Origin of the sequence: Streptomyces sp. NBC_00224 (assembly GCF_041435195.1) — a bacterium.
GTDB lineage: Bacteria > Actinomycetota > Actinomycetes > Streptomycetales > Streptomycetaceae > Streptomyces.
In genome coordinates, this window is sequence record NZ_CP108106.1 from 8,660,499 (window position 1) to 8,718,169 (window position 57,671).

The following is a 57,671-nucleotide window of genomic DNA, read 5'->3' on the forward strand; positions in this document are numbered from 1 at the left end:
CCGGCCGCCGCGAAGGCCCCGGACCGGATCGGCCGCAACTTCACCGCCGAGGAGGTGAACACCAAGTACGTCGGCGACATCACGTACTTGAGCGTCGGCAGCGGGAAGTTCTGCTATCTCGCGACCGTGATCGATCTCGCGTCACGGCGTCTGGCGGGCTGGGCACTCGCCGACCACATGCGCACCGAGCTGGTCATCGATGCCCTGGCCGCTGCCGAGCGGACCCGGGGCAGCCTCAAGGGCGCCTTCATGCACACCGATCACGGGGCTCAATGCACGAGCAGGGCCTTCGCCGACGCCTGCCACCGCGCGGGCGTGCTCCAGAGCATGAGCGCCGTGGGCAGCTCGGCGGACAACGCCGCCGCGGAGAGCTTCAACGCGACCTTCAAAAGGGAGACATTGAAGGGCCGAAAGGGCTGGTCAAGCGAGCGCGAGGCCCGTCTCGACGCGTTCCGCTGGCTCCACCGATACAACACCCGACGGCGACACTCCCACCTCGGACACCGCAGTCCCATCGCCTACGAGACAGCCTCCGCAACAACATCAACTACGCTGGCCGAAGCCGCATAAGCCCGTGTCCAGGACGCGGGGTCAAGGCCCACCGTCCGCACCCCCTACAAGCACCACCGCATCCAGCCGCCGGCCTACCAGCGGTTCAACCGCGTACATGCCCGCCTCCGCGCCCCGGGCGAACGAGCCTTCGCCCGCCTGAAGTCCTGGCGCGCTCTCCGCAGGGCCAGATGTGCAACCAACCGCATCGGACGGATCGTCGCCGCCGTGCACACCCTCCTCACCTGCAGCTATTCAGGATGAAAGAGGTTCAGTAGACGAAGGTCGCGTTCGGGATAGCCATTCGAAGGGTTACATCGGAGCGGCGCATATTAAATGCTCTGATCAGGAAGAGGTCAGTCCTGGCAATGGAGCCGGGGAGATTTCGAAAGAGGAGCAGCCTTGAATGGTCTCTCGCGTTCTGTGGAACGTGGCCGGAGGTGGTAGTCGTCGGTATTACTCCAGCGAGCGCCGTCGGCCGGTCACAGCTGTAATGCCCGGCGCCTGACGTGGTTCTGCGGACCGTCAAGTGGAATGTGCCGCCAGGTGTTGGCCCGTCTGCTACGACCACTTTCACCTGTATCGCCCCGGGTGGCACCACCGCTACCGAGGCGCTCTTCGGTGACTGCACTGCCGTTGCCGGCCGACGGGGTATCACGAAATCCGTGCGGCGTTTATGAGGGCGGGCGGGTAGGGGTTCGACGATCGCCCCAGGGCTGAAGCCCGGGTGATCGAAGGAGTCCCATGCCCGATTGAGGTGTCCCCGCTGCCCCAAAGAAACCTTCCCTATGGGACCTCGAGCGTCCTGTGAGAACCTGTGCCTGCCGAACGATTCATCGCGATTGAACAGCACAGGTGATGACGAGACAAATTACCAGTGGCCTCCCGGCCGTAGATCCACCAAGGAGTAAACAAATGGCCCGCACCAAGCGAACACTCACTGTCGCGCTAGCGGCCGCAGCTGTGGCCGCGACCGGCTTCACCGGAACGGCGGCCGCCGCGCCGGCCGCAAAGCTGGCGGGGGTCCGCTGCGTTGGCACCTCGTTCTCCGGGACCCTGAACACCAACATGGCGATCTGCAACAGCGGCTACACGGTGACGATGCAGGACAATGGCGATCTCGTGCTGCGCCGCTCAAACGGCAGCCCCTGCTACGCGAGCGGTACACGTGCCCCGGGCGATGCCTCGGCGACCTTCAACAAGACCCTGGTCGGGCCGCCCTACCTGGACATCAACAGCGTGTCTCAGGGACAGATCGGCAGGGTGTGGGGCGCGCATAACTTCACACAAATGGGCACTAACGCGAGTGTGAATAACAAGGGTGAGTTCTATGTCGGCTACAAGAAAGTCGGCTACTGCTGAACGTCTGACCCGCCACGTGCCCGGACCGTAGGAAGCAGCGGAGGCAATCAGTGGGCCCCATAGCTGTCGCAGTGCCCGCCAGCTGTTCCGGACACCGCCGTAACGAGGCGTGATACACCTCGGGGAGCGGGTGCGCCATCGCCAGAGGAATGGTGGCGGCCAGGTGGTCATGACGCGGCGAGGATCCTGGCCGTTGTGCTGGTGTTCTCAACGCACCCGCGCCACGCCCGAGGAGCCTCGCCCGGTCCCGTAGCCATTGCCGTGCTCGAGTCCCGAATGGGGTGGTCGAGCACGGCTGGTGGCTCCTCTATGCTCGAAGGTATGGGCTGAACTCGCGCTGGTTCAGGCGTGGTTGCTCCGAGGGCTTTCCTCGTGCTCGTACCTTGCAAGGGGGTCCGGCCGGGGGCCGCCGCCGCTGGAGCGCACATCGGCGAAACGGTGGACGTACCGGGCGGCCACGCGCCCAGCCAGTACGACGCCATCAAAGCCCACGACCTCAACGAGTTCCTGGTCCTGGACAGCACCAGGTTCAGGACCGACTGTATTGCCGCACCCGAGCCGTACTGCTGGCAAAAGGCCGCGGGGCACGGGCGGCTCAGTGCCCAGAGGTGAACAAAACAAGTCGTCTGGGACGAGTCTGACCCGGCCCCGCCCTGCGGGCAATCCGCCCCGTCTGTGAACGCCCAATGACAGGACATCTGAAGAAGAGGTGAGGGTGTTTAACGGGTCTCAGAATCCTTGGACGGAACACATCGGCACGCGGCCGACCTCTGTGGGTCTCCAATGTCCACCAATTTGAAATCACGCTACGTATGATCCCGTTGCTAGCGGGTTCCTATTACTACAGGAGGGCGCATGACCGCCGTGGATGCCCCCCACACTGGCGCGCTCGCGTCCACCGCGGCGGCCGCTCTATCAGGTCGTCGCTGATGATGTTCTGCGCCGCCTGACTGAGCATCAGCCACCGAGGTCAGCTCCTCGCGCCGCTGACATAGCCCGCACCTATCGCATCCCCATCGGTACGGCGGAGTTCGTGCGCCGCGCTGTGAACACGCGGCTCCGCCCGCTGACCCACCATCCCACCGAGCCGGGCGGTGGTGCAACAGCCGGATTTCGCCCCGCATGGCTTCGTGTCGCCGACGACCTACGTGACCGTGTCCGTACCGGACACCTCCGAGGCAGGCTTCCCGCCCGCGCCTTTCTTGCTGCTCAATACGGCGTCTGTGTCGAGACCGTGAGCAAGGCCGTCCAGGCATTGATAGAGGAGGCGCTCCTGGCCACAGCTGGTCGTCACCATCGCACCTATGTCCCTGAGAGCTCGTAACACGATCACGATCGGTTCTTCTTGAGGCGTCGCCAGCAGATGAGCGCACACGCCAGGGAGACGAACGCGTCGTGGAGCTCGGTGCGGCGTTTGAGGCGCCCTGCGTTTCTCGGACAGGGATTTTACGGGATTTCTATGCTGTCGCCTGCAACTCTTCGTACTCGGCGTGAACTTCTGCGGGGGTTCGGTAGCCGAGCGCGGAGCGGAGACGTCTGTGATTGTAGAACATCTCAATGTATCGGACGATCGCCCGGTGAGCATGTGCACGCGTGGGGAACGAAGTTCGGTGCACGAGCTCGTTTTTCAGGGCACCGAAGAATGATTCTGCCAGGGCGCAATGCCGTGACTCTGTTGGTGATCTCCAGTGTGCGTCGGCCGTAGCCCCGAGGAGGGTGTGGAGGCGGCTTGATCGGGTTCGGCCGCGGGGAGTCTGCGTAATCCAGTCGGCGGTGCGGGTGAGGTTGCAGGCCATCGCGGTGAAGACGTGCTGGTTGTGGGTCTTGGCAAGGCCGCGGTAGCGGGTGCGCCGCAGGCCGTGCCGCCGCACGTTCTGGGACAGCGTGGCCTCGATGCCGGAGCGGATGGCGTAGCGGCGCTGCCTGTCCGCGGTCTTCTGGTCGAGCCGGTTCTGGGCCTGGATCTCGTGCAGGGGACGGGGGAGCACGGCGATCGAGCGGGGGCGGTCGGCGGACTTGGTGCACGAGGCGCGGTCGGGGCAGGGCAGGCAGTCGGCTCGGGCGAAGCGGAACTGCAGGTACTGGTGTTCCTTGATACGCAGGGTGTGGTGCCCGCCGCTGGCCTTGCCGCGCGGGCAGACAGCGTGGTCCTGGTCCCAGTCGATGGTGAACGCGGACTTGCCGAAGCCCTCGCCGCTCTTGGCCTGCCGGCTGTGGTCGGCGACGATCGGGCCGAGCAGAGTGATGCCGTGCGTCTGCTCGGCGCGCTGGACGCGGGCGGGGGTGATGTAGGCGGCGTCGACTATGTGCTCGTCGGGAGTACGGTCCGAGTGGGCCATGTCGTCGTGGATCTGCTCGGTGAGCTGGCCGTCCTGCACCGGGGCGATGGTCGTGGAGGCGTGGACTACGAGTTCGGGCCGTTCTTGATCACAGGTTTCGGTGAAGTGGACGCGGTACCCGCTCCACTCCGTGCCGTTCTTGGTGCAGTAATGCGCGTCGGGCGGATGCGGTGCAGGGAGTCGATCTTCCAGTGGTCGCGGACGAGTCGGGCCGGCATGCCCGGCGCTGAGATCGGTGACCGCGTAGAGGGTGGTGATGGTGGTCTTGCCGGTCTTCACGTCGGTGCGGCGGCGCTTGATCTGGACAGCTTGGCAGGCGCCGGGGAAGAGGAGGTTGTTCACAGTGGCGACCTTGATCCAGCGGACCTCCGAGCGGCCGTGACCGACGCCCTTGGTGCGGCCTTGCAACGGAATGTCCTTCCAGGCCAGGGCTTTGAGCTGCTTGCGCAGCGTCATCTGGATGCCCTTGACGACCGCGATGTAGTGGGCGCCGCGGCCCAGAAGGTAGTCGGCGTGCTCGCCCTGGATGTGCAGCGCGTCGCCGGTGACAACGGTGCCGACCAGGTCGGCGACGGTGTCCAGCAGGGGCTGGAACCGGCTCGTCTCGCCCGTCCGCTCGCCGACGTCCAGCTAGACCAGGGCCAGGACGGTGGTGTGCTCCAGCGCGGCAAGCAGGTCCATCTTGCGGCCGGTGGCCCTGCCCGCACCACGCAGGCTCTTGCCGTCCACGGCAAGTCCCCGCAGCCCGGCCGCCGCGGGGCGACGGTCCGCGAGCCAGCGGCCGACTGCCCAGTCCAGTGCGTGACCGTCCCCTCGGGACAGTATCCGGCGCACCGCCGTCTCCGAGGGCAACAGCCGTGCGCGCAGCAGCGGATCGGGGCGCGCCCCGAGCTGGGCGAGTACCGGCGGCGGCGCGTCGGCGATCCACTCGCCGACGGCCAGCAGCGATCACGCCCCGGCCAGCACCGCGCACGCGGTGAGCGCGAGAACCACGGCCAGCGCATGGCGCACTCCGCGTGCAGCACGCGGGTCGGGCACCTCGGCGAGCCGCTCCAACAGACCCGGAACCTCGTCGGGGACGACCTCAGGACGCCTGTGGAGCTGGTCAAGGGCGGGCGGGATCAGGGATGATGCATCGGCAGGGCACGAACTTCCACTCAGCAAACGGTGGCCATCCCCCTTCATAGCGTGGAGGTGTAACTGAACTGAGCCGCCCCGAAGTTCTCGGACACTCAGCCTTTTCCAACCTCACGCTGATGCGTGGTGAAGGACGAGGACGGCCTTCACCACGTCGGTGATTCGGTTGGTGCTGCAGCGGAGCTTCCGCAGGAGGCGCCAGCCCTTGATGGTGGCCATGGCCCGCTCGCCGAGGCAGCGGATCTTGGCGTGGGTGGTGTTGTGGCGACGCTTCCATCGCTTGGACGGCGGCCCCGAAACGGAACCCGGACGGATCCGCCAGCGCCTTGATATGCCTTGTCCGCCCAGCATTTGAGCCCCGCATCGGCGAGGGCTTCGATGATCCCGTGCCGCCGCGCGGCGGTCAGGTCGTGAGTTGTCGGCGTACACGTGAGCGTGGCCCTGACAAGATTTCCGGTCACCGTCGGCGATCTTCTGCTCGTCGAGAAGCCGGCGGGTGGCCTTGATGGCGTGGTCGGCAGTGACCGGGTTGACGCCGAGTAGGCCGCCCAGCACCTTCTGCGGGCAGACCTGCCGCAGGTAAATGATGGTGACCAGGACCGCCTCGTCCCGGTCCGACGGCAGTGCCCGGTTACGGTCGGCGGTGGCGACGCACCGACCGTCCCGAAGGACGTAGCAACGTTCCTCAGTGACAGCCTGCTGGGCAGGGGGCAGACGGGTGCACAGCGTCTGGAGCTCCTCGTGCGTCATGCCGGTCAGGCGCGGGTCGGCCAGTATGACCAGGGCCTGTTTCGAGTTCGCCCAGCGCAGGGGGAAGCGGTACGCGACCATCCTGCCCTGGTGGAAGGGGCGGGGTGCCGTAGAGCTCAGGCGCTGGCTCTGCGCTCATCCCGTCATCGCGGTCAACTACGGCGACGGCTTGCCGGCCTGCTGCCGCGGCATCAATGACGGTGCGCGCTGACTCTCACCGACATCACCAACGCGGCGACGGCGTTGCTACTGGGGGTGGTTGAGCAGGGTGGTGAATGCGTCGGTGCCTTCGGCCACGCTGTGGCCGAGGGGGGCGTCGAAGTCCCAGATCAGGAAGAGGAGGAAGGCGATGAGGGCGCTGTAGAGGCCGGCGAGGAGGAGTTCGCGGGGGGTGCGGCGGATCTGGAGGGTGAAGACGAGTCCGATGGCGACGATGGCTCCGGTGATCAGGCCGAACCAGACGACGGCGGGCATCGTTGCTCCGGCGCTGGCGCCGCGGGTGGTTCGGGCGGTGTCGACGGCGGCGGCCTGGTCGATGAGGGGCTGGTAGGACTGCATGTCGTGGTCGTTGCGGGGCTGGTAGGCGGTGAGGTCGGTGCGGAGTGTGGCCAGGAGCTGGTCGCCGTGGTCGGTGAGCTGGCCGGTGCGGAGCATGGTGCGCCATTCGGTGTCGACGACGTAGTCGGCGTAGGCGGTGACGTCGGTGCGGATCCGGTCGAGGGCGGCGGGTTCGTATACCTGGGCGCGGGTGGTGATTTCGTGCAGGGCCTGGGCTTCGGCGAGGGTGTTGGCCTGTGCGGAGTTGCGTGCTTCCCATACGCCGGCGATGGCCAGACCGAGGACGATGGCGTAGATCACGCCGATCATCATGGTCATGTACTCGATGACGTCGGGGGTTTCGTTCGGGTCGTCGTCCTCGCCGATTCTGCGCTGGCGCCAGATGGTGATGGCGAGGACGACGGCGCAGACGGCGGCCATGGCCAGACTGAGGGCGATCCATTGGTTCACGTTGTGTTCTCCGGTCGGGTATGGGCTTGGTCAGCGGCTGGATCCCCCCCCGCCGAGGAACGCGAGCGCAGCGCGGCTGCGGCCAGGACGGCGGGGGCGGTGAGGAGCAGCATGGAGGTGACCGGGGAGGTGCTGCTGTCGGCCTTCTTCTTCGCGACGGGCCGGTAGGCGGGAATGCGGCGGGGCGCGGGCGGGGCGGGCTGCGGGCGGGGTGGCGGGGAGGTGGGCGGCCGGTGGCGCAGGGGTGGGAGCCGGTGCTGCGATGTGGCGGGCGGGCGGTGGCGTGGGGCGGGGCTGGTGGGGCGTTGGAGGGGGTGGAGGCGCGGGGTGCCGGGGGCGGGGCGAGGGTGGGGGTGGGCAGTTGAGGGTGATCTCGGCTCGGGCGTGGGGGGTGCGGGCCTCGATGTGCCAGCAGCCGTGGGAGGAGGTGATGACCGCGCTGGCGCCGTGGGCTGTGGCGCTGATGTGCGGATGCGGCGGGTGTGGCCAGGGCGGGGCCCCGTTGGTGGTGTGTGCGGGGGGCGGCATCGGCAGCGGCGGAGGGGGCTGGGTGGGTTGCGCGGTGGGCTGGGTGCTTGAGCCGGGTGGGGGCAGGGCGTGGGCTGGGATGGACAGGATGAGTGGGGAGATCATGCCGAGCAGGGCGGCGGCAAGGCACTGCCTGGTGGAGAGGCTGTGCCGGGCCCGGGAGCGGCGGGAGGGGGGTGGTGGCTGCGGCATGGGATGTTCTCCCTTGTGGTGCGTGTGGCCAAGGCTGATCGTGCGGGGTGGGAGGCTGTGAGGCGGGCCGTATCCGTGCCATGCCGCGGGGCATGTGGGAGCGGCGCCGGTGCGCGGTGCTGCGCGGCGGGTGGCGGTCGGGCGGTGTGCTGCGGGATACGTCAGCGGCTCGGGGGCTGGGGCTGGTGGAGTTCGCGTGGTGGTGCGAACCGCTGACCTTCGGTGGCGGCCACGATGTGTTCGATGTGCCGGTAGCCGTGGCTGTAGAGGTAGCGGCGGATGGCGTCGACGACGTATTCGGGTACGGAGGCTCTGGAGGTCAAACCCACGGTTTCGGTATCGGTCAGCCATGTTTCGTCGATGTCGTAGTGGCTGTCGACGAGGTGGGCGCGTCGGGCGCCGTGGGCGAGGGCGACTTCGACCAGGCGGGTCGAGTTGGAAGAGGTCGCCGACCCGGCGACCAGGACCAGGTCGCAGTCGGGGGCCATTTTGCGTACGGCGTGCTGCCGGTTTTGGGTGGCGTAGCAGATGTCGTCGTTGGGGGGTGCGGAGAGGTGGGGGAAGCGCTGGGTCAGGACAGCGACGGTGCGCAGGGCCTCGTCGACGGAGAGGGTGGTCTGGGAGAGCCAGACCAGCTTGTTCGTGTCGGGAACAGTAACCGTGCGGGCGTGGTCGGGGCTGGTGACCAGGGTGGTCTGGCTGGGGGCGTGGCCCAGGGTGCCGGTTACTTTTCGTGGCCTTCGTGGCCGATGAGGAGGATGTGGTAGCCCTCGCTGGCGAAGCGGACGGCTTCCTTATGCACTTTGGCGACCAGCGGGCACGTCGCATCGATGACGTGGAGGCGGCGGCGGGCGGCTGTGTCGTGGACGGCGGGAGCCACGCCGTGGGCGGACAGGACGACGGTGGCGTTTTTGGGGACGTGGTCGACGTCGTCGACGAAGACGGCTCCCCTGCCGCGCAGTTGGTCGACTACGTGGGTGTTGTGGACGATCTCGTGTCGCACGTAGAGCGGTGCCCCGTGGTGTTGCAGGGCGTGTTCGACGGTTTCGATGGCGCGGTCCACCCCGGCGCAGCAGCCGCGGCGGCGAGAAGCAGGCGTTTCATGAGATCCTTTGGGTGGCGAGGTGGGCGAGGGTGCGCAGGGTGTCCAGGGCGGCGGATGCGGCTGGCAGGCGGCTGAGGGCGTGCTCGGCCTGGCGGCTGCGTTGCGTGATCATCTCTTCGACGGTGGTGCGGGCACCGGTGGCCTCCAGGATGCTGCGGATGCGGGCGGCTGCGCTCTCGTCCAGGTCGCAGCGGCCCACCAGCGCGGTCAGGTGCCGCTGCTGTACGGGGGTTGCGCGCTGGTGGGCGAGGGCCAGGAGTGCGGTGTGCTTGCCCTCGCGCAGATCATCCAGGGTGGATTTCCCGGTGACCTCCGCATCGCCGAAGACGCCCAGCAGGTCGTCGCGCAGTTGGAAGGCTTCGCCGATCGGCAGGGCGAAGCGGGCGAGCGCCTGGCAGAACGCGGCATCGGCGCCGGCGAGGACGGCGCCGATGTGCAGGGGCCGTTCGACGGTGTATTTGGCTGTCTTGTAGCGGATGACGGCGAGGGCGGCGGTGAGGTCGGCGGGCGGGCCGAGCGGGTTGAGCAGGTCGAGGTACTGGCCGTAGAGGACCTCTTCGCGCATGGCGGCGACCACGTCCTGCAGGCGGGCCCGGCACGTCTGGGAGAGGGCGGCGGTGCGAAGGAGTTCGTCGGACCAGGCGTGGGCCGTGTCGCTGATGAGGATGGCCTGGCTGATGCCGAGCCAGCGGCCATCACGGGCGCCGCTTCGGGCGTGCAGCGCGGCCAGGCGGCAGTGCACGGTGGGCTGGCCGCGGCGCAGGCTGCTCTGGTCGATCACGTCGTCGTGGATGAGGGCGAAGGCGTGGAAGAGTTCGAGGGACGCGGCGACCTGGAGCGTCCCGCCCAGCTGTGCCGGGTCTCCTTGGGCTGCGTGGTAGCCGGCCAGGCACAGCTGGGGGCGCAGGCGTTTGCCGCCTGCGGCGAGATAGCGGGTGAGGGAGTCGGCCACCTCGACGGGCAGCCCGGCCGCGCGGGCCTGGCGGGCCTTGCCTGCGAGAAAGCGGGCCAGGACGTCCTCCACGCGCGCCGGAACCTCGGCACTGCTCAAAACAGGGGCGGGTACGGGGCGGGGGTTCATGGGGTGCTTTCTGGCGCGGGAGGAGATGCGGTCAGGCGCTGGGCTTCGTCGAGGAGAGCCTCGACGACCTGGCTCTCGGGGACCGTGTGTACGACGCGGCCGCGGACGAAGATCTGTCCCTTGCCGTTGCCGCAGGAGACGCCCAGATCCGCCTCGCGGGACTCCCGGACCGTTCACCACGCAGCCCATCACCGCGATCCGCAAGGGGTGTGGGAAGCCGTCGAAGGCGGCTTCGACGCGGGCGGCCATGGTGTGCAGGTCGACTTGGAGGCGGCCGCAGCCGGGGCAGGAGACGATCTCCAGTTTCCTGGGGCGCAGGCCCAGTGACTGCAGGAGGTGGCTGCCCGCTTTGACCTGTTCGACCGGGGGTGCGGACAGGGAGACGCGGATGGTGTCGCCGATGCCCTCGGCCAGCAGGATCCCCATGGCGACGGAGGATTTGATGGCTCCCTGGAAGGCGGGTCCGGCTTCGGTCACCCCCAGGTGCAGGGGGTAGTCGCAGTGGGCGGCCAGCAGGCGGTTGGCGGCGACCATGGTGAGCGGGTCGTGGTGTTTGACGGCAATCTTGAGATCCGTGAAGCCGTGTTCTTCGAAGAGGCGGCACTCCCACAGGGCGGATTCCACCAGTGCCTGGGGGCTGGCCTGGCCGTATTTGGCGAGCAGACGCTCGTCCAGGGAGCCGGCGTTCACGCCGATCCGGATGGGGGTGCCGGTGGCGCTGGCGTGATGGGCGATCGCCTTGACCTGGTCGTCGAATTTCTTGATGTTGCCGGGGTTGACCCGTACCGCCGCGCAGCCCGCGTCCAGGGCGGCGAACACGTAGCGGGGCTGGAAGTGGATGTCGGCGATCACCGGCAGGGGGGACTTTGCCACCAGGGCGGGCAGGGCCGCCGCATCGTCGGCGGAAGGGACGGCGACGCGGATGATGTCGCAGCCCGCGGCGGTCACTTCGGCGATCTGCCGCAAGGTGGCGTCCACGTTGGCGGTCACGGTGGTGGTCATGGTCTGCACGCTGATGGGAGCGCCGTCGCCTACCGGCACCGGCCCCACGTTCAGGCGGCGCGAGGCACGGCGGGCGGCGGGCAGCGTCACGGCGGGCAGGGGCGGGGGAAGGTTGGACCTCACGTGCTCTCCTGGGAAGGGGAAGCCGGGGCTGCGGCAGGCCGGCCCGGCAGCGACTGGATCAGGCGCCGCACGCTGCGCGCGATGCCGGCCGCGTCGAGGCCCGCGTGGGCGAGCAGCTCCGGGCGGGACCCGGCGGGCAAAAACGCAGGGGGCAGGCCCAGGACACGGACGGGCACCTGCACCCCGCGCTCGTGCAGGATCTGCAGGATGCGGCTGCCGATCCCGCCTGGGCCCAGGCCGTCTTCCACCGTCACCACGCACCGGTGCCGCTCGGCCAGCGCAACGACCGCCTCCGGAACGGGATGAACCCACCGCAGGTCAACGACGGTGGCACCCAGCTGGTCTGCTTCCACCAGCTGGGCGGCGGACACTGCGTCCGGGGCCAGCGCGCCGAGCGCGATCAGCAGCACATCGTGCGCGCCATGGGCGCTGCGGTGCAGGATGTCGACCCCTCCCACGTGGTCGACTGCCTCCAGCGGCGCGCTCGCGGTGGCCTTGGGCAGGCGCAGCAGCGTCGGCGCATTGGTGGTGACCGCCTCGCGCAGCAGCTCGCGCAGCCGGACCGCATCCCGGGGGGCGGCGATCCGCAGTCCGGGAACGGCTGCGAACAGGGCCAGGTCCCACATCCCATGGTGGGAGGGCCCATCCGGCCCGGTCACACCGGCGCGGTCGGCGACGAAGGTGACCGGCAGCCGGTGCAGGGCCACATCCATCAGTACCTGGTCAACGGCCCGGCTCAAGAACGTCGAGTACACGGCGACCACCGGGTGCAGCCCGCCCATCGCCAGGCCCGCCGCACAGGTCACCGCATGCTGCTCGGCGATACCGACATCGAAGACCCGCTCCGGGAACGCTGCCGCCATCGCGTCCAGGCCGGTCGGCTCCAGCATCCCGGCCGTCACCCCCACCACCTCCGGCCGCTCGGCGGCCAGCTCCAGCAGATACTGGGCGAAGTGCCGCGTCCACGACGGCGCCACCTGTGCGCCCACCGATGCCGGCGGCCGGCCTGTGTGCGGGTCGGTGACTCCCACCGCGTGCAGGCAGTCCCGCTCATCTGCTTGCGCCGGGCCGAAACCACGGCCCTTGACGGTCTTGGCGTGGACGATGACCGGCCGGCCCATGTCCCGCGCCTGGCGCAGCACCTGCTCCACCGCCGGCAGGTCGTGGCCGTCAACGGGGCCCAGATAGGCAAGACCCAGCTCCGCAAACACATTGGGATACCGGCTCTGACCTGCCTCCAGCCCGGCCAGATGACCGGCCAGGGCTCCGCACGTCGGCGCATAGGAACGCCCGTTGTCGTTGACGACGATCACGACGGGCAACGACCGGGCCGTCCACGCCCCCAGGCTGTTGAGCGCCTCGAAAGCCATGCCCCCGCCCAGCGCCCCGTCGCCGATCACCGCCACCACCCGGCGATCCGCCTGACCTGAGAGCTGGTAGGCCCGGGCAAGTCCTTGTGCATACGAGAGGGAGGTGGAGGCATGGGAGTTCTCCACCACATCATGTTCGGATTCCCCCCGTGCCGGATACCCCGACAGTCCCCCTGCCTGGCGCAACCGGTCGAAGGCGGCTGCGCGGCCGGTCAGCATCTTGTGGATGTAGGCCTGGTGGCCGATGTCGAAGACCAGGGCGTCGCGGGGAGATTTGAAGACCCGGTGCAGGGCCAGCGTCAGTTCGACCACACCCAGGTTGGACCCCATATGTCCCCCGCGCGCGCAGACCTTCTCCACGAGCAGCGAGCGCAGCGCCTGGGCCAGGTCGGCCGTCTCAGCGACGGTCAGCCGGCGTAAGGCGTCCAGTGAGGGCACCAGGCCGTCGGGGTCTGGAGCGTGGGTGGGAGAGGGGGGTGCACTCACGAGAGTCCTTGTCGGCGAGAATCCAGGGCCAACCGGCACGGAAGTGTGCCGCCGGCACAAAGGTGACGCGGGCGGGCCCGGCCTCCCGGCGAGGGGGGCGCTGCCTGGATGGTCGAGGCAGTCACCGCGGAGGCCGGGACCGCGTCTGCGGGGTCAGCGCCAGCGGCTGACCTCGACGTTCTCCAGCACACCCAGCGCGTCGGGCACGAGGATGGCGGCGGAGTAGTAGGCGGTAACGAGGTAGGAGATGATCGCCTGCTCGTCGATGCCCATGAACCGCACCGACAGGCTCGGCTCGATCTCGTCCGGGATACCGCCCTGGCGCAGCCCGATGACGCCCTGCTCATCCTCACCCGTACGCATACAGATGATGGACGTGGTACGCGCGGGACTGAGGGGGATCTTCCCGCAGGGGAAGATGGGCACACCGCGCCAGGCAGGGATGCGGTGCCCGTCGAAGTCAAGCGACTCCGGCACCAGTCCCCGCTTGTTGCACTCGCGGCCGAACGCGGCGATCGCCTTGGGATGGGCGAGGAAGAGCTTGCTGCCCCGGCGCCGGGAGAGCAGCTCGTCCATGTCGTCCGGGCTGGGCACCCCGTCATGGGGCTGGAGCCGCTGCTCGTAGTCGCAGTTGGCCAGCAGACCGAACTCACGGTTGTTGACGAGCTCGTCCTCCTGGCGCTCGCGCAGCGCCTCCACGGTGAGCCGCAACTGCTGCTCGGTCTGGTTCATCGGCTGGTTGTAGAGGTCCGCGACCCTGCTGTGGACCTTCAGGACCGTCTGCGCGACGGAGAGTTCGTACTGGCGCGGGGCGCCCTCGTAGTCCACATACGTGTGCGGGATGACCGCCTCGCCGACGTGGCCGGCGGCCAGGTCGATCGCCGCCTCGCCATACTTGTTGGTGCGCTGGTCGGGCACGAGGGAGTACGCCGTCAGGTGCTCCCCCAGCCCGGGCGCCCGCTCGGCCAGGTTGAGCACGTCCGCCCGGCTGAGCACCAGGACCGTACACGCCGTCGCCGCCCGGGCCGTGGCGTCCCAGGTCGCCTCGTCCGACACCAGCGCGTGCTCACCCAGCTGCGCCCCGTCCGCCAGCACACCGAGCACCGCCTCGTCCCCGTAGGGGCCGGTGCCGATCAGCTGGATACGCCCGTGGGCCAGCAGATACACCGCATCCACCGGATCACCGGACGCCGCCAGAACCTCCCCGGCGGCAAACTCCCGCTGCACGCACCGCGCGGCCAGCTCCTCCAGCACCGTCTCGTCCGCGAACCCGCGCAGCGCGGGCAGCTCCCCTAGCTCGGCTGGGATGACGGCGACCCGCTCGCCGGTCTGCACAAAGGTGATCTTCCCGTCACCCACCGAATAGCTCAGTCGCCGGTTGACCCGGTACGTACCGCCCTGCACCTGCACCCATGGCAGCATCCGCAGCAGCCACCGGGAGGTGATCTCCTGCATCTGCGGGACGGACTTGGTGGTGGTCGCCAGATTCCGCGCCGCAGCCGTACCAAGACTCTGCTGAGCCTGGCCGGCGCGGCCTTCCTGAGTTTCTGAATCTGTATGAATGGACACCTGACACCTTTCGCGTCATCGGGATAAGCGCCTTCTCCAGGCTTACAGCAGAATCGATAAACCTGCGATGACACGATCGGGTGACGAGAGGCCCTGATGGAATCGAAAACAACTGAATGGCTCTTGAAGTGAATCGTCTCGTTCGCATGTGTATTCTCGGGCGGGAGAGTTCACGTCGGAATTCGCTCCCCGTCGCCTCCTTTTTTGCGACGGCGTACGCTGGCGCTAAAAGAGAGAGGGGTGGGTACGGCTTCGCCACGCGAATTCCGTGGGCAGTCGAGCACCCGGGGAAGTCCATGACCAGGACACGGCAGCAACACACACCCGTCGGGAGCGGCGGCACTGCTGGCGGTGAGAGGGGCATCGCAATCGCAGGGCAGCGGGCCACCGAGCCTGACCGACCGTGACGCCGCCGTGGCGGCGAACCGTTGAGGCCCCGCACGCCACTGGCCCAGCGAACAAAGCCGGAGCATCTTCTCCACTGCCTCCATCACTGATGCCCCTCCTGACGTCGTCTGGCCCGCAGCCATCACCGCGGAGACAGGCCCGTCGCGGCTGCGAGGAAACGCCACCGCTGTTGCGCGACACCCGCCTGCTCCCGGCGAACTGGTGCACGACGCGGGCGTGCGGACAGCTGACTCGAGCGCACAAGACCGGGGCGTTCCCCACGCCGGAACGACGCGATGGGTTGGGAGATCCAGGCGAGGAGGCAGCTGCACCCGCCCACGCCAGGTTCCGCCGCCGGGTGCCACATCAGCCCCGGAGAACGGGAAGCTTTTCAGCACCCGCCGCCGAGGGCCGCTCACCCCTGCCCCGACTGACCCCACTGGAGCGCGTCGCCGCATCATGGGCTCCCTCTGACCTGCGAAACCACCAGAGACCCGCATCTGGACACCAACCTAGTTGTCGTATTTACGCGGGAATGTCTTCAGGGGAGAGCATCCGGAGTGCGGGCAGCGGAAGGCTGAGCGGTGCGCGTCGGCCGCCTCAGCTTGTCCTTTATGGTCCGGACTCGAGCGTGTTTCACACGTGAGTGGGGTTTGTCCAGATCAGGGCACGTGGGAACGGCCTTCCGCTGATGCTGTGCTCCGTCACAGATACACCGCTCAGCAGGAAGGCCGTAGGGATGAGTGTGCCGTGTGTGGGTGTTCCGCAGGATGCGCTTGGGCAACTGTCATGCTTCCGGGCGGACTTCTACGGCTGCTTGACCGGACGTGCGGACGCCTTGTTCGAGCTGACCGACGCGCTGCTGTGCGCGGACGGGCCGGTGAAGACACTGGTCGGACTCGCCCTTGCACCCGAGCACCGGCGTGGGCACGGCGCGTTGTACGGCACGTTGTACGGCGCTCTCAGCCAGGGCCGTATCGAGGTCGCCCGGCTGCGGCGAGTGCTGGCCTCGGTGCCACTGCCGCGGGCGGCCGACGGCCGTCTGGTCCTGGCCGTGGACGTCTCGCCGTGGCTGCGGCCCGACGCCGCCACCAGCGATGCCCGCTCGTTCTGCCATACCTACGGCCGGGGCGAGAACAAGCACCTGATGATCCCGGGGTGGCCCTGCTCGTGGATCGTTGCCCTGGAGACGGGCCGTTCCTCGTGGACCGCGCCCCTGGACGCCGTGCGGCTGCGGCCGGGCGACGACCTCGCCGCCGTGACCGCCCACCAAGTGCGAGATCTGATCGGACGCCTGATCACAGCAGGCCAGTGGCATGAGGGCGACCCACTGGTGTGGATTGTGGTCGACGCCGGCTACGACGTGATGCGCCTGTCCTACCTTCTGCGGGACCTCCCCGTCGAACTCCTCGGACGTCTCCGCTCAGACCGGGTCATGCGCCGCCCGGCGCCCTCCCGCAAGGAGTACTACCTCGCCCATCCCCAGGGTGGCCACCCGCCTCGGCACGGCAGCGAATTCATCTTCAAGGACGCCCGAACCTGGGGCGCCCCTGACGCGGAGACGAAGACCGCCACCACCCGCTACGGCACCGCCCACGCCCAGGGCTAGGGCCGGCTCCACCCCGAACTGCAACAGCGTGCCGCCTGGCGGGACCACCCCGGCAAGCTCCCCGTCATCGAGGGCACCGTGATCCGCCTCCAGGTCGACCACCTGCCCAGCGGCGGCGACCCCAAGGCCCTGTGGCTGTGGTGGTCACGGCCCGCGGCCGCTCCGGCGGATGCCGACCTGGCCTGGCAGGCGTTCCTGAGAAGGTTCGACATCGAGCACTTCTTCAGGATGATCGAGCAGACCCTCGGCTGGACCGCTCCGAAACTGTGCGCTCCAGAAGCCGCGGACAACTGGACCTGGTTGATCATCGCTGCCTACACGCAGCTCCGCCTCGCCCGCCCCCTGGCCGTCGACCTGCGACGCCCCTGGGAACGACCCGTCCCCTCGAACAAACTCACGCCCGCCCGGGTCCGGCGCGGGTTCCGACACCTGCGCGCCAAGACCTCAACGCCGGCCGGAGCGCCCAAACCCTCCCGGCCCGGCCCCGGATGCCCACCCGGCTCGAAGAACCACCACCCCGCCGAACGCTACGACGTGGGCCTGCTCCTGGTCACCGGCACACTTCACCGCCGACCGACCCACCACAAGATCGGTACCAAACCACGCCGCACCGGATAAACGACAAGCTCAGGGCGTGTGTTGCTACCGTGTCCCGGTCACGGACTTCCCCGGGGTGCTCGACTGCCCGCGGAATTCGTGTGGCGAGGCCGTACCCACCCCTCTCTCTTTTAGCGCCAGCGTACGCCGTCGCAAAAAGGAGGCGACGCAGAGTGAATGCCGACGCGAGCCTTCCCGCCCACGAATTCACACGGAAACGATGCGATACATTTCAGGTGTCATTCGACTGTTTTCGATTCCATCAGGACCGCTCGTCACCCGATCGTGTCATCGCAGGTTTATCGATTCTGCTGTAAGCCTGGAAAAGGCGCTTATACCAGTGACGCGAAAGGCGTCAGGTGTCCATTCACGCACAGACTCACAGCGGGTGATCCGATGGATACGGAGCATCTCCTCAACCACAGCCGCCTCGTCCGGGCCGGTGCCGGCCCTCCGAGAGGCGAGGCGGAGCTGCGCATTCTGGCAAACGGGGCACACCCCGGCGAGCAGTCGCTGGTCACCGGGAATGCCGGGCAGGAGCCGACAGTGCGGGCGGCGACCACCAGCACGGTAGGGGTACAGAGCTGACCGGGTGTCACCACCACCGGGCAGCGCAGGCGGCCGTATGCGTCGGCCCGCGCTTCGACTGCCGCGTCGGGGGGACGGCCATCCCCGAGACCCAGGTCGTGTCCGCCATCACACGGCGGGATCCCCGCCCACCGACGTCAGCCCCGATGGGGGAAATCGGCTCCGGCCAGCGGCTCTCGGCCTGGCGCTTCAGACCAGGCGACCTGTGGCTCGCATGCCCCCTGCATGTGGGACGCACGACAAACCCGAAGGAGCCAGGATCACCGTACCGACGCACACGTGACGCAGGATGTCGCCGCTTGAGCACGCCACCGCCCCTCGCCCTGCTCCTGGATCGGGAGTGCTCCCTCATGTCGTGTACTGCCTCTGTCATGCGGTCATGGGCCCGTACGCGCACCACCGCCCTGGAGGAAAGAGACGACTGAAGGACCCAGAACACCAGCCCGCAGATCCATCAGGATCGACACGCGCATACCATCCCCACCACGACTGCTGCCTCAAACCCGGCAACCACCAACCCAATACCCCTCGCCGATGGAGAAGTCCGGTCTTCGCTCGCTGTCTCGGCGATTGACGGTGCGTCTGCTTCCGCCCCCAGCCGAGGCCACCGCGGATCCACGCATACGCAGTGCGCCTGCCCCACCTGCTGGGCGGCCCGTTCCCGGCGTGCGAGACAGCACGCCACACACAAAGGCCCGGGCCCTCCCGGGCGTAGTGAGCCTGCGCACACAGCGCGCCCCACCCAAGGAGTCATGGATGTCCTTCCCCGCCCCCTTTCCCGTGCCGTCGACACCGGCCCCGCATAGCGCGGCAGAAGCTGAGGCTGCCGCGCCGGTTGAAGCCGACAGTCGAAGCGAGCCCGTTTCACCACCCACCCAGGGCCCTCTCCAAGGGGGTGACACCTTGCGCTCCTCGATGCCGGGCCAGACTGACATCACGGTCCTGCAGGAGGGGCGAGATCGGAGTGATCCGGGCATGAATCCCGACGCCCTGGAACGCCTCCTGCGGAGCCCCAGCGGACTCGGCACGACAAGCCTGCACCTGGCGCGACGCACGCAGCCGCCAACGCCGTGCCGGGAGATCCCCGGCCTCTACTACCACCCCGTGCCCGAGCTCGACGAAGTGCGGGTGACAGAGGTCAGCCGAAGGATCAAGGACTGGGCGGTGAACGAGGTCGAACTGTATCCACCGGAGTGGGAGGACCAGTTCGACGGACTCTCGCTGGGCCGCTACATGGTCGCCTGCCACCCCGACGCCCCCACCATCGACCACCTGATGATCGCCACGCGCCTGATGGCCGCGGAGAACGCGGTCGACGACTGCTACTGCGAGGACCACGGGGGTACGCCGGTGGGCCTCGGTGGACGCCTTCTGTTGGCACACACCGCTCTCGATCCGCTGCACACCACGCAGGAATACCAGGCGCCTTGGGCCCAGTTGCTCCACAGTGACGCTCCGCGGCGGGCCTACCGCTCGGCCATGGACTACTTCCTCCAAGCCGCCCGTGCCTCCCAGGCGGACCGGTTGCGGCACGACATGGCCCGTCTGCACCTGGGATACCTCGCCGAGGCCGCGTGGGCCGAGACGGACACCGTTCCCGAGGTGTGGGAGTACCTGGCAATGCGCCAGTTCAACAACTTCCGGCCCTGTCCCACCATCACCGACACCATCGGCGGCTACGAACTGCCCGCCGACCTCCACGCCCAGCCGGCCATGCAACGGGTCATCGCGCTCGCCTCCAACGCCACCACCATCGTCAACGACCTCTACTCCTACACCAAGGAACTCACCAGCCCCGACCGGCACCTGAACCTGCCCGTGGTACTCGCCGAGCGCGAAAACCTCGACGAGCGCGAGGCCTACCTCAAAGGCGTCGAGATCCACAACGACCTCATGCGCACCTTCGAAGCCGAGGCCGCCGCCCTGGCCTTCGCCTGCCCCGTCCCGCAGGTGACCCGCTTCCTGCGCGGCGTGGCCGCGTGGGTCGACGGCAACCACCACTGGCACCAGACCAACACCTACCGCTACAGCCTGCCCGATTTCTGGCACGAACAAGGAGCCCCACAGTGAACGCAACAGCCGAATCCACCACCGGTAGCGCAGCCATCCCCGGCCCGGCAACGCCCTACCAGGAAGACATCGCCAACTACTGGAACCACGAAGCCAGGCCGGTCAACCTGCGCCTCGGCGACGTCGACGGCCTCTACCACCACCACTACGGCATCGGAGCCGTCAACCACACAGCGCTCGGCGACCCCCACGACAGCGACCGCGAACAACGGCTCGTCGCCGAGCTGCACCACCTGGAGTCCGCCCAGGCCACCCTGCTCCTGGACCACCTCGGCCCGATCCAGCCCGACGCTACACTGGTGGACGCTGGCTGCGGCCGCGGCGGCACGATGGTCATGGCCCACCAGCGCTTCGCCTGCACCGTCGAAGGCGTCACCCTCTCCACCAAGCAGGCCGACTTCGCCAACCAGCGCGCCAGCGAGCTCCACATCGACGCCTTCGTCCGCGCTCATGTCTGCAACATGCTCGCCATGCCCTTCACCAGCGGGAAGGTGACGGCCTCGTGGAACAACGAGTCAAGCATGTACGTCGACCTGCACGACCTCTTCGCCGAACACGCCCGCATCCTCACCGTCGGTGGCCGGTACGTGACCATCACCGGCTGCTGGAACCCTGTCTACGGCCAGCCCTCCAAGTGGGTGTCCCAGATCAACGCCCACTTCGAATGCAACATCCACTCACGCCGCGACTACCTGCGGGCCATGGCCGACAACCGCCTCGTCCCCCAGACCGTCACCGACCTCACACCCCAGACCCTGCCCTACTGGGAACTGCGCGCCACCACATCCCTGACCACCGGCATCGAAGAGGCCTTCCTCAACTCCTACCAGGACGGCAGCTTCCAGTACCTCCTCATCGCCGCCGACCGCGTCTGACCACCGCGAACATCAGCCGGCGCGCGGCCAGCGTGGGAACTGCCAATCGTGCGGGGAACCCCCGGCCGACAACAGTGCACAGACAACCATCGTCCGAGCGGGGCGACGTGCGCATGACCGCAGCAGGAGCAGGCCTGCCGCCGCATTGGAGCCAAAGAAGGCCGGGGTATCCCGGCATCGGCGCGACGCGAGGGCTGTGTCAGTACCGGTGCGCAGGTGGCTGAGTGGACCTGCATGATGCGGCTCTCTCCCAGCCTGGACCTGGTGTCGCGCTAGGCCCTGCCCTGCCCCCCGCCGCCCAGGCAAGAGACCGCTCCGCTGCGTTCGGCCGTTCGAACCCGCCACCGCAATTGGGGAGGGGCTATGCCCGTGCTCGGAGTCGTGCTACTCATCGCCGTAGCCGCAGCGGCCACCGCTGCCGTCTACGGCCTTGCCCGGGTCATTCCGGCCTCATCCCGCAAAAGGCACAATGAGGTTCTCGGGTTCGTGTACGCGGAGATCGGCGTGATCTACGCCGTAGTCCTTGCCATGGTCGTCGTGGGCGTCTGGGACACCCGCTCCCACGAGCACGCCAACACCTATACCGAGACCAACGCCTTGCTCCAGATCTCCTGGTACGCCCGATCCCTTCCGCAGCCCGACCGCACCACCCTCATCCAGCGCACCGAGGCTTACACCACCACCGTCATCCACCACGAATGGCCACTGCTTGCAGAGGGCAAAGACAGCCCCACGGCATGGACCCTCTTCACTGATCTGCGTGACTTCATCAACACCCGACAGCCCACCAGCGGCGCCGACCAGGCACGCTATCAAGTCGTCCTCGAAGCCGTCGGACAACTCGGTGACGCACGCAGGGAGCGCGTCAACGAAGCCGCCACCGCCGGAGTGCCCGTACTGCTCTGGGCAGCACTGCTACTCGGAGCCCTGATGACCGTCGGCTTCATCTACCTCTTCGAAGTCGGCAGTCTCCGCGTCCAAGCCTGCGCGGCCTGCGCACTCACCCTCACCGTCGGCGTCATGCTCCTGATCGTCTACCAGTTCAACTACCCCTTCAGCGGCGCACTGAAAATCCAACCCACCGCCTTCCAGCTCGCCCTACAAAGGATCGAAGCCATAGGCTGACCAAAACCCGGGCCACCCCCGGCTCTCGACAGGGTCATCCGCTAACGGTGATCCCGCACAGCGCACGTGCGGCATACCGTGCCAAGCAGCGGACGATGGGCCCTGCCCCCAGATTTTGGACACCGGAGAGACTTGGATCTTGATGTCCAGGAGAACGGAGTCCTTGTGGGGAAGCACTACCCTGCCGAGTTCAAGGCGGACGCGGTCGCGGTGTACCAGTCGCGTCTCGGTGTTCACCCCAAGTCGGTCGCGACCGACTTGGGGTGAACACCGAGACGCTGCGGAACCGGACCCGGGCCGCTGACGGGCGCCGCCCCGGCGCTCACTCCGCACCCCAGGCCGCACCACAGACAGGCGGTGAGGTGGTTCAGGCCGAGCCGGCCGTAGCGCGGAAGAGGATTCGTGAGCTGGAGGGGAACGGGACATTCCCCGGAAGGCGGCCCGGTATTTCGCAGGGGAGACGCGCTGGTGAGGAGCCGTAATTTAACTACTGCCGGATTCGGGTAAGTGGCTCGATTTTATGTGGTAGTTGGGCTGTTGTGATGATTCCAGATGAAGTCCTGGCGATACTGGATGTGAAGTTCGCGGTGGTGCTGCCGCACCTGGACGAGCGGCAGCGTCGTCTGTATCTGGCGTCCGAGGCCGAGGCGCTGGGCCATGGCGGGAGCACGGCCGTGGCCCGGGTGGCGGAGGTCTCGGAGTCGACCATCGCGCGAGGGCGTGGGGAACTCGCGGATGGCGCGGAGTCGCTGGGGCGAGTGCGCAGGCCCGGCGGTGGACGCAAGTCCGCCGCCGAACGTGACCCTGGTCTGGTGGCGGCTCTCGAGCTGTTGATCGAGCCGCGTGAGCTGGGTGATCCGGTATCCCCGCTGCGTTGGACCACTGCCTCGCTGCGGGACCTGTCCCGGGAGCTGAACGACGCCGGGCATCCTGTCAGTGTCCCGGTGGTCGGTGGTCTACTGCGGTCGATGGGGTTCAGTCTGCGGGGCATGGCCAAGACCCGGGCCGGCAGTCAGGTGCCCGACCGGGACGCCCAGTTCCGTCACATCAACGCCGCCGCTGAGCGTTTCCTGGCCGAAGGGATGCCGGTGGTCAGCGTGGACGCGAAACAGAAGGAGCCGATCGGCGACTTTGCCCGCCCCGGCCGCACCTACCGGCCCAGAGGCAAGCCGATCACCGCCCCTGACCACGACTTCATCGACTCCGACACTCCGGTCGCAATCCCGTACGGCATCTATGAACTGGGGCGCGACAGCGGCTGGGTGAACGTGGGTACCGACCGCAACACCGCCGCGTTCGCGGTGGAGTCCCCGCACCGTTGGTGGAAGGCCCAGGGAATCCTCGACTACCCCGGCGCGGACCGCCTGCTGGTCACCGCCGATGCCGGAGGAGCCAACTCGGCCGACTCCCGCCTGTTCAAAATGGGGCTGGCCGGCCTCGCCGACGAGTGCGGCCTGAGTATCACCGTCATGCACTTCCCGCCGGGAACTTCAAAATGGAACAAAGTGGAACATCGGCTGTTCTCCCGGATCACCCACAGCCTGCGTGGCGAGCCCCTGACCAGCTACGAAGTACTGCTGGAGACCATTTCCGCTACCCGCACCACCACCGGACTGACCGTCAAGGCGATGCTGGACGAGAACAGCTACCCCACCGGCCGCGTGCTCTCCCGGGCCGAACGCAAGAGCGCCGACCGGCGCGTCGAACGCGAGGAATTCCACGGCGAGTGGAACTACACCATCGTCCCGCAGAGCCCTGACCAGCAGCTTGCGGCGGTGCCCTACGACGAGTCGGGACCGCCGGTTCCGGCCGAGGCCACCTTCCTCCTCACCCACCCCGCCCTGACCGGGCTGACACGCGAGGTATTCGACGAGCTCGTCCTTCAACTCGAACCGTGCCGTCAGGCCCTGGCCGAGACCCAGCGGCAAAGGGAGGGACGCGACCGGCGTGGCCGCAACCCCGGCTTCGGCATCCTCGACCACCGTCACCGCGTCCTGGTCGCCCTGCTCAGAAGCCGCAACACCGTCACCCTGACTCTGATGGGCAAGATCCTCGGCCGCGACCGCAACACGCTGAGCTACCACGCCATGACCAGCAGGCCGCTACTGGCCTTCGCCGGAAACGACCTCACCCCGACCCTCACCCCACGGACCCACCCGCCCCGCACACTCGAAGCCCTGAAAAGCGTGATCGAACACCACGACAACGAGATCAAACCCAGCAGTAGTTAAATTTCGGCTCCTCTGAACCGCTGCCAGTTCGTTGCCGACCACCAGCGCCGCTACGGCGTCAAGCGGCTGTGCACCATCCTCGGCATCGCCCGGTCCAGCTTCTACTACTGGCGCCGCACCGCTGCGGCCCGCGCTGCCCGTCAGGCGGCCGAGGCCGAGCTCGCTGGCCGGATACGCAAGCTCCACCACGAATCCGACGGCACCTACGGCGCCCCCAGGATTACCGCCGAGCTCCGCGACGAGGACGGCCAGGTAGTCAACCTCAAGCGCGTCGGGAGGATCATGCGGGCCATCGGCCTCGAGGGGCCCGTCTGCGTCGCTGGCACCGGACCACCATCGCGGACCCGGCTGCGGCGAAGGCGCCGGACCCGGTCGGCCGCGGTGAACACGAAGTACGTCGGCGACATCACCTACCTGGCCGGCGGCGGGAAGTTCCGCTACCTCGCGACCGTGATCGACCTCGCCTCACGCCGTCTGGCCGGGTGGGCGATCGCCGACCACCTGCGCGCCGAGCTCGTCATCGACGCCTTGGCAGCCGCCGAGCGGACTCGCGGGAGCCTGGCCCAGGGCGGCGATGCACACCGATCACGGACCGCAACGCACGAGTCGGGCATTCGCCGAAGCATGCAGGTCAGCAGGGGTTCGGCAGAGCACGGGCGCGGTTGGGTCCAGCGCGGACAACGCCGCCGCGGAAAGTTTCAACGCGACCTTCAAAAGAGGGACGCTCAAGGGCCGGACGGGATGATCGAACGAGCGAGGCACGACTCGACGCCTTCCACTGGCTGACCCGATACAACACCCGGCGTCGATATTCCCGGCTCGGTCAGCGGTCTCCGATCGCCATCGAGAACGCCTTCCAACCAACACCAACTACCCTGGCCCGAGCCGCATAGACGTGTTCGAAATCCGGGGTCAAGGCCCACGAAGAGCTCCAGGCTGCCCTAATCTCGCTTGCCCCTGCCCGGCCGGGCCGCCCAGTACATGAAGCCGCTCTCTCTCCGCCAGCGGCATCCTCCCCAGGCCGAGTCTGTGGGCCACCGGTGTGGCCGTCGAGGCAGAGGGCGGCCCCTACGCCCGATGCGCCTCCGACGCCGCCATCCGCGGAAGGATCTTGGACCGGCAGTTGGGGCCGGGCCGCGGCCCGGCCCCAACGGCTTCGGTGACCTTCCTGTCTGGTAGAGCACCTACCTCACCGACTGCCGCATCTGGCAGACAGCAGCGCTGTGCCTCGTATCCCGTGTTCTCCTCGTGAGGGGCATCGGCAAGCGGCTGCTCGAAGCCCACATGTCCACACGGCCCGGTACGCCGACTGCAGGGCCCCCGTCAGTGGTCTTGTCGCCTGCTGACACGTTGAGACACCGTCCTGCACGCCGAACACCGGGAGCGCTCGCGAGGGGACCTCCGCTGGTCCCGTGGCAGCGGCCTCCTGCTCCACGACGGCCGCACAGAGGCGGTCGCCCTGCCTCCGTCGAAGGGTTCGGAATCAAATGAGGGAAATATCGCAAGAATTGGTTCGCACTATCTGTGGGTGGTCAAATTCCTCATGAGGGTGCATGGACACCCGGCTGCCGTGCTACGTAAGGAGAAACTCATGCGCCGCTGCAGGGGACTGGCCGTCACCTCCGCCTTGCTCGTCGCGGTGCTTCCGGCGGCGTTGCTCCCCGTGGCCGCCCAGGCCGCGTCCCCGCCGTCGCGGCCCTCGCTGCCCTCTCGGCCGGAGGCCGACCAGCCGCGGAGCGCGGCGCTCAACTTCGACGAGCTCGACTGCGAAGGCCCGGAGGAGGACCGGCTGCCGTCGACCGACTCGGGCCAGGGGGCGGTGCACGAACCCGGCACCGCCGCGTTCGTCCCCGCCCCGCTCCCCACCGGTCTTCCTCCCGCCGTGGTCAAGTGGCCCAGGAACCTCCCCGACCTGGACGACGCCAAGCGCATGCTCGCCGAGCTGGACGTCGGGACCTTCGACAGCAAGGGATTCCAGCGGACCGCGTTCGGCGGCAAGAGCTGCTGGGTCCTGCACGGCGCCGAAAAGTGCTCCACGCGCGAACTCGCCCTGAAGGCCCTTTCCGACATCCCCGCGACCTTGAAGGACGGTTGCAAGGTGGTGGGCGGCCGCTGGCGCAGCGCGTACGACGACCTGACGGTCACCAACCCCCTGCGCGTCGACATCGACCACATCGTGCCGCTCAGAGCCGCGTGGGGCTCGGGCGCCCGGGACTGGCCCGAGTACAAGCGCCGCGCCTTCGCCAACGACCTCAGCGGCTCGCCGCAGCTCATCGCGGTCTCCACATGGAGCAACCGCGACAAGGGCGACAAGGGCCCGGACAAGTGGCTGCCCAAGGGCTACGAGTGCACGTACAGCCGTGCCTGGATCGGTGTGAAGGACTACTACGGGCTGCGCGTCACGGCGGGGGAGCAGAACAAGCTCCAGCAGATCCTGGGCCACTGCCACTCATAGCGGCGACGCGGCGGTGGTTTGTTAGACCGGGTGATAGAGGTCGAGAGGTCTGCCGGTGGCGACGGCGTTGGAGCTGTTCGCCTTCACCGCGACTCGCACTGAGAGTCTCGCGTTCTCCGGACAGGTGCCTGACCGTCTACTCACGCGGCAACTCGCAACTTCTCGTACTCGGCGTGGACTTCGCGCGGAGGGCGGTACCCCCCAGCAACCCCTCAGACAGGAGAAACAATATGAAGATCACGGTAAAGCTCGCAGTTGCCGGAGCAACTGCGGCCCTTTCCATCCTCCTCACCGCTGCCGGCGCCAGTGCGGATGACTCCCCAATCCCAGTAGACTTGAACGTCAATATTCCGCTTGAGGAGTCGGCGTCCGGTGTCGGCACTCCCCTTGGTCAAATCGATCTTCCGGAGTTCGAGTGAACCACTTCAAGCTAAGGGCTTGCCGATCATTAAGGTGTTGCTTCCCGTCCTGGGATTCGTTGAATCTCAATGACCGGTCAAGCCCCAGAGGACTCTGTACGTTCAGCTGTCTGCCGGGGCGGGTGGTGGGGTGAGTACGTAGGGGCGGTGGTCGCGGAGCATCGCCCAGAGCACGTCGACGCGGCGGCGGGCGAGAGCCAGGACTGCCTGGACGTGCCGCAGGCCCTCGGACCGTTTACGCAGGTAGAAGTCTCTGGAGGGGCCGGGATACATCATGGCGCTCTGGGCGGAGAGGTAGAACACCCAGCGCAGACGGCGGTCGTACCGCTTGGGCCGGTGCAGGTTGCCCGTGCGGCGTCCGGAGTCGCGCGGGACGGGGGCGAGGCCGGCGTGGGCCGCCAGGCGGCCCGCGTCGCGGTAGGACGAAAGGTCTCCGGCGATGGCGACGAACTCGGCGCCGAGGATCGGGCCCATCCCCGGCAGGGACTCGATGATCTCGGCCCGGTCGTCGGCGCGGAAAGTCTCGCGGATCTCCCGGTCGTTGGCGGCGATCCGTTCGTCCAGCGCGAGCAGATGGCGGGCCAGCTCGCCCAGGAGGGCCGCGGCGCGGGTCTCGCCCGGCAGGGCGGTGTGCTGCCGATCCGCCGCCGCGACGGCCTTCTCCGCGATGTTCTGGGCACTGCGGACCTTGCGCCGCTGAAGCCATGTGGTCAGCCGTTTCACGCCGGTGCGCCGCAGAGCGGCCGGGGACTGATAATGCGTCAGCATGATGACCGCACCCGTCGAGCGGGCGTAGTCGAAGGCTGCCTCCAGGGCCGGGCTGATGCCGCACAGCAGGTCGCGCATCCGGTTGACGAGGCGGACCCGGTCGGCGATCAGGTCGCGCCGGTTGGCGGTCAGCAGCCGGAGGGTGCAGACCTGTTCGGGCGGGATGGCGATCGTGCTGAAGTCGCGGCGGACCCGTGCCATGTCCGCGATGATCAGGGCGTCCTTGGCGTCCGTCTTGCCCTCGCCGCGGTAGCCCTCGGCAGCGCGGCTCACGCTCCGGCCCGGCACGTAGGTGACCTGCTGGCCGTGCGCGGTGAGCAGGACCAACAGCAGGGTAGCGGTCTTGCCCCGCAGGTCAACGGCCCATTGCACGTGCTCGGCCGCATCGCAGGCGGTGGCGATCAGCTGGAGGATCTCCGTCTCGTCGTTCGGGACCTTCCGCGAGAAGACGGCCTCACCGACGTCGTTGATGGCTACCGCCCAGTGGTGGCCCTTCCCGACGTCGATACCGACCCATAAGCGCTCATGCCGGGTGTCCATCACTGCCGCTCCGTTCCGTGCTGACCAGCGTCTCGTTGGTCCTTGGAACACTCCGCAGCAGGCCCTTAACCAGCGATGACCGCAGATCTCAATCAGCAACACAGAGCGTCCCGGAGGACCAGGTGGCCATTCAACGAAAGCCACAACAACGGCAGCCGGGCATCAGCCATGCCTGGTCCTCCCGGACCGCTGCCATTGTCCAGCAGTGTGGTATCAGCCGTGCCTGGTCCTCCCGAACCACTACTGATTCTTAAGGGTGTGGTATGCGTATCCTGGACGAGGTTCGTGTCCAACTCTCGGTGAAGTTCGCGGTGTTGTTCCCGCATCTGGACGAGCGACAGCGGCGGCTGTTGATGGCCGCGGAGGCCTGAGGGCTGGGACATGGAGGGGTGCGGGCCGTCGCGCGGGCAGCCGCGGCGAGTGAGACGACGGGGCGTAAGGGCGTGTTCGAACTCGAGGCCGGTGAAGATCCGTTGGGACGGGTGCGGCGTCCGGGCGGGGGCCGTAGGCGGGCCGCCGATGTCGACCTCGGGCTGCGGCCTGCCCTGCTGGCTCTGGTTGAACCGGATGTGCGGGGTGATCCGATGTCGCCGCTGCGGTGGACGGTGAAGTCCACCCGCTCCCTCGCGAGGGAGCTGACCCGCGCCGGGCACCAAGTCGGCGCCGACACCGTCGCTGACCTGCTGCGGGAGGAAGGCTTCAGTCTCCAGGCCAACGCCAAGACCCTCGAGGGTAGCCAGCACGTGGACCGCGACGCCCAGTTCCATTACCTCAACGAGCAGGCGCGCGAGCATCGGGATGCCGGCCAGCCGGTGATCAGCGTGGACACCAAGAAGAAAGAACTCGTCGGCGAGTTCAAGAACCACGGCCGCCAGTGGCGGCCGGCTGGTGACCCGGTGCCGGTGCACGTCCATGACTTCATCGACACGCGGCTGGGCAAGGCCATCCCGTACGGAATCTACGATCTGGCGGCGAACACCGGCTGGGTCAACGTCGGCACCGATCATGACACCGCCGCGTTCGCCGTGGAATCGATCCGCCGCTGGTGGCACGGCCAGGGCCACGGCTCCTACCCGCAGGCGACACGCCTACTGATCACCGCTGATGCGGGCGGCTCCAACGGCTACCGCACCCGCTCCTGGAAACTCGAACTCGCCCAGCTCGCCGCCGAAACCGGGCTGACCATCACCGTGTGCCACCTGCCGCCGGGCACATCGAAGTGGAACAAGATCGAGCACCGCCTCTTCTCCCACATCACCATGAACTGGCGCGGCCGCCCGCTGACCAGCCACGAAGTCATCCTGCAGACCATCGCCGCGACCACCACCCGCACCGGACTGCGCGTGGGTGCCGCACTTGACACCAACACCTACCCGACCGGCGTCCGCATCGGTGACCCGGAGATGGCCGCTCTGCCACTGACCCGACACGCCTTCCACGGCGACTGGAACTACGCCCTTCACCCCCAGCCCCGCCCCGCAATTCCGGCGGCCCGGACCCCGCAGACACCCGAGCCGGAGTGGAATCAGACCCTGCTGTCCGATCCCGCGCTGACCGGCATGTCCCGGCAGCAACTGGACGACCTCACCGAGGCTTTGGCCCCTGACGGCGACACCCGGCGCGGCCGCCCGCCCCGGCTCTCCTTCCCCGAACAGATCCTGGCCACCGTGCTCCACCTACGGGTCGCCCTGGCCGCCGAACCCCTCGCCGTACTGTTCGCCAGCAGCCGCACCGCCATGCACCGCACACTTCTGAAAATCCGGCGGCTCCTCAAGGCACACGGCATCGTCATCCCACCAGCAACGACCCCACCCACCGCCCTCACGGCCCTCCAGGCCCGGGTCCACGCCCAAATCGGCGAGCCCAACAGCAAGATCAAAACGACGAGTTAATGATCGGCAAGCCCTTAGGCATTAGCGATGCGAACGTCCTCTCGAAGCGGATCAAGCCCACCCTCGAAGGACTCAAGACGAAGGACATCTTCAGATGCCTCAAGCGCTTCGTCGCGCGAGAGGCCTACCGCCATCTCACCAGCGTACCCGGGCCGTCTCCTACGGGAGTGTCATGAATTCGGGTCTTCCAAGATTTTCGGTGTGTCCTGAACGCAGAGGAGGGCTCGTGTAGGAGAGCGATCTGAAGCGATGCTGCTCGAACGATGAAGGTCTTGGCCCTTCGGAGTCGCCCTGCGGTGGGGGGCTCCAAACCGCCTCATGCCGCGTTTGCTGATTGTGTCCTGAACGCGAAAGGGAGTTGGTCGTAGGACAGCTTCTGGAAGCGATGCTGTGCGAGAGATGAAGGAAGGCCCTTCGAAGCCGCCTTGCGGAAGGAGGCTTCAAACCCCCTCATGCCGCGTTAGCCGAAGACTGTCGTGGTGAGCGATGAGGAAAAGGCGTCCAAGAGGCGTCAGGTGGGGATCGGGAAGACGAGCGCAAGCGAATCGTTGCCGAAGCGTCGTTAAGCAGACAGATGACATCGAAACCGGGGTCTTTAGCTAACTCCGGGATGAGCATGGCGGCTATCCGCTTACTGGCCAGGTGGTGTCCGGCGTGTAGACGACGTGAGCCCGATCTGCCGCTCTCGCATGGAACAGGAGAAGGCGCGCCCCGATACTGACCTGCCCCTCAGGGGAGGCGAGAGGAAGTGTCCCAAGTGGCGGACACCACAAGGGATCGAGTACCGATGCGGGGAGCGCTGGCGGACCCGTTCGTAGTAGTGATGAAGCTCCTGTAATGGGAGTGGAGCGAAGGGGCCGGGCCATTCGTGACGTGGTTTATCTAGACAACCGGGAATCCCGGGAGGACCTACATGGACGCGTTGAAGTCATCAGGCAAGCCGTTTGATATCTCGAAGCGGGAAGTCTGGGAGGCATACGAAGGAGTGAAAGCAAACAGAGGCGCACCCGGCGTGGACAGTCGCTCCATTGAGGACTTCGAGAAGGATCTGAAGGGCAACCTTTATAGGATCTGGAACAGGATGTCGTCAGGGACGTACTTCCCTCCTCCGGTGCGTGCGGTGGAGATTCCCAAATCGTCTCCCGGAGGCGGCGTGAGGATCTTGGGCGTGCCCACGGTGGCCGACAGAATCGCCCAGACCGTCGTGGCCAGGCATCTGATGGAACGGGTCGATCCCGTATTCCATGAAGATTCCTACGGCTACCGGCCCGGTCGGTCGGCCCTGGACGCGGTGGAACGCTGCCGTCAACGCTGCTGGAAGAGGGACTGGGTTATCGATCTCGATGTCCAGAAGTTCTTCGACAGCGTCCGGTGGGACCTCATCGTCAAAGCCGTGGAGGCACACTCCGAAGCCCGTTGGGTGATTCTGTATGTGAAGCGATGGCTCCAAGCGCCGCTTCAACTACCCAACGGCACCTTGCAGGTGCGAGACCAAGGAACCCCACAGGGCTCAGCGGTCTCACCCGTGCTGGCGAACTTGTTCATGCACTACGCGTTCGACATGTGGCTCGCCCGTAAGTGGCCGGGCATCACGTTTGAGCGCTACGCCGACGACGCGGTTGTGCACTGCGTGTCGGAGCGTCAGGCCCGCGACGTGCTGGCCTCGCTGATGGACAGGATGGAGGAGGTCGGGCTGCAACTGCATCCTGACAAGACCCAGATTGTGTACTGCCGAGACGGCAAGCGCCGACGGCCCTTCGGGCAGACGGAGTTCACCTTCCTCGGGTACACATTTCGCGCACGCGAAAGCCGAAACAAGCACGGGCGACGGTCCACGTCGTTCGAGCCGGCGGTCAGCAAGGCAGCTCTGAAGAGGATGAGTGCTGAAGTCCGCAGCTGGCGGCTTCACACCCGGTCCGACCTCTCCTTCGTAGAGCTCGCGCGGCGGATCAATCCGACCGTGCGGGGCTGGATGCAGTATTTTGGCCGGTTCTACCGGTCGGCGCTGACTCCCCTCCTGATGCGCATCAATGCCTACTTGGTGCGGTGGATCCGCCAGAAATACAAGAAGCTCTCGGCGCTGCGGAAGGCGCTCCAGAAGATGTGGGAGATCGCCGACAGGTACCCCCGCATGTTCGCCCAATGGAGGTGGACCACAGTGGCGTCGGTGGCCTGGTGATCAGAGTGGCAAGAGCCGTGTAACGGGAGACTGTTACGCACGGATTCTGTGAGAGCCGGGGGATGAGATTCCCCCGGCTACTCGGCAGACAGTCGTGGTGAGCGATGAGGAAAAGGCGGACATGATCCGTCAGGTGGGGACCGGGAAGGCGAACGCGAGTGAACCACTGCTGACGTGTCGAAACTTGTATGGGTGACATCGAAACCGGGGCGTCGAAAAGGTCCCGGGATGAGCCTGGCGGGAGACCGCTTACTGGCCGGGCGGTGTCCGGCATGAAGGTGGCGCGAGCCCGGTCTGCGGCGTTCGAGTGGAACAGGAGAAGGCGCGTTCGGATGCTGCCCTGAGGGGCGACAGGGGAGAGCCGCGGTCCGGGAAGCTCCGGTGGGCGGCGTCAGAGTACCCGTTGCCGGATGCGTCGGCGGACCGGCTCGTAGTAGCGGTGAGGGTCCTGTAATGGGGCCGGAGCGAAGGGGCCGGGTCGTTCGTGGCTGTGTTCGTACGATCAACCGGAAGTGCTCCGGGAGGAGTCGCGTGGACGAGCTGAAAGCGCCGGGCAAGCCGTTCGAGATCTCGAAGTGGGCTGTCCAGGTGGCGTGGGAGAAGGTCAAGGCGAATCAGGGCTCAGCCGGGGTGGACGGGCAGTCGATCGCGGACTTCGAGAAGGACCTGAAGAACAATCTGTACCGGGTCTGGAACCGGATGTCCTCGGGGACGTACTTTCCCCCGCCGGTGAAGGCCGTGGAGATCCCGAAGGCGCACGGGACTGGCACGAGAATTTTAGGCGTGCCGTCCGTGGCCGATCGGGTCGCGCAGACGGTCGCGGCCATGGAGTTGGAGAAGAGGGTCGAACCGATCTTCCATCCGGACTCCTATGGCTACCGGCCGGGCCGCTCGGCGTTGGATGCGGTCGGGACCTGTCGGCAGCGGTGCTGGGAGTACAACTGGGTGGTTGAGTTCGACATCCGGAAGTTCTTCGACTCCGTGCCGTGGGACTTGATCGTCAAGGCGGTGAGGGCGCACTGCGACCTGCCGTGGGTGGTGCTGTATGTCAAACGGTGGCTTGCTGCCCCGTTGGCGCTGCCCGGCGGCATGCTGGCCGCACGAGATCGTGGAACCCCGCAGGGCTCCGCGATTTCACCCGTGCTCGCCAATCTGTTCCTGCACTATGCGTTCGACGCCTGGATCGCTCGGGAGTTCCCGGGCGTGGTGTTCGAGCGTTACGCCGACGATGCGGTGGTGCACTGTTCCAGTCTGGGGCAGGCCGAGACCGTGCTGGCGGCGATCAGGGAGCGGATGGGCGAGGTCGGGCTGGAGCTGCACCCGGACAAGACCCGGATTGTGTACTGCAAGGACGATCGGCGGCGCAGCTCGCACGAGTACACGTCGTTCACGTTCCTGGGGTTCACTTTTCGGCCGCGACAGGTGCGGACCAAGACCGGGAAGATGCGGTTGGGCTTCAACCCGGCGGTCAGCAAGGACGCCTTGAAGAAGATGAGTGCGACGGTGCGAGCCTGGCGGCTTCACCATCGCACAGGCTCCTCCGAACACGACCTCGCGCGAAGGATCAATCCTGTCGTGCGGGGGTGGATGCAGTACTACGGGGCGTTCTACCGCTCCGCGCTGTATCCCCTTCTGGCCCGCATCAACGCCTACCTGGTGCGGTGGTCGCGCAACAAGTACAAACGGCTGCAAGGACGCAAGAAGGCCCAGGCGCAATGGGCGATGGCCGTGAAGTTGCGGCCGAAGTTCTTCGCCCAATGGGCTTGGGTGACTTGGGTCCCCGCCGTCTGGTGACCAGGACGACAAGAGCCGTATAAACCGAGAGGTTTACGTGCGGATCTGTGGGAGCCCGGAGCTGAGACGCTCCGGGCTACCCGACTAGGCGTTGATCGCTGGCCCGTTGGGTGTCAGTTGAGCAGGATGCGCTGGCGGAGGAGTGGGAATCCGGCCCGGCCGTAGGTTTGGCGCTTGAGGAGTTTGATCTTGTGGTTGACGCCCTCGGTGCGGCCGTTGTGCCAGGGCAGGGTGAGGGCGGCGTCGACGGCGGATCTGTCGCGCTCCAGGCCGGTGGCGAAGGAGTGCAGGAAGGGCAGGTCGGCCGCGCGGGACCGGGCGATCCAGGTGTTCAGCCGCTCCGGATTGCCCGGTGCGGGGGCGAGGAGTGCGGCGAAGTCGCCGATCTGCGTGGCCAGGGCAGTCATCTGGGGCAGGCGGCGGCCAGTTTGTCGCGCAGCGCCGACTGGTCTTCTTTGAGGTGGGCGGGGTCGGTGAGCAGGAGGCGGGTGGTTCGCCGCGGGGAGAGGGTGGCGTGGTCGGCTTCGACGCGGCCTTGGGTGATGTAGCGGACCAGGAGGTTCGCGCTGCCGGTGTAGCCGAGTGCGCGGATCTCGGCGAGCAGGTGGGTGACGGGAACGCCGGGGTCCTCGGCGCGGCGTCGACGCAGGTGCTCGCGGTAGGGGTCGACCAGAGTGGGACGGTATTGCGGGGCTCGGACGAGCCGGTCGGGCTCGGTGTGGCGGGCGTAGCGTTTAACGGTGTTGAGGGCGAGGTTCAGGCGTCGGGCGCATTCGAGCAGGCCCACGCCCTGGCCGAGCAGGTCGTGGACCTGCTGCCAGCGTTCACGGGTGGTCTGTGCACGTCTGCCCTCGTGGAACGGCGGTCCCAGGGGTGCCCAACAGGCGCTGTGCGCCAGGACTTCCCGCTGGACCGCCTCGCCGAGCAGGTGCCACAGGTGCCAGCGGTCCATGACCTGCACGACGTGGGGTGCCGCGTCGGTGACGGCCTGGGCGAAGCTGCCGGCCCCGTCCCGGCACACGGCCTCGAATCCCGTGTGCTCGCGCAGCCAGGTGGCGACCGGCTCCTTCGCGCGGTCTGCGAGCACGTCGACACGCGCGCCCGTGGCAGCGTCGATGATGATCGTGGCGTAGCGGTGGCCGCGGCGCAGGGCGAACTCGTCGATGCCCAGCACCCGCGGGATGGCCGGCGTCGGCACGGGGATGCGCATCAGACAGTTCAGGGCGGTCGCCCAGGACAGCGCGCAGTGCAGCACGGTCAGCAGCCGGGCTCCGGCCGATCCCGCCAGCGCCACGGCCACCGCGTTCACCACGTGTTGCAGGGCCGGGGTGCGGCGCTGGTATCGCACCGTCAACCCGGTGACCTGCTCGGCGAAGGTGGCCTTCGGGCACTCGGAGCTCTCGCAGTACAGGCGGCGCACCGACAGGTCGATGACGACGGCCCGGCCGCCCACCGCCTCGTCCGCGACATGCCGCACGTACCGGGAGTGCACCCAGTCCGATTCCGTCCCGCACCCCGGGCAGACAGCTGCGATCTCGTCCCGGGTCCGGGCCGCGATCCGCAGCAGATCGCCGCTGGCCTCCACGTGATCAACCCGTACCGCGGCCAGCTGCGGCAGCAGGTCTTCCAGCCGAATCTCACACACCACCAGGATGACGCCACCAACCAGCCCACACTATAAGCCAGTTGACCCGATCAACGCCTACGAAAATCTTGGAAGACCCTAATTCGTGATAGACCCCCGTCGGATGGTCGCGTCGACGGCTCGTTTCGGAAATCAGGCTGGTACGCCATTGCGGTAGCTCCAGTGAACTTCCGGGGCGTTGGGCACAGGGAACGCGAGAATGGAGAGCATTCTGTTTGCGACTTGGCGAGCGAAGGGACATGTCTTGAGCTGGGAAGCGGGAAAGCGAAGCTATGCGGCGAGAATCAGTGTTACTTTGGCTATTCTAGCCGGGAGTACGTTGAGTGGACTGACGGGAACGTCGGCGGCTGCAGAATCCGGGTGTGGAACCGCTGATACCGATATCGCCGGAACGTACCTCGGTCATCAATTCTTCGGAAAGACGGCGGACTGGGGCACCGTCCTCGCCCTGCATCACACAGGCGAAGCCGACCTCGATGGCATCACCAAAAGCGGACGCGGTACTTGGAAGCGTGAAGAGGGGGTGGTTGTCATCCACCTCGAGAGCAACGACATCCAGCTCATCCCAACGTGCACGCCTAAAACGACGAAGGTTCAGTCCCTGCAGGGCGGTGTCGTTCACGGAACCAACCGCGGGGGGTGGTCCTTCTTGCTCTACCGGGCGCTCGACGAACGGAAGGACGAGCAGGTCCATATCACCTTTCCAGCGAAATAAAATCGGACCGCCCGGAGGGCGCGGCAGAGCCGCCCCATAAAGGGGCTTGCGAAGGCAGTGGACGGGAAGTCGATGATCATGCCAGGTGTCGATAATTATATGATCGGCGTTCCGAGCGGACCGGCACGATGATCGACTTCATCCGTACCTCGCGCTGCATCACCGTTCGACACGGCCCGGTGATTCCTTCCGGTGCTTCGGAACGCCTCGTCCCCGAGGCCCGCATCAAGGCTCCAGCTGCCTGACACGGTTCTGTAGACGGAGGAGAGCGCGCGGCGATACTCCGCCGTTACTTTCCCGAAGCCCCCTGATCTCCAGTTCCTCGGTGACGGTGAGTGCTGCGAGCGCGCTTGCCTGGGTGCGCCAGTCGACTTGGTTGATGGTGCCGCCTGCCCAGCGCTGTCCGAGTCGGTTGAGGGGGTCCCGGTCGGTGTTCCAGATGGAGTCGGCGTGTCTTTCCAAATACGCCTGGTAGGCGGTGGATCCGGTGGCGTCTGCGAGGTCGGCGAGGTGGCGCGTGAAGATGCCCTTGAACTGCTTCTGGTTGTCGTCGCAGGAGTGGGTTCCGATGTCGCATGACTCGGTCAGGACTCCGTTGCGGGTCAGTGCGGGAGAAGACAGTGCGACGTCGGCCAGGCGCTGGGCGGTGTCGAGGTAGCGGCTGTGTCCGGTGGACCGCTACAGCTGGGTGAAGGCACCGATGGCCAGTCCCTGGTTGTAGCCCCATACGGTCTGGTCGTTGTTGGCGCAGGCAGCCGTCAGCCCGTCATTGACCAGACCCGAGGAGTTGATCATCCCGCTGGCCAGGTACCAGTTCGCGATGGTGGTTGCGCGGGCGCCCCACACGGTGTCGCCGGCGATTCGCTGGTGCAGTGAGGCGGTCAGCCACAGGTACAGCCCGTTGGTGACGGCGTTCTTGTAGGTGCGCTCCCGGTCCCACAACACACCGCCGCCGCACATGCCGGGGTCCCAGTACTGGCGCACGTAGTCGGTGATCGTGACCGCCTCGTCGAGGTAGCGCCGCTCGCCCGTGTGGTCGTATGCCGCCAGCCAGGCCATCGCCCACCAGGCCGCGTCGTCGATCGCCCGGCTGATGAAGTGCCCCTCGATGGCATCGGAGCTGCGCACACCCGCGGGGAAGACACCCTGGTTCCGCTCGAAGGTCCGGGCGATCACCCACTCGTAGTCGCGCCGCCCGGTGCGCTCGGCGAAGTCGATGAGTGAGGTGAGCGCGACCGCCGTTTTCCACCAACTGCCGGGCCACCAGCCCTCGTTGGTGTGATACGAGGCCATCAAGGCGTCGGCTGCGGCGCGAGCCCTGGTCGGCGCGGGCCGGACCCAGGCCGTACAGCGGCTCTCCTGATGGGAGGCCTCACGGCCGCATGCACGGACTGCGCCGCCATACAGCAGACCACGTGGGTCCCGGGTGGCGAACAGGGCCGTGCGGGCCGAGTCGGCTGCGGACGCCACGCGCGTGCGCCCCAGGGAGGAGCCCTCGGGCCGGCTCGCGCCGGTGTCCCAGGAGCGGTCGAGCCAGATATCGTCGCCCCGGCTGCCGTTGTGGAGAACGCCCCAGCCCATGGCCCTGCGCTGATCGATGTGCAGGCTGATGGTGCGTCCGAAGAGGGTGACCGGGGGAACGGGGGTGCCGTCGCCTGCTGCGGTGACGGGGTCGGCGCCGTCGCAGGACATGCCGTCACACACGGTGGGATACACCCAGTCGGTACAGGTCACACCGTCAGTGTCGCCGCAGGCGCGGATCCAGCCGCGCCGGTGGCGCACCGAGTCGGTGAGGTTGTACATCAGTGTGCGCACGCCGGTCCGAGTACGGGTGATGCCGGTCTTGCCCAGTACGGGCTCCCAGGTTCCGCCCCGGTCCCAGGAGCGGTCCAGCCAGACCGCGTCGCCAGTCCTGTCGTTGCTGATGCTCGCCCAGGCCATGTTGTCCGGGACAGAGACATGCAGGCGCAGAGTCCGGCCGTTGACGTTCCGGTTCGGCACCGGAAAGGCGTCACTCCGCGCTTTCGAGGGGTCCAGGGTGTCGCAGGCCAGCGCGCAGACCGGGGGCGCGTCGTGGGAGGGCACGGGCGCGGCCAGGAGGTTAACCAAGACGACGGCCGGGGTCAGTAGTCCGTAGAGGACGCGGGGGAGCAGCAGTGACATGGGGTGCTGCGTCTTTCCGTGAGAGCCGTGCACACAGGGGTGGGGTGGAGTGTGTAGCCGTCTCGTCCCCGCTCAGGTGACCGTGATCCCGCAGATGGCTCCTGGGGAGGCGTGGACGGCCTTCACGAGACGTTCGCTGCTGATCGGACGCCGGACGCACTAGGTTCTGCCAGGAGGCGAGTTCAGCGTGCCCAGTCGCACTATGGGCGAGGGGGTGAACTCGTGGCGGTCCGGCTTGTGTTCATCAGCAGACATGTCGCGCCGCACCCACGGGGCGCGGCCTGCTGAGTCGGCGCCGGTCAAACGGGGAGTACGGCCCCCTTCAGGTCAGACTGCGGGCTTCGTATGCCGCGGCGGACCAGGCGGTCCCGTTCTGCGCCGGTGTGAGCGTCACGGTGAGCAGGCTGCGCCCGCGGGTGAGGCCGGGAGGTAGTTGGTAGGTGTCATCGAGCCAGCGGCGGCCGGTATTGGCGAGCGGCTGGTACCAGTCGAGCAGCTGGTGTCCGTCAACCGCGGCCACTTCTCCACGGAGCAGGCCGCAGTGAAGGTCCTCTACCTGGCCATCCGCGAGCTGATCGAGCCCAAGACCCGCAGCAAAACCCACGTCGCGCCGCACTGGAAGGCCGCGCTGAACGCATTTTCGATCTACTTCCAGGACCGCATTACCCTCAAGTGAACCCCCAGGACTTACACGGAGTCACTGATGCGAGGAAAGGAGCGGGGCCTCCCGCTCCGGCCGGGTGCGCAGGATGCTCGGCTTAGGCGGAAGTCCGAATCCGGGGAGGCCCTCGATGACTTCACCGTACGACGGCGTGCAGCGGGTGGGAATGGACTTGCAGCGCCGACGTTCAGTCTTGGCGCGCATGGCGCAGGACGGGCAGCGGGTGGGCAAGATGGTCCGGTTCAACAACGATCCGGCCCGGCTCAAGCGGGAGATTGCTAAGGCTGGTTCAGCACCGAAGGTGGTGCGCGGCCAGCGGCGGGCACTGGTCGTGCTGCACCACTCTATCCTCGTCTCGATCTGGCACATGTTCACCCGCGAGATCGAATACGCCGACCTGGGTGGCGACTACTTCCTCGAACGCGCCGGCAAGACCCGGGCCACCTGTCGGCTGGGCAGCCAGCTCAACCGGCTCGGTTACCAGGTCAACCTCCAGCCCGTGCAGGTCACATGAACTACCCTGACCTGCACAGACCGTGGATTTTCGTATCAGTGAACGCCGACACGTGTCCGCCCGCCGTCAGAGCCGGCGGGCGGACACGGCCCGAAAGGTTCAGGACTCCTTCGGGGCAACGGGGGCGATCACAGCGACAGTGAACCCGACATCCTTGTAGACCCCGTCGACGCCGGTGTCGACCAGGACCCAGTTCTTTGCATCAGCGCATACCTTGGCCGGTCCTGCATCCGCGTAGACCTCGGACTTCCAGGCGGCATCCGTGTCCGGGGTGGCGACGGCATAGGCGCCTGCCGCGACCGGCTGGGTGAGGTGGACGCAGTACTTGCCCGTTTCCTTCTTCTCCAGCTTGTCGATCAAGCCGTCCTTGCGGGTGAAGGTGCCGTCCGCCTTGACCTTGGCCACTCCCAGCACCTCAATGCCGGTGAGGAACGGGGCATCGGCGTCCTGGCGCAATGCCCCAGGGCTCGACGCGATGTCGTCAGCATGGGCGCTGCCGACGGCGCCGACTACGGCACCGCAGGCCATCAGCGGCGCGGCAACCAGGCCACTGAACAGCTTGAGACGTGTCTTCATGGGGACTACTCTTTCCGTCGAGGGAGGGAAAGCGCCGTGGGCAGGCGCTTACAGATCCGGCACCACGTCATTGCGATTGCGCGGTGCCACACCCACTGCGTCCCTTCCCCGACTCGCGAACTGCCCGTCGCCACGGCGCTGAAGTTCACCCGACTGACACGCGTGTCGGTGACTCTGTGTAGGGGCTGTGTATGATCGCGATCAATCGGTCTGGCGGAGGAGGGTAAAGCCTGCTCTGTCGTGCATCTGCCGCGCGATCCCCTTGGTCTTGGTATTGACCCCTCGGTGGGGCCGTTGCTGTACAGGAAGCCAATTCCAAAGCGCAGTCGATCTTGTTGTGGAGATCGCTGGACGCGTGACCGGTCCCCTCGGCGTAGCGCGTGAAGTGCCAACTTACACAGGCTCGTTCGGGGGAGGGGGGACCGATGCGGTTCCAACGTACTACCGGTCTGAGTCCGTATCAGCTGGGCCTACTCATCGCCGGGGCGGAGCGCAGTCTTCCGGGCTGGGAGAGACCGACGGGCCGTCCGCGTGCGCTGCCGTTGTGGAAGGTGGGGGTCGTACTCTGCTTCCTCCTGCGTCACAACGCGGTGCAGGAGATGGCTGGCGAGCTGTTCGGCATTTCGCACCGACCGTCTCCCGCTATGCCACCGTGTTGCGGCCCGTAGTGCGTGACATGCTGAAGCGGCTCGGGTTCGGCATCGCCCGGCTGCCGCGCGGCGCGCCAGTGCTCGTCGACGGGTTCCTCGCCTCCTGCTGGGACTGAAAGGCCGCTGAGCAGCTGTTCTCCGCGAAGCGCCACCGCAGTGGCCACAACATCCAGGTGATCTCCGACCTGTGTGGCCGGCTCCGGGAAGTGCGCTGGCCGCTGCCCGTCATGACGCCTACGCGTATACCGCTTCGGGAGCGGAGGCCGCTGTCGGCAGACATCCCCGGCTCGGTGAGAAGGGATACCAGGGCAGTGACCTGTTCACCCCGTACAAGAGGCCCCTGCACCGCCCGCTAACCGACACCGAGAAGACCTGCAACCGGGCCCACTCCTCGATCCGTTTGCGGTGCTCAGCAGGTCGCGGTAGTCGCGCCAGGTGAGGCTGGCCTCCTCGCCGGCCCGGCGGCGGTAGACGTGCAGCCGGTAGATCAGTCGTGGGCGGTGCCGGTCTGGTAGCACAGAAGACCGGCCATCGAGACCCGGCCGCCCCTGCTGCCCGGCACCCGCACCACCAGGGCGTGTCCGCGTGGCGCCCAGGTCCGCGCCCGCGGCGGGACCATCGTGCGTCCGCACTCGTCCTCGAAGCAGACCCAGCCACCCAGATCCGCAGCGGTCTTTCCGCCCGCGGCCAGACCTCCTCTTCGAACACCTCCACCGCGCCCTCGTCCCGCTCGGTCGCCCGCCGCGTGGGCACCTGGCACGACCAGCCGTGGCGCTTGAGCAGCGTCCGCACCCCGGGCACCGAGTAGCTGACGTGGAACTCCGCCCGATCACCGTCTTGATACAGGCCAGCGTCCCACCGCTGATCGGCCCGGCCATGCGCTGCCTGCCTGCCTGCCTGCCTGCCTGCCCGCCCGCCCGCGCCGCAGCGCCGCCTCCAGCTTCGCGAACTGCTCCGCCCCCAGCCGCAGCCGACAGGCCGGACCCTGGGACCGCAAGGGCCCGATTGTCCCCGGTCCGCCACGCCTGCCCCCAGCGATTGGCAGACACCCTCGCCCCCCGGTCCGCTGCGGCTTCACCATAGCCATCCAGACCGCCGACGTCATCAATCTCGACGCCCCAGGCGTCGGTCCCACCGGCGTCATCGGCCTCCGGGTCCTGGCCGGGCTCCTCCCACACCGGCGCCCCCGCATCAGCACCCGAAAAGGTCGGGTCTCCGGTGTCCCGGTACGCCGAACGCCAGACGACGGCCGCCCCGACACCAGCCTCCCGATCACCAACCTCGACGTCACCAACCTGACCCTGAGCCCGACCTGCCTACCGTCTCCCACGACGACCGGTACACCCCGCCCAAGGTCGCGGCATCCATGTTCCCTTCCGCAAGCACCCCGACCTACCCGGAGACATCGGCCTCGGCAACGAGACCTACAACAAACTGCTGCGCGGCCTGCGCTTCACCGGAGAGCGCGCCATGGCCGTACTCAAACAGCGCTGGCGCACACTCCAGCACGTCACCCTCAGCCCCAACCAGATCGGTGCCATCACCCAGGCCGCCCTTCTCCCCAACAACGCCTGGCAGTGATCCCTGAGAAAACCTCACTGATGGTGTTGGTGAGGATTCGTACTCAGGTCGGAGGGGGACTTCACGGCGTGGCGTCTACCGCCTGCAGTCCATGGCCTGCCAGGCTGTGGCCTTCAGATCGGTTCGGTCGGTTCGTAGAACGGTTCCCTATGCGCTTGCGCGTCATCCTTTCGATTGCTCTCGCTACCGTGGGCACTACGGCCTTCGCCCCGGGCGGGCAGGTCGATTCTGTGATCACGAGACCCGTCTCCGCACGGGTGTTCACCTACAACATCTGCGGGAACAGCAATCAGTGCCCTCATCATGACGAGGTCGACATCCGGACCGACAAGGTCGTCTCTGTCGTCCGTGACCAGAAGCCCGACTTCGTCTTCCTCCAAGAGGTCTGCGAGTCACAGTTCGATGATCTGAACAGAGCACTCCGCAGCAGGTACACCGGGAAATTTGAGACCACCGTCTCGAAAGACACCAGCGACGAACTGTGCAACGAGAACAGTACGGCATACAACTACGGCATCGCTGTGTTCGCCCGGGGCAGTGCACTCGAAGAGACCGTTCTCGATCCCTCTGTGGGAACCGAGGCCAGCGAGGGCTGGCAGGCCCCCTGCCTGAAGACCCGGGTGAACGGCCACGGGGTCTGGGGCTGCTCGGTTCACCTCTACTACAGGGACCAGGACGTCACCGCTGCGGAAGCCCAGAAGCTGAACCGGCTGGTCTCGCCCTGGCTGAGGAGGGATATCCCGGTCATCCTGGGCGGCGACTTCAACCCGGTCTATGACAACGATCAGGCAAACGCACCCTTGTCGCCCGTCCTTGACAGCTTCTACAGCCACTCGGGTGGGCACGGCCGCTTCATCGAGGGCGACGAGACAGACAAGCGCCGCTTCACCCCCCAGTGCCGCGCGCTCCAGCCACCTGCTGGCCGATGCCGCTCCGGCGCCCCGACATTCGAGGCGAAACCGGAGCGCAAGCTCGATTACGTCTTCTTCAGCAAGGCCCATTTCAAGACGGTGTACGGAGAGGTCCTTCCGCAGGACCGCGAGGTCTCCGACCACTACCCCTACCTCGCCGCTGCCACTGCAGATTGATCACCCAATTCCACAGAGCCAGAGACGTGTGATGCGGCGGTCGGAGTTTCCGGTCTCATGTCTCTCACTCAGAGGCCATTCCTTCCTTTTATTACTTCACCCCGGCAAGCTGGATCAAGGAGCCTCTTCCAGCCTGACGGCTGCGACCGTGTGTTGGACGGCTCTGCACAACGACGAAGCTCCTGGTAGACGGGTTCTCGACCAAGATCACCCGTGCCGCCAGGGGCTTCCGTGCTTGTCTGCCCGTCGTCCATAGGTCTGTCCAGCCGCAGCCTGAGCGTGTCGGCGTCGCGGCCCTCCCACAGGGTGAGCGGGAGCCGGGTGCCGACGTCGACCAGCAGGGTCCCGTACGTGCCCGCGTACAGAGCGAAGTCGTCCACGCCCAACACCCGCGGCGTGGACGCCACCGGCAGCGGCATGCGCATCAGGTGGAAGAGCACGCTGGTCCGCGACAACGGCACGTTCAGGATACGCAGCAACCGCGACCCACCGCGGCCGGCGAGGAGCACCGCGGCCATCTCCACCAGCTGCTGCAGCAACGGCGTGCGGCGCTGGTAGCGCACGGTCAGCCCCTCGACCTGCTCGGCGAACGTCCGGCGCCCGCAGCACGGGCGGTCACAGAACAACCGCCGCACCGACAGGCCGACCGACACCGGACGGCCACCAACTGCGAGGTCCGCCAGCCTGCGGGGATACCGGCTGTGCACCCGCGCCGAGGTTCTGCCGCAGTCCGGACAAGCAACCGGCACCTCACGGGTGCGGCCAGAAATATGGACCACACCGCTCTCCACCCACACCTGCTCCACCCGCACTGCATCCAGAGGCGGGGACACGGTCCGAACGAGGTCAACACACTCGCTGACGGTGCCACCACGCGTGACGGAGCGTCACCGGCGCACGGTGGCACATGCCTTCTTCACGGAAATCTTGCCAGGGCCAGTTCGGGGCCCTGGCAAGATTTCCGGATGCTGTTGGTGATCTTCATTGGGTCGGTGGGCGCGTCGTCGTGGGGCTGCTTCGCTGGAAGGGGTGCGGGGCGGCCCTGGTGAGGGGGAACGGCGATGTCGATGGGGCGGGGCTCCGGGCGGCGGATCCCGGCGGAGACGGTGCGGGTAGCGCGGGCCAGTAATCCGGGCGGTACTCCGGCGATGTGGATGCGGGACCGTCTCGACGAGGTGTTCGTCGATGACGACTTCGCGGACTGGTTTCCGGCTGACGGACGGCGGGGTCTGTCGCCGGCGATGCTGGCGATGGTGTCGGTGCTGCAGTACGCGGAGAACCTCACCGACCGGCAGGCCGCGCAGGCGGCCTGGTGCCGCATTGACTGGAAATACTGCCTGGCCCGGGAGTTGACTGGTCCGGGGTTCGATCATTCGGTGCTCAGCGAGTTCCGTGACCGGCTCGCCGTCGATGACCGGGCCGACCGGCTCCTGGCCGTGCTGGTGGAACGCCTGGCGGCCGCAGGGTTGGTCAAGCGCCGTGGCCGGATGCGGACCGACTGTCCGCATGTCCTATGTACTCAAAATGGGTCAATATGGGGCGGCGGGCGGGACGCGGACGGAATCCCGGGCATGCTCTTCACGCTGGGGTCGGAGGTTCAGCGCCACGCACCACAGCCTGGAGGCGGCCGGTGATCCGGTGAGGGACACACCGGCTGCTTCCTGTCGTGCCCAACGAAGTCCCGCCAATGCTTCGTACTCGGTTCGGTAGAGACTCTTGCGGGGACGTCCGTAGCCGAGCGCGGAATGGGCTATCGTCGATCCCCCCCGGGGGGCCCGGGGATCTCACCCCCGGGCTCCCGCTGCGAGGCGTAGGCCGCCGACGAGGTGCCCGTGGCCCGGGTCCTGTCCGATGGTCCCTCCCCGAACCGGGAAGATGCCATGCGGGCGCGACCCTCTGTTCGTGGCCAAAGGGCTTCCACAACTGCTCGCCAGCTGAGAACGCATCAGCCGTGACACAGGGGCGAAGAGGATTCAGTGAGGTTTTCTCAGGGATCACTGCCAGGCGTTGTTGAGGACGAGGGCGGCCTGGGTGACGGCGCCGATCCGGTTCGGGCTGAGGGTGACGTGCTGGAGTGTGCGCCAGCGCTGTTTGAGTACGGCCATGGCGCGCTCTCCGGTGAAGCGCAGGCCGCGGAGGAGTTTGTTGTAGGTCTCGTTGCCGAGGCCGATGTCTCCGGGCAGGTCGGGGTGCTTGCGGAAGGGAACATGGATGCCGCCGCCCGCGCCGATGTATCCGATGTCGGCCAGTGTGGGCAGGCCGTCGCGGGCTGCCTGGTAGAGGTCGGGCAGCGCGTGGATGCGTGCCGCAGCCAGGTCATGGGTGCTGCCCGGCTCGACGTCGGAAACCCACAGAGGTGTGCCGTCGGGCGCGGCCAGGAACTGCACGTTGCCGGCGAAGCGCTTGATCCGGATTGCGTACCAGAGGTCGGTACCGCGTTCGGTTTCCCCGGCTACCCGGTCACACCGGATGAGGGTGCCGTCCAGGACTACGAACGGCAGGCCCTTGCGCCGGCCTTGTTCCAGGACCCCGGCGAGGCCGGGTGCTTCGGCCGCGAGGACATCGATGCCTTCATGAAGATACCGGTAGCCGGTGGCCTGGGAGATTCCCGCGTCCCGGGCCAGGCAGTGGACACACCTGTGGTCACGAAACCACCGCAGCACGAGCACGGCTTGAAGGAACGGGCCCAGTGCCCGTGTTCCGCGACGGGTGCCGATCACACGCCGGTGTCCGGCGAGCAGACGGGCAAGGTACTCGACCACGGGACGCGGGACGTCGGGCATGGCACGATGAGAGACCACGTGAAGCCTCCTGGGACCGGCAGGAACTGTCGCAAGTCCCGTCCTACCAGGGGCTTCACGTGCTGTTCAGAGTCCACGCAGGCCAAACACCTCGACCACCGCACTCGCTTGCTGAGAAAGCTTCAGTAGTTGGGTTTTTACGAAAACCGATGCAACAGCGTGGTCGCTTACTACGGGCGCTCTACGGCGTCGGAAGCTTCGGCAGCGGGGGCAGACCGGGCAGGTTCGGGACGGGCAGCCCGCCGCCCAGCAGCGTGGCCGCGACTACGTTGACGAGGCCCGTCACCACGCCGGTGACCGCCGGGGCGACCTTGCTGACATCGCCGGAGGTGACCGCTGTTAGCAGCGTGGCGACCGCCTTCTGCAGGGAGGCGAGGGCGGCACCGGCGAGGTCCGCGGGCGCCTTGGAGTCGTCACCGCTCTTCGTGAGCAAGGGCAGAGCGGGCAGAGCGGGCAGAGCGGGTGCCGTGGGCACCGCGGGAGCAGCGGGTACCGCGGGAGCAGCCGCATTGGTCTTGGCGACGGCCTCGTTCACCGCGTCGACGAGTTTCTGCGCTTGGTCGGGGGAGAGCTGGCCGTTGTCGGCCTTGAGCGTCTGGGTCAGCAGGTCGGTGACCGGGGTGAGCACGCCGCCGACGTCGCCGAGGCCCTTGACCTGGGCGAGTAGGGCGTCAGCTCCCGGGACCGGCGCGCTCGACGCGGCGTGGACCTGCTTCCGCGCCGCGTTGTTGCCGGCCGCGACAACCGCGGGGCTGGCGATTCCGATGAGGACGGTGGCACAGAGTGCGGATGATGCGATGCGCCGTGCGGGCAGACCACGCATGGGTGTTCCTTTCGGTGGGGCTTCGGATCTTGAGCCCACCCTGAAGGCGCCCACCGCCGTCTGCAACCGGTCGATCGTGGCTGATGACCGCCCGTCAGCCGTCCAGGTGACGTCGTGCCTGGTGGGGCCGTGTCAAGCCCACCTCATCGCCCTGGCACCCCGACCGTCCATTCAGGGCAACAAGAGCCGGTCGGCCAAGGGTCACACATCGATGTCAGTCGTTGACGCACTCGTTGCCGAGTTGTGGGTGTGCCATTGAAGATCGCAGATTACGCCTGGGGTGTGGTCTTCTGCTTGAGGCGTTCGTAGGGGGTCTGGCCGCCGAGGCCGCCGTGGGGACGATGGTAGTTGTAGTAGTCTTCCCACTCGCGGAGCTGGTCGTTGAAGACCTCGGCGTCGTCGATGACGAGGCCGTCCAGGAGGCGGTAGAACTCCTCGGCGTCGATCCGGTGGGAGCGTTCGACTTTGCCGTTCAGGCACGGGGGTTGATGTAGGTGTGGGCGATGCCTTTGTCGAGCGCGTGCCAGTGAACCCTTCTCATCCTCGGGTCTGAGGAGTGATGAAGGCTTGTGTGGGTGGGGTTCGTGACGAGGCAGGGCTTCCCGGTCGTTCCGTTGGTGATCTCACTCATCAACGTCCGGACGCAGGAGCCCTGTTGGTCCCATATCGAGCCATGCTCGACGTCCCGCATGAGGGTCGTCGAGCACATCTCGTGGCTCATCTACGCTCGAAGGCGTGAGCTGAACTCCCGCTGGCGCAGACTCGGTTGCTTCAAGCAGGCGCTGCTCGTCCTCGTCTACCTGCGCAAGAACAAAACTCTGGCCCAGGCGGGCGCCGGGTTCGAGGTGTCCACCGCGACAGCCGGCCGCTATGTGACCGAGACCGTCGACGTCCTGGCCCAACGCGCCCCGAGCCTGCTCGATGCCCTCCAGGACCACGACCCGCACGAGTTCCTGGTCCTGGACGGAACCCTCATCAGACCGGACCGGGTGGCCGCCGACGAACCGTACTACTCGATGAAGCACCGTCATCACGGCATGAACGTCCAGGTCCTGGCGCGACCGGACGGCACCCCTGTCTGGTTCTCCAGGGCGCTGCCCAGCCGCACCCATGATCTGAACTCGGCCCGCGCACACGGTGTGATCCAGGCATATCTCCCGGCAGATCCTCATCCTGGCCGACCGTGCCTACCGCGGCGCCGGAGCCACCGTCCGGACCCCGTACTACGGTCGGGACCTGCCGGAGAAATACGCACAGTTCGACAAGCACCACGCCCGGCACACCGCCCCCGGCAAGCGCCGCAGACACCGAATCCTGGCCCTGCTCCAGGAAGACCCCACCCGCCTCTGGCAACCCCGCGACATCGCGGCTCACTTCGGCGACGTCACCCTGGAAACCGTGTATAGACAACTGAACCGCTGGGCCGCCAGCGGACTCATCCACAAGCTCGGCCCCGGCCTCTACGCCGCCACAGTGTGGTCACCAACTCCCCTTGCGTGACCTGCGAAAACGTTAACTACCCGGCCTTGGGTCAAGGCCCGGCCTCGCCCTGGAGAGGCAACGCTGAAAGACTCACCGACCGGTAATCACCTGTGCTTGTCCGGCAGTCAGGCGTTCCGCCGTGCGCTGTTTACCGGTCAATCATTGACGCCATGGTTTCCAAACGCCGGGTTAAGAAGGCCCAAGACGTTGACGCTGTCCTCGAACACGTTGACGGGAGTGTGCACGGGGACTTGCGTGAGGTTGCCCGAACCTACGCCAGGAGACTTGACCGCGGCCGCGTCCTGTTCCTCGTCTGCGGTGGCGGTGCTGGCACTGGTCAGGACGGCCACGGCTGCGAGGCAAGCGGCGGCCATCAGACGTACACGCATGGAAAGCTCCCATCAGTCATGAAGTCGCACTCTTTCACTTACCTACCTCAGCGACCATCCACGTAACCTCTTACTGCCCCTACTGCACCCGAACAGGGAAGGCGTGGCGGCCCCCGCCGGGGCAGAACTCCATGCCAGCCGCGCACACCCAGCCGCCAGCACCGGCGTCGCGGTACCGCCAGGGCTGATTCATAGTCGGGGTGATGAAGCGTTTCGGCAGGCCAGGGGACTCTCAGCAGGTCGAGGGGGCTTACGGTCAACGGCCCTGGCTCGGGGATGCTGTTGGTGATCTCTAGCTGCTCAAGTCTCGGCAGAGTTGCCGGAATCTGCTGGCTGGCCTGGTCCGGGCTGGCAGTTCGCTGCCGGGCGGGCCGGATTGGCTGAGCCTGATGATGTTGGCTCCGGCGGCGGTGAGGACGTGTTGGACGTGCGTCCTCGCGATCCCGTGGTGGCGGCAGTGACGCAGGCCGTGGGCGTGGACAGTTTCGGAGACGGTGGCCTCGCAGCCGGCGCGGATCGCATAGTTCCGCTGCCACGGCTCGGTGTCCTGCTCGCTCCGGACCCGAGTCTGGATCTCCTGCAGGCGCTGGGGCAGGAGGGTGATGTGGCGAGCTCGACCGTCGGTGTTCCCGGTGCAGGCGAGCCGGTCTTCGCAGGCCCGGCAGGCGGGCTTGGGGAACAGCACGGACAGCCGTTCATGCTGGTCGCCCAGGGTGGGCTTCCACGGGTGGCTGGTGACGTGGCGGAGGCAAGTCAGCGTGCGGGCCTGCCAGTCGGGGATGAAGTCGGTCTTCGTGAAGCCGGGATGGTCCTGGGGCCCGGGGGTCGGCACGGACCGGTCCAGTCAGGGTGATTCCATGAACGCGGGCGGCCTGGTCGATGGACTCGGGCGAGATGTATCCGGCATCGACGAAGTGCTCCAGATCTGTGAACTGCTGCCGGGCCAGACTCTGGTGGATGGCCTCGAGCGCATCGATGTCCTGGTCGGGAGCGGGCCTGGTCACCACGGTCACAATGACATTCGGTCCTCTCTCGGTGCAGATCTCGCTCTGGTGATCGCGATAACCGATCCAGTTCTTCGTCCCGGACGCGGTGAGCTCGCGGCTGCAGCGAGCTTACGGATCGTGAGGAGAGACGATCTCGGTGCTGGCCCACGGGACACAGGCCGTGGCCGGGTCGGGCCGCCCGTCCGTCGACGGAGGAAGGTCTGCACGCCGGGGGCATGTTGCGTCGGCTCAGCCGGTCTTTGGTGGACTTCGGGGCCCGCCACCTGAGGTGGCCCTCGGTATCATGCCAGTACTGCTGGACCCACACCTGACGCAGCGTTTCGACCTGCGACAGCGTCCGTTGCCGTGGTGGGGCACCGTCGTCGAACACGGCCCTCAGCAACCAGATCCCGTCCCTGCCGACCTGCAGCGCGTACTCCTCCAGCGCCGCCTTGCCCTTGGGAAGCCGGTGATAGAGGGCCGGTCGCCCGTAACGCTCTGCCCAACCCGGCAAGATCAACGGTGCCAGCCATTCCTCGTCCTCGAGGGCAAGTCGCTCCAACGCGGCTCGCAGGGTCTCGGCGACGAGCTCGATCCGGCTCAGCGTCCGCACTGCGCCCAGCACATGGGTCGAGTCCGTCCGGATCCGGCCACCGCATCGCTTGACCAGCCCGGCCGCCACAAGGTGGTCCACCATCACGGCCAGCAGCCGGTCGGCCCGGTCTCCCTGGGCCATCCGGTCTCGGAACTCGCTGAGCACGGAATAGTCGAACCCTGAATCGTCAAGATCCATCCCGAGGCAGTACTTCCAGTCCAGCCGACAGCGGACCGCCTCGGCGGCCTGCCGGTCGGTCAGATTCTCCGCATACTGCAGCACCGACACCATCGCCAGCCGGGTCGGCGACAGACCCCGCCGCCCGTCGGCCGGGAACCAGTCGGCGAAATCCTCGTCCGTGAACAGCTCGTCCAACCGGTCCCGCACCCACATCGCCGGCGTGCCCCGCGGATTGCTCGCCCGCGCCACCCGCACCGTCAATGCCGGAATCGACCGCCCCGAACCCACACCCATCGACATCGCGGTCACCCCTCCGACCGCCAGATCCGCCCCGCGCTACCAGCGCAGCACACCCCACAACCGAGCGACAAGACCTCGCGCGGCTTCACACTGATCACCGAAGATGACCAACAGCATCCCGGAAGTGAGACAGGGCCGTTGACCGTACAGACCCATTAACCTGGATTGGCACGCGAGTCGCGGTGAAGGTGAATAGCTCCCCTGCCCTACAGCCCAGCCAGCGTCACCGACTGAGCCGGGTCGCCCGGTATGGTGCCCCTTATGGGCGCAGACGGGGCGTCCGGCTGCAGCCGTCGTCGTCGAGGATGACAACGACGGCCGCGCTGCCCATGCGGGGTCAGGTGCGTTCAACCTCGAAGGTGACCATTTTGTCGAGGCCGGTGATGGGGATGCGGCCGTTGATCTTGGTGACGCGGGTTCCGATGGGACAGTACACGTCTGTGCTGTAGCCCTCGTACCCGGGCCCCCTGGGGGCTGCGAAGACAATGGAGCCGCGCCCTAGGGTGTTGACGAACAGCTTGAGGCGCGCCACTGCGGTTCGGCTTTCGGTGGCCGACGGGTCGACTTGGACCGTGATGAGATCATTGCTGCTGAACACGGTCGGGGTGATCTTCATAGGGTAGGTTCCACCACCGGGCAGAGCTACCGTGCCGACAAACGCGGTGTCCAGGCTGGCAAGACCCGTGTAGTCGGACAGGGCGCCGCCGCAGGTGTTGGCGGGGGCGGCAGCGGTGGCGGTCGGAGCGGTGGCGAGGGCAATACCCAGGGACAGCAGGAGGGCCGGGATGGTCCGGGCGGGGCGGGAGGACGAGCGCATAGCGACTCCATTTCGCCAGATCACCGAGTGCGACCTGGTGTGATCACGTAACCACGCCGAGTCCCGACGTGCATTTCTCTAGATCCACCTGGGTATCCGCCGACTGGTGCAGGCCAGACGCTCTGTTCCCGAGACCCGCCTCCGGCACGCCTACTCCGCCGCCGCCCTCAACCTCATCCGACTCGACGCCCACTGGCACGGCCTGGCACAGCACCCCAGACACACCACCAGGCTCATAGGTCTGTACACCCAACTGTTGCCCTGACCAGCCGAATTACGCAACAGAGTCCAGGGCTGATTCAAAGTCGGGGTGATCATGTGGTGCTGCTGGTCACCGTAGGGTGGTGATCTGCCGGAGGGGCGTCACGTACGCAGGGAAGCACCGGTTTACGGGTGACCTGGCAAGTCGCTCTCACATCAACACCGCGAGATCCCGCTGGTGGCGGATGGCCTGGATGCTCTTCCCGATCCGCGTGACCGGCGTGGCCGCCGCCACTCCTTGGCCTCGGTGCTGCTGCTGGCCGCATGCGCGGTGCTGACGGGGCCCGCTCCTACATTGCCATCGGCCAGTGGGACCGCTCCGCTCCGCGCGACCCATCGCCTGTCTGGGAGTCGCCGCGTCGGCGTCCTGGGCGTGCGCACCGCCGCGACTACCTCCACCATCCGCCGTGTGTTGCTGGCCGTGTGCCCCGGCGGTCTGGCCGACCGGCTCGGATGCGCCCCGGCCGGGGTCGAAAGCCTGGCCCTGGGCGTCAAGAGTGCGTGTGGTTCGCGCACGGTGGACGTAGTGGCCGCCCACCCGTGTCCGCAGTCACCGGGGGCGCACGCAGCGTCACCCAGCTGCGGGTCCCGGACAGGGCTGTTCTTGAGTACCCCTGATCAGCGGTTTGGACGGGGCTGCGGAGGTCGTTGCCCGTTGTACGGGTGATCGTTGCCAGCGCCCGGGGTGTGCGGGATCCGCCTGCCCCGTTTCGTGATCATCTCCTACAGTATGGGGTGAGATGTTCGTCAACAGCTCGTGATGTGCGGCGAGTTGGCGGTAGTCGACATCGTGCCGAGGGGGTGGGTTTATGGCGTCGCTGCTGGAGAATCGGCGGCACCGCGGCGGCTCAGCCCGCGCTCGGCCAGGGCAGCGGCGAGGCGGCGGGCGATGGCCTGGACGACTGCTGCGGCGACATCGTCGATGACCGCGTCGGGCCAGGCTTGAGGATCGCGGGCCAGTTCCCTGGGCGCGCGGGAGCGCGCACTGCCTCCGACCATGCTTCCACGCTCCTTGTTGTTGAGGTCGTACGCGACTTGGGTGGCAGCTTGTCCTGCCGGTATTCGTGGTCCACGGCCCTCGATATGCGGACGTCTTCGGTCATCGACGCGTATGCTCCGCGCGATCCGGCTCCCGTCTGGGACGAGGTTGCTCCGCTGGTGAAGACGGTGATCACCGCGACCGCCCTGCGCGTTCCCTACACGGTCGAGGACCTGCTGCATGTCGTCGCCCGGCTCGCGATCTGGGCGGAGGAGCGGGGAGTTGTCCGCGAGCCCGCGGCCTGGCTGCGCAGCGAGACGATCGACGCGTTCGTACGACCGGCTGCGCGGGCCTGGCCCCAGGAACCTTGCGCACCTACCGAACATGGCTGTGGCGGGTTCGTGATGTGCTGGTCTGGGACGAGGGCGGCGAGAGCGAGGGAGTGCAGTTGTCCGCTCCGCCCGCTCCCACGCCGCCCTACGGGCCGGGCGAGATCACCCGGCTGCGTTCCTGGGCGAAGGCTTGAGGCCCCGCGCGCAGGCAGACGCACTGGCCCTGCTCGCGCTCGGTGACGGGCTGGGACTGGCGCCCGGGGAGATCGCCCGCCTGCGCGGAAGCCACCTGCGCCAGACCCGGTCCGGAGCCTGCGTGCTGGACTCGGTGTTCGGGCGACTGCTGGTGGCCCGCGCGGAGTGGGAAGACGATCTCGCCGAACTGGCCCGAAGGACCGGGGAGGACTTCCTGTTCCGCCCCGGCCGTCAGGACCCGCCGCCGCACAATCTGATCGCCTCCTGGACCTGGCAGCATCAACCCGATGCCCCTCTGCCGAGAATGAACGCTCGTCGCCTGCGGGCGAGTTGAATCGTGTCGCTGATGCGCCGCCGGATCGATCCAGGAGTGATCGCTGCTGCGGCCGGACTGGCGTCGACCGCCTCGCTCGCCCGCTACCAGCACTTCGTGCCCCCGCTCAGCAATCGTGAGACAGCCCGGCTGCTGCGGGGACAGATATGAGGGCCCCGCCGCCAGGCCATCCGGCCGCGGGCCGCTCGACGCGGCCACGGCCATCGACCGACGCGCCAGCACGCATCTCGGACTCGTAGACACCTCAGGCGCGCAGCGTGTCAAGCGGCTGCGGTGAGAGCGGTCGGAAAGGCGGTGTGTTCGTCGAACAGCGTGTGGTGCTGGAGGCAGTAGTAGAGCTGGCCGAGCATGCGGTTGAAGAGGTTGCGCTGCGCGGCAGCGTGCCAGTCTCCGTGGTTGTCGCGGCGGCGCCGGTAGTGGGCCTTGGCGCCGGGTGACGCGGTGATGGAGGCGAAGGCCCAGAGGTAGCCGGCGTGGTTGAGCCGGTCGTTCTTCACCCACCGTCTGGTGATGCTGGACCTCTTGCCGGAGGCCCTGGTGATGGGCGAGGCACCGGCGTATGCCTTCAGGCCGCGGGCGTCCGCGAAGCGGGTCTTGTCGTCTCCGATCTCGGCGAGCACCCGGGCGCCGAGCTGGACGCCGAGGCCGGGGAAGCTGAGGATGATCTCAGCGTCCGGGTGCTGAGGGAAACCCTCTTCGACCGCCTCGGCGAGGTCATCGGCGGCGGTGCAGGCGGCCTCCAACTGGACTAGGAGCGCGAGCATCTGCTTGCCCAGCGCGTCCTCGACCAGCGGCGGCTGGTGAGCGTAGTCGGCGCGGAAGACCTCACGGAGCCGCTCGGCCTCGGCTGTGATACCCCGCTTGCGGCCGGCCCGCTTGAGCGCGGCCTCCAGTTGCGTGCGGGTCAGCCGCGCGGCCCGGGCCTGGGTGGGGGCCGCCGTCAGGAGCTCCAGGGCCTCCGGCCGGCACAGACCGTTGCGCCAGGACTCGAAGGCCGCCAGGGCGGCCGGGTAGTACTCCCGCAGCAGCGAGCGGAGCTGGTTGGACAGCTGCTGCCGGTTCCAGAGCGAGTCCTGCTGAGCGCGGGCGAGGACGGCGATGGCGCGGGCGAGGTCGCTGTCGTCGGGCAGTGGCCGGTGGGCGTGCATGTCGGTGCGCAGGATGTTCGCCAGGACCAGGGCGTCGCCGGGATCGGACTTCTTGCGGGAGACGGAGTGGCGGTCGCGGTAGCGGGCGGCGGCCATCGGGTTGATCGCGAAGACCTGGCGCTTGCCGGTCCGCAGGACCGCGACGAGCAGGCCGCGGGAGGTTTCGATCGCGATCGGGATCGGGTTCTCCTCGCTGTCGCCGTACTCGACGAGCAGGTCCAGCAGGATCTGGTAGCCCGCGGCGTCGTCGGTGATGTGCCGCTTGGCCAGTAACTGGCCGCTGTCGTCGACCAGGGCGACGTCGTGTGTGCGCTCGGCCCAGTCGATGCCGCAGTAGATCAAGATGTTCCTCCCCATCGTGCAGTTTGTGCAGGTCACGAGCTCATGCGGAACCACGCGGCGACCTAATCCCAGGACTCGAGGCGAGGGCCGGTCCGCCACCTCAGTAGCCGTTCGTGGCACCAGCTCGCCTCACGGGCCTCGGTCTATGCGGGAGCTCAGACGGCTCGGGCTTCACAAGAGGTCACCATGTGGCGGGCTCGCACCACCAACACCAACGAGTGATCAAGATGCAAGTGTTGACGGCCCTCGGTGTGCTGAGAGGACGCCGGACATCGCGCGATCTTCGAGGAGGCGTCGGGGCCGGGTGTTTCATAGGCGTCGGCCCGGCGCCCACGCAGCACACCGAGAACACGAGTGGTCTGGTCACGAAGGCGCCGGACGCCGTGCTGTCTGGGCTGAGGCCTCCGGGGCCCGGCAGGCAAAAGGCGTCCGTCCAGCACCCACGTGGCCACACCAGCCAGATCGTGTCCTCGGTGGTGGCGGTCACGAGGACGCCGAACGCCGCCGCTCTGCGCAGAGGCGTCGAAAGCCTTGTAGCGACAGGGCATCCGTCCGGCGCCCACGCAACCGCCACCACCATGAGCGTCGACACCGCCCACCGATCTACGGGGAGGCGCTCAGGCCGGGATGGAGCCAGATGTCACAGCCCCGACGCTCTCGAACAGTCCACCCGAGTTCTCGTTCGGCCAGACCGCCCTTACATACGAATTAGGTGTTCCAACTGGCCGCACTTCTGGATCGCTCCGGCGTCCTCGCCCTGATCGGCAACGAACTGGCGGGCCGTCCCGGGCCTGCCGGACTGCCGCCACGGACAGTGCTGACCGGGCTTCTCCTGGCGATCCACTACACCGGCAAGGCCACCCTGTCCGAAGCCTGGCGCATCCTCGCCTTCGGCTTATCCGCCTTCGCCCAAGACCGGCTCGGTGTCGCGCACATCGCTCCGGCGGCGCTCTCGCGCTGCATCTACCGGGCATTCGGCCGCGTCACGTCCGTCCTCGATCCGGCCCGCTGCGATCGCAGGCGCCGCCTGCCACTCACCGAGGCCGGACCCTTCGCCGCGGCCTGGGAAGACGATGATCCCGAACACGTCCGCAAGAAGACGGTGCTGCAGCAGATCTGCACTGCTCTGGAACCGCTGATCAGCCCCGGCCGACGCCCAAGACGCCCCCGAAAACCAGAAGATCCCGCCAGATCGACTCGATCGGACGGGATCTCGTGAACCGAACTCGAGATAACTCAAGAACAGTCCCCAGTTGGACGGCGGGAGACCCTGATCAGGCGGAAACCACGGACGCCAGATTGGCCGGATTGAATCTGGTGTGGCCTGTTCGTGATGCCTCGGTTTGTGGGAGCGTGAAGGGTGCGCGGGAAGTGGATGGTGGTGGGGGAGGAGCGTCGGGCGGTGGTGTTCGGCCGTACGCATCGCCTACTGGTTGGGGTGGTGGTGGCGGGTGGGGTGGTCATTGCCGGGGTCGGGTTCGCGGGTTCTTACGCGGCGGTGCGCGCCCTCGCGGAGAGACAAGGTTTCGGGAACTTCTCCGTCGTCTTCCCGATCGGCATCGACGCGGGCATCTGCGTGCTCCTCGCGCTCGACCTGCTGCTGACCTGGATCCGCATTCCCTTCCCGCTCCTGCGCCAGACGGCCTGGCTGCTGACGGCCGCGACGATCGCCTTCAACGGCGCGGCCGCCTGGCCCGACCCGCTCGGCGTCGGCATGCACGCCGTCATCCCGGTCCTGTTCGTCGTCGCCGTCGAGGCCGCCCGCCACGCGGTCGGCCGCATCGCGGACATCACCGCCGACAAGCACATGGAAGGCGTCCGCTACACCCGCTGGCTCCTCTCCCCCGTCCCCACCTTCCGCCTGTGGCGCCGCATGAAGCTGTGTTGTGTCCTGAACATGAAAGGGAGTTGGTTGTAGGGCAACTTCTGGAAATGGTGCTGTGCGGAAGATGAAGGTCTGGCCCTTCGGAGTCGCCCTGCGGGG

General features: G+C 67.3%; 44 protein-coding genes and 15 pseudogenes (1 of these 59 only partly in view). 30 read left to right on the plus strand and 29 right to left on the minus strand.

Annotated features, from left to right (window positions below):
- The 5 genes and pseudogenes from OG965_RS38710 to OG965_RS38730 form a co-directional block, all read left to right on the plus strand.
- Positions 1 to 570, plus strand: a pseudogene (locus OG965_RS38710) (IS3 family transposase) (its annotated part extends 380 nt beyond the left edge of the window); the annotation flags it as partial.
- Positions 571 to 588: 18 nt separating this feature from the next.
- A pseudogene (locus OG965_RS38715) lies at positions 589 to 813 on the plus strand (transposase family protein); the annotation flags it as partial.
- A 651-nt stretch (positions 814 to 1,464) separates the two neighbouring features.
- Positions 1,465 to 1,911, plus strand: coding sequence for a hypothetical protein (locus tag OG965_RS38720; RefSeq protein WP_371656756.1), 447 nt, complete (start codon positions 1,465 to 1,467; stop codon positions 1,909 to 1,911).
- Positions 1,912 to 2,283: 372 nt separating this feature from the next.
- The gene (locus tag OG965_RS38725) at positions 2,284 to 2,523 is read left to right on the plus strand and encodes a hypothetical protein (RefSeq protein ID WP_371656757.1); all 240 of its coding nucleotides are present in this window, start codon (positions 2,284 to 2,286) and stop codon (positions 2,521 to 2,523) included.
- A 256-nt stretch (positions 2,524 to 2,779) separates the two neighbouring features.
- Positions 2,780 to 3,235 carry a GntR family transcriptional regulator gene (locus OG965_RS38730; RefSeq protein ID WP_371656758.1) on the plus strand — a complete coding sequence of 152 codons (456 nt, stop codon included), beginning with the start codon at positions 2,780 to 2,782 and terminating at the stop codon, positions 3,233 to 3,235.
- A gap of 133 nt (positions 3,236 to 3,368) precedes the next feature.
- On the opposite strand, the gene OG965_RS38735 is transcribed toward OG965_RS38730, so the two are convergent.
- The 11 genes and pseudogenes from OG965_RS38735 to OG965_RS38785 form a co-directional block, all read right to left on the minus strand.
- Complete coding sequence (locus OG965_RS38735; protein ID WP_371657174.1) at positions 3,369 to 3,707, minus strand: IS3 family transposase; 339 nt, start codon at positions 3,705 to 3,707, stop codon at positions 3,369 to 3,371.
- Positions 3,696 to 4,706 (minus strand): annotated as a pseudogene (locus tag OG965_RS38740) (transposase); the annotation flags it as partial. The pseudogene OG965_RS38740 and the gene OG965_RS38735, both read right to left, overlap by 12 nt.
- A 174-nt stretch (positions 4,707 to 4,880) precedes the next feature.
- On the minus strand, positions 4,881 to 5,084 hold the full coding sequence (locus OG965_RS38745) for a hypothetical protein (RefSeq protein ID WP_371656759.1): 204 nt from the start codon (positions 5,082 to 5,084) through the stop codon (positions 4,881 to 4,883).
- A 114-nt stretch (positions 5,085 to 5,198) separates the two neighbouring features.
- The gene (locus tag OG965_RS38750; protein WP_371656760.1) at positions 5,199 to 5,435 is read right to left on the minus strand and encodes a transposase family protein; all 237 of its coding nucleotides are present in this window, start codon (positions 5,433 to 5,435) and stop codon (positions 5,199 to 5,201) included.
- A gap of 63 nt (positions 5,436 to 5,498) precedes the next feature.
- Complete coding sequence (locus OG965_RS38755) at positions 5,499 to 6,218, minus strand: hypothetical protein (RefSeq protein ID WP_371656761.1); 720 nt, start codon at positions 6,216 to 6,218, stop codon at positions 5,499 to 5,501.
- A gap of 165 nt (positions 6,219 to 6,383) precedes the next feature.
- On the minus strand, positions 6,384 to 7,145 hold the full coding sequence (locus OG965_RS38760; protein WP_371656762.1) for a hypothetical protein: 762 nt from the start codon (positions 7,143 to 7,145) through the stop codon (positions 6,384 to 6,386).
- A gap of 881 nt (positions 7,146 to 8,026) precedes the next feature.
- Positions 8,027 to 8,916, minus strand: a pseudogene (ispH, locus tag OG965_RS38765) (4-hydroxy-3-methylbut-2-enyl diphosphate reductase).
- Positions 8,917 to 8,965: 49 nt separating this feature from the next.
- Positions 8,966 to 10,051: a polyprenyl synthetase family protein gene (locus tag OG965_RS38770; RefSeq protein WP_371656763.1), complete on the minus strand. Its 1,086-nt coding sequence runs from the start codon at positions 10,049 to 10,051 to the stop codon at positions 8,966 to 8,968.
- Positions 10,048 to 11,152, minus strand: a pseudogene (gene ispG, locus OG965_RS38775) (flavodoxin-dependent (E)-4-hydroxy-3-methylbut-2-enyl-diphosphate synthase). The gene OG965_RS38770 and the pseudogene ispG overlap by 4 nt, the downstream one beginning before the upstream one ends.
- A 20-nt stretch (positions 11,153 to 11,172) precedes the next feature.
- Complete coding sequence (locus tag OG965_RS38780) at positions 11,173 to 12,984, minus strand: 1-deoxy-D-xylulose-5-phosphate synthase (protein ID WP_371657175.1); 1,812 nt, start codon at positions 12,982 to 12,984, stop codon at positions 11,173 to 11,175.
- Between the two features lie 201 nt (positions 12,985 to 13,185).
- Positions 13,186 to 14,595: a family 2B encapsulin nanocompartment shell protein gene (locus OG965_RS38785; RefSeq protein WP_371657176.1), complete on the minus strand. Its 1,410-nt coding sequence runs from the start codon at positions 14,593 to 14,595 to the stop codon at positions 13,186 to 13,188.
- 1,132 nt (positions 14,596 to 15,727) lie between these two features.
- Here OG965_RS38785 and OG965_RS38790 point away from each other — a divergent pair.
- From OG965_RS38790 to OG965_RS38830, 9 genes and pseudogenes are all read left to right on the plus strand, one after another.
- Positions 15,728 to 17,215: pseudogene (locus OG965_RS38790) on the plus strand (NF041680 family putative transposase).
- 1,323 nt (positions 17,216 to 18,538) lie between these two features.
- Positions 18,539 to 19,852 (plus strand): family 2 encapsulin nanocompartment cargo protein terpene cyclase, encoded by a 1,314-nt coding sequence (locus tag OG965_RS38795; protein ID WP_371656764.1) that lies wholly within the window; start codon positions 18,539 to 18,541, stop codon positions 19,850 to 19,852.
- Positions 19,849 to 20,727 carry a geranyl diphosphate 2-C-methyltransferase gene (locus OG965_RS38800; RefSeq protein WP_371656765.1) on the plus strand — a complete coding sequence of 293 codons (879 nt, stop codon included), beginning with the start codon at positions 19,849 to 19,851 and terminating at the stop codon, positions 20,725 to 20,727. The genes OG965_RS38795 and OG965_RS38800 overlap by 4 nt, the downstream gene beginning before the upstream one ends.
- A gap of 363 nt (positions 20,728 to 21,090) precedes the next feature.
- On the plus strand, positions 21,091 to 21,852 hold the full coding sequence (locus tag OG965_RS38805; RefSeq protein WP_371656766.1) for a hypothetical protein: 762 nt from the start codon (positions 21,091 to 21,093) through the stop codon (positions 21,850 to 21,852).
- A 542-nt stretch (positions 21,853 to 22,394) separates the two neighbouring features.
- Positions 22,395 to 23,603, plus strand: a pseudogene (locus OG965_RS38810) (ISAzo13 family transposase); the annotation flags it as partial.
- A 564-nt stretch (positions 23,604 to 24,167) separates the two neighbouring features.
- Positions 24,168 to 24,380: pseudogene (locus tag OG965_RS38815) on the plus strand (IS3 family transposase); the annotation flags it as partial.
- An 84-nt stretch (positions 24,381 to 24,464) separates the two neighbouring features.
- Positions 24,465 to 24,869, plus strand: a complete 405-nt coding sequence (locus OG965_RS38820; RefSeq protein ID WP_371656767.1) for a DDE-type integrase/transposase/recombinase — start codon at positions 24,465 to 24,467, stop codon at positions 24,867 to 24,869.
- An 805-nt stretch (positions 24,870 to 25,674) separates the two neighbouring features.
- Positions 25,675 to 26,538, plus strand: a complete 864-nt coding sequence (locus OG965_RS38825; RefSeq protein WP_371656768.1) for an HNH endonuclease family protein — start codon at positions 25,675 to 25,677, stop codon at positions 26,536 to 26,538.
- A 230-nt stretch (positions 26,539 to 26,768) separates the two neighbouring features.
- Complete coding sequence (locus tag OG965_RS38830) at positions 26,769 to 26,957, plus strand: hypothetical protein (RefSeq protein ID WP_371656769.1); 189 nt, start codon at positions 26,769 to 26,771, stop codon at positions 26,955 to 26,957.
- A 102-nt stretch (positions 26,958 to 27,059) separates the two neighbouring features.
- On the opposite strand, the gene OG965_RS38835 is transcribed toward OG965_RS38830, so the two are convergent.
- A complete protein-coding gene (locus tag OG965_RS38835) occupies positions 27,060 to 28,265 on the minus strand; it encodes an IS110 family transposase (RefSeq protein WP_371656770.1) in 1,206 nt (401 codons plus the stop codon).
- Positions 28,266 to 28,639: 374 nt separating this feature from the next.
- On the opposite strand from OG965_RS38835, the gene OG965_RS38840 reads away from it, so the two are divergent.
- From OG965_RS38840 to ltrA (OG965_RS38850), 3 genes are all read left to right on the plus strand, one after another.
- Positions 28,640 to 30,157 (plus strand): ISAzo13 family transposase, encoded by a 1,518-nt coding sequence (locus OG965_RS38840; protein ID WP_371657177.1) that lies wholly within the window; start codon positions 28,640 to 28,642, stop codon positions 30,155 to 30,157.
- 913 nt (positions 30,158 to 31,070) lie between these two features.
- Positions 31,071 to 32,336 (plus strand): group II intron reverse transcriptase/maturase, encoded by a 1,266-nt coding sequence (gene ltrA / locus OG965_RS38845; protein ID WP_371656771.1) that lies wholly within the window; start codon positions 31,071 to 31,073, stop codon positions 32,334 to 32,336.
- A 531-nt stretch (positions 32,337 to 32,867) separates the two neighbouring features.
- On the plus strand, positions 32,868 to 34,130 hold the full coding sequence (gene ltrA / locus OG965_RS38850) for a group II intron reverse transcriptase/maturase (RefSeq protein ID WP_371656772.1): 1,263 nt from the start codon (positions 32,868 to 32,870) through the stop codon (positions 34,128 to 34,130).
- A gap of 113 nt (positions 34,131 to 34,243) precedes the next feature.
- Here the strand turns inward: ltrA (OG965_RS38850) and OG965_RS38855 are convergent.
- Positions 34,244 to 35,751, minus strand: a pseudogene (locus tag OG965_RS38855) (ISL3 family transposase).
- Positions 35,752 to 35,974: 223 nt separating this feature from the next.
- On the opposite strand from OG965_RS38855, the gene OG965_RS38860 reads away from it, so the two are divergent.
- Entirely contained in the window at positions 35,975 to 36,490 is a 516-nt protein-coding gene (locus OG965_RS38860) for a hypothetical protein (protein WP_371656773.1), read from the plus strand.
- A gap of 225 nt (positions 36,491 to 36,715) precedes the next feature.
- Here OG965_RS38860 and OG965_RS38865 read toward each other — a convergent pair.
- A pseudogene (locus tag OG965_RS38865) lies at positions 36,716 to 38,653 on the minus strand (glycoside hydrolase family 76 protein).
- Positions 38,654 to 38,975: 322 nt separating this feature from the next.
- Entirely contained in the window at positions 38,976 to 39,173 is a 198-nt protein-coding gene (locus OG965_RS38870) for a hypothetical protein (RefSeq protein ID WP_371656774.1), read from the minus strand.
- Positions 39,174 to 39,194: 21 nt separating this feature from the next.
- On the opposite strand from OG965_RS38870, the gene OG965_RS38875 reads away from it, so the two are divergent.
- On the plus strand, positions 39,195 to 39,329 hold the full coding sequence (locus tag OG965_RS38875) for a hypothetical protein (protein WP_371656775.1): 135 nt from the start codon (positions 39,195 to 39,197) through the stop codon (positions 39,327 to 39,329).
- Between the two features lie 115 nt (positions 39,330 to 39,444).
- On the plus strand, positions 39,445 to 39,828 hold the full coding sequence (locus OG965_RS38880) for a hypothetical protein (protein WP_371656776.1): 384 nt from the start codon (positions 39,445 to 39,447) through the stop codon (positions 39,826 to 39,828).
- Between the two features lie 99 nt (positions 39,829 to 39,927).
- Here OG965_RS38880 and OG965_RS38885 read toward each other — a convergent pair whose 3' ends face one another.
- The 4 genes and pseudogenes from OG965_RS38885 to OG965_RS38900 all read right to left on the minus strand — a co-directional run.
- The gene (locus OG965_RS38885) at positions 39,928 to 40,404 is read right to left on the minus strand and encodes a hypothetical protein (RefSeq protein ID WP_371656777.1); all 477 of its coding nucleotides are present in this window, start codon (positions 40,402 to 40,404) and stop codon (positions 39,928 to 39,930) included.
- A 201-nt stretch (positions 40,405 to 40,605) separates the two neighbouring features.
- Positions 40,606 to 40,790: pseudogene (locus tag OG965_RS38890) on the minus strand (hypothetical protein); the annotation flags it as partial.
- A gap of 751 nt (positions 40,791 to 41,541) precedes the next feature.
- The gene (locus OG965_RS38895; protein WP_371657196.1) at positions 41,542 to 41,673 is read right to left on the minus strand and encodes a hypothetical protein; all 132 of its coding nucleotides are present in this window, start codon (positions 41,671 to 41,673) and stop codon (positions 41,542 to 41,544) included.
- Between the two features lie 86 nt (positions 41,674 to 41,759).
- Positions 41,760 to 42,077 (minus strand): annotated as a pseudogene (locus OG965_RS38900) (winged helix-turn-helix domain-containing protein); the annotation flags it as partial.
- Positions 42,078 to 42,823: 746 nt separating this feature from the next.
- Here OG965_RS38900 and OG965_RS38905 point away from each other — a divergent pair.
- Entirely contained in the window at positions 42,824 to 43,723 is a 900-nt protein-coding gene (locus OG965_RS38905) for an endonuclease/exonuclease/phosphatase family protein (RefSeq protein ID WP_371656778.1), read from the plus strand.
- Positions 43,724 to 43,791: 68 nt separating this feature from the next.
- On the opposite strand, the gene OG965_RS38910 is transcribed toward OG965_RS38905, so the two are convergent.
- Entirely contained in the window at positions 43,792 to 44,556 is a 765-nt protein-coding gene (locus OG965_RS38910; RefSeq protein ID WP_371656779.1) for a transposase family protein, read from the minus strand.
- A gap of 228 nt (positions 44,557 to 44,784) precedes the next feature.
- Here OG965_RS38910 and OG965_RS38915 point away from each other — a divergent pair, with 228 nt between their 5' ends.
- Complete coding sequence (locus tag OG965_RS38915; protein ID WP_371656780.1) at positions 44,785 to 45,357, plus strand: transposase; 573 nt, start codon at positions 44,785 to 44,787, stop codon at positions 45,355 to 45,357.
- A gap of 360 nt (positions 45,358 to 45,717) precedes the next feature.
- On the opposite strand, the gene OG965_RS38920 is transcribed toward OG965_RS38915, so the two are convergent.
- From OG965_RS38920 to OG965_RS38930, 3 genes are all read right to left on the minus strand, one after another.
- On the minus strand, positions 45,718 to 46,524 hold the full coding sequence (locus tag OG965_RS38920) for a transposase family protein (RefSeq protein ID WP_371656781.1): 807 nt from the start codon (positions 46,522 to 46,524) through the stop codon (positions 45,718 to 45,720).
- Between the two features lie 181 nt (positions 46,525 to 46,705).
- On the minus strand, positions 46,706 to 47,347 hold the full coding sequence (locus OG965_RS38925; RefSeq protein ID WP_371656782.1) for a hypothetical protein: 642 nt from the start codon (positions 47,345 to 47,347) through the stop codon (positions 46,706 to 46,708).
- A 269-nt stretch (positions 47,348 to 47,616) separates the two neighbouring features.
- Complete coding sequence (locus OG965_RS38930; RefSeq protein WP_371657178.1) at positions 47,617 to 47,943, minus strand: integrase core domain-containing protein; 327 nt, start codon at positions 47,941 to 47,943, stop codon at positions 47,617 to 47,619.
- A gap of 77 nt (positions 47,944 to 48,020) precedes the next feature.
- Between OG965_RS38930 and OG965_RS38935 the strand changes: the two are divergent.
- Together OG965_RS38935 and OG965_RS38940 are read left to right on the plus strand one after the other, a co-directional pair.
- A pseudogene (locus OG965_RS38935) lies at positions 48,021 to 48,646 on the plus strand (transposase family protein); the annotation flags it as partial.
- 21 nt (positions 48,647 to 48,667) lie between these two features.
- Complete coding sequence (locus OG965_RS38940; RefSeq protein WP_371657179.1) at positions 48,668 to 48,847, plus strand: hypothetical protein; 180 nt, start codon at positions 48,668 to 48,670, stop codon at positions 48,845 to 48,847.
- A 137-nt stretch (positions 48,848 to 48,984) separates the two neighbouring features.
- Here OG965_RS38940 and OG965_RS38945 read toward each other — a convergent pair whose 3' ends face one another.
- From OG965_RS38945 to OG965_RS38955, 3 genes are all read right to left on the minus strand, one after another.
- A complete protein-coding gene (locus tag OG965_RS38945; RefSeq protein WP_371656783.1) occupies positions 48,985 to 49,218 on the minus strand; it encodes a chaplin in 234 nt (77 codons plus the stop codon).
- A 292-nt stretch (positions 49,219 to 49,510) separates the two neighbouring features.
- Complete coding sequence (locus OG965_RS38950) at positions 49,511 to 50,050, minus strand: transposase (RefSeq protein WP_371656784.1); 540 nt, start codon at positions 50,048 to 50,050, stop codon at positions 49,511 to 49,513.
- Entirely contained in the window at positions 49,972 to 51,279 is a 1,308-nt protein-coding gene (locus tag OG965_RS38955; protein ID WP_371656785.1) for a transposase, read from the minus strand. Before OG965_RS38955 ends, OG965_RS38950 begins: the two co-directional genes overlap by 79 nt.
- A 240-nt stretch (positions 51,280 to 51,519) precedes the next feature.
- Between OG965_RS38955 and OG965_RS38960 the strand changes: the two are divergent.
- Positions 51,520 to 51,588 (plus strand): annotated as a pseudogene (locus OG965_RS38960) (hypothetical protein); the annotation flags it as partial.
- 28 nt (positions 51,589 to 51,616) lie between these two features.
- Here OG965_RS38960 and OG965_RS38965 read toward each other — a convergent pair.
- Positions 51,617 to 52,096, minus strand: a complete 480-nt coding sequence (locus tag OG965_RS38965; protein ID WP_371656786.1) for a hypothetical protein — start codon at positions 52,094 to 52,096, stop codon at positions 51,617 to 51,619.
- A 1,068-nt stretch (positions 52,097 to 53,164) separates the two neighbouring features.
- The gene (locus OG965_RS38970) at positions 53,165 to 53,356 is read right to left on the minus strand and encodes a hypothetical protein (RefSeq protein WP_371656787.1); all 192 of its coding nucleotides are present in this window, start codon (positions 53,354 to 53,356) and stop codon (positions 53,165 to 53,167) included.
- A 347-nt stretch (positions 53,357 to 53,703) separates the two neighbouring features.
- On the opposite strand from OG965_RS38970, the gene OG965_RS38975 reads away from it, so the two are divergent.
- From OG965_RS38975 to OG965_RS38985, 3 genes are read left to right on the plus strand one after another with little or no spacing between them, the layout of a single operon-like run.
- Positions 53,704 to 53,862: a hypothetical protein gene (locus tag OG965_RS38975; RefSeq protein ID WP_371656788.1), complete on the plus strand. Its 159-nt coding sequence runs from the start codon at positions 53,704 to 53,706 to the stop codon at positions 53,860 to 53,862.
- Complete coding sequence (locus tag OG965_RS38980; RefSeq protein WP_371656789.1) at positions 53,859 to 54,197, plus strand: hypothetical protein; 339 nt, start codon at positions 53,859 to 53,861, stop codon at positions 54,195 to 54,197. The genes OG965_RS38975 and OG965_RS38980 overlap by 4 nt, the downstream gene beginning before the upstream one ends.
- Before the next feature lie 12 nt (positions 54,198 to 54,209).
- Positions 54,210 to 54,347 (plus strand): hypothetical protein, encoded by a 138-nt coding sequence (locus OG965_RS38985; protein ID WP_371656790.1) that lies wholly within the window; start codon positions 54,210 to 54,212, stop codon positions 54,345 to 54,347.
- 110 nt (positions 54,348 to 54,457) lie between these two features.
- Here OG965_RS38985 and OG965_RS38990 read toward each other — a convergent pair whose 3' ends face one another.
- Positions 54,458 to 55,702: an IS110 family transposase gene (locus OG965_RS38990; protein ID WP_371656791.1), complete on the minus strand. Its 1,245-nt coding sequence runs from the start codon at positions 55,700 to 55,702 to the stop codon at positions 54,458 to 54,460.
- A 697-nt stretch (positions 55,703 to 56,399) separates the two neighbouring features.
- Between OG965_RS38990 and OG965_RS38995 the strand changes: the two genes are divergently transcribed.
- Together OG965_RS38995 and OG965_RS39000 are read left to right on the plus strand one after the other, a co-directional pair.
- On the plus strand, positions 56,400 to 56,906 hold the full coding sequence (locus OG965_RS38995) for a hypothetical protein (RefSeq protein WP_371656792.1): 507 nt from the start codon (positions 56,400 to 56,402) through the stop codon (positions 56,904 to 56,906).
- A 156-nt stretch (positions 56,907 to 57,062) separates the two neighbouring features.
- Positions 57,063 to 57,569: pseudogene (locus OG965_RS39000) on the plus strand (DUF2637 domain-containing protein); the annotation flags it as partial.
- Positions 57,570 to 57,671 lie beyond the last annotated feature (102 nt).

What these genes read in the sequence shown, in the direction of transcription:
- OG965_RS38720 (WP_371656756.1), top strand. Translation starts at nt 1,465, where the DNA reads ATGGCCCGCACCAAGCGAACACTCACTGTCGCGCTAGCGGCCGCAGCT.
- OG965_RS38730 (WP_371656758.1), top strand. Translation starts at nt 2,780, where the DNA reads ATGCCCCCCACACTGGCGCGCTCGCGTCCACCGCGGCGGCCGCTCTAT.
- OG965_RS38735 (WP_371657174.1), bottom strand. Translation starts at nt 3,707, where the DNA reads ATGGCCTGCAACCTCACCCGCACCGCCGACTGGATTACGCAGACTCCC.
- OG965_RS38750 (WP_371656760.1), bottom strand. Translation starts at nt 5,435, where the DNA reads ATGAAGGGGGATGGCCACCGTTTGCTGAGTGGAAGTTCGTGCCCTGCC.
- OG965_RS38755 (WP_371656761.1), bottom strand. Translation starts at nt 6,218, where the DNA reads ATGGTCGCGTACCGCTTCCCCCTGCGCTGGGCGAACTCGAAACAGGCC.
- OG965_RS38770 (WP_371656763.1), bottom strand. Translation starts at nt 10,051, where the DNA reads ATGAACCCCCGCCCCGTACCCGCCCCTGTTTTGAGCAGTGCCGAGGTT.
- OG965_RS38795 (WP_371656764.1), top strand. Translation starts at nt 18,539, where the DNA reads ATGTCCTTCCCCGCCCCCTTTCCCGTGCCGTCGACACCGGCCCCGCAT.
- OG965_RS38805 (WP_371656766.1), top strand. Translation starts at nt 21,091, where the DNA reads ATGCCCGTGCTCGGAGTCGTGCTACTCATCGCCGTAGCCGCAGCGGCC.
- OG965_RS38825 (WP_371656768.1), top strand. Translation starts at nt 25,675, where the DNA reads ATGCGCCGCTGCAGGGGACTGGCCGTCACCTCCGCCTTGCTCGTCGCG.
- OG965_RS38830 (WP_371656769.1), top strand. Translation starts at nt 26,769, where the DNA reads ATGAAGATCACGGTAAAGCTCGCAGTTGCCGGAGCAACTGCGGCCCTT.
- OG965_RS38835 (WP_371656770.1), bottom strand. Translation starts at nt 28,265, where the DNA reads ATGGACACCCGGCATGAGCGCTTATGGGTCGGTATCGACGTCGGGAAG.
- ltrA (WP_371656771.1), top strand. Translation starts at nt 31,071, where the DNA reads ATGGACGCGTTGAAGTCATCAGGCAAGCCGTTTGATATCTCGAAGCGG.
- OG965_RS38860 (WP_371656773.1), top strand. Translation starts at nt 35,975, where the DNA reads ATGGAGAGCATTCTGTTTGCGACTTGGCGAGCGAAGGGACATGTCTTG.
- OG965_RS38880 (WP_371656776.1), top strand. Translation starts at nt 39,445, where the DNA reads ATGACTTCACCGTACGACGGCGTGCAGCGGGTGGGAATGGACTTGCAG.
- OG965_RS38885 (WP_371656777.1), bottom strand. Translation starts at nt 40,404, where the DNA reads ATGAAGACACGTCTCAAGCTGTTCAGTGGCCTGGTTGCCGCGCCGCTG.
- OG965_RS38895 (WP_371657196.1), bottom strand. Translation starts at nt 41,673, where the DNA reads ATGGTCCCGCCGCGGGCGCGGACCTGGGCGCCACGCGGACACGCCCTG.
- OG965_RS38915 (WP_371656780.1), top strand. Translation starts at nt 44,785, where the DNA reads ATGTCGATGGGGCGGGGCTCCGGGCGGCGGATCCCGGCGGAGACGGTG.
- OG965_RS38925 (WP_371656782.1), bottom strand. Translation starts at nt 47,347, where the DNA reads ATGCGTGGTCTGCCCGCACGGCGCATCGCATCATCCGCACTCTGTGCC.
- OG965_RS38945 (WP_371656783.1), bottom strand. Translation starts at nt 49,218, where the DNA reads ATGCGTGTACGTCTGATGGCCGCCGCTTGCCTCGCAGCCGTGGCCGTC.
- OG965_RS38955 (WP_371656785.1), bottom strand. Translation starts at nt 51,279, where the DNA reads ATGTCGATGGGTGTGGGTTCGGGGCGGTCGATTCCGGCATTGACGGTG.
- OG965_RS38965 (WP_371656786.1), bottom strand. Translation starts at nt 52,096, where the DNA reads ATGCGCTCGTCCTCCCGCCCCGCCCGGACCATCCCGGCCCTCCTGCTG.
- OG965_RS38970 (WP_371656787.1), bottom strand. Translation starts at nt 53,356, where the DNA reads ATGGTCGGAGGCAGTGCGCGCTCCCGCGCGCCCAGGGAACTGGCCCGC.
- OG965_RS38985 (WP_371656790.1), top strand. Translation starts at nt 54,210, where the DNA reads ATGCGCCGCCGGATCGATCCAGGAGTGATCGCTGCTGCGGCCGGACTG.
- OG965_RS38990 (WP_371656791.1), bottom strand. Translation starts at nt 55,702, where the DNA reads ATGGGGAGGAACATCTTGATCTACTGCGGCATCGACTGGGCCGAGCGC.